50 protein-coding genes (1 of these 50 running past the window's edge) are annotated in these 56,887 nt (G+C 64.3%); 18 read left to right on the forward strand and 32 right to left on the reverse strand.

Annotation, left to right across the window (positions count from 1 at the left end; translation table 11 throughout):
* The first annotated feature begins 99 nt into the window (after nt 1-99).
* The 3 genes from BMW76_RS41315 to ubiA all read left to right on the forward strand — a co-directional run bounded on the left by BMW76_RS41315 (nt 100) and on the right by ubiA (nt 1,965).
* The gene (locus tag BMW76_RS41315) at nt 100-258 is read left to right on the forward strand and encodes a hypothetical protein (RefSeq protein WP_177200510.1); all 159 of its coding nucleotides are present in this window, start codon (nt 100-102) and stop codon (nt 256-258) included.
* A gap of 173 nt (nt 259-431) precedes the next feature.
* Nucleotides 432-920 (forward strand): Dps family protein, encoded by a 489-nt coding sequence (locus tag BMW76_RS26830; RefSeq protein WP_090870735.1) that lies wholly within the window; start codon nt 432-434, stop codon nt 918-920.
* Nucleotides 921-1,101: 181 nt separating this feature from the next.
* Entirely contained in the window at nt 1,102-1,965 is an 864-nt protein-coding gene (gene ubiA, locus BMW76_RS26835; protein ID WP_090870737.1) for a 4-hydroxybenzoate octaprenyltransferase, read from the forward strand.
* Between the two features lie 87 nt (nt 1,966-2,052).
* Here ubiA and proC read toward each other — a convergent pair whose 3' ends face one another.
* From proC to BMW76_RS26865, 6 genes are all read right to left on the reverse strand, one after another.
* On the reverse strand, nt 2,053-2,868 hold the full coding sequence (gene proC / locus BMW76_RS26840) for a pyrroline-5-carboxylate reductase (RefSeq protein WP_090870739.1): 816 nt from the start codon (nt 2,866-2,868) through the stop codon (nt 2,053-2,055).
* A gap of 12 nt (nt 2,869-2,880) precedes the next feature.
* Nucleotides 2,881-3,579, reverse strand: a complete 699-nt coding sequence (locus tag BMW76_RS26845; RefSeq protein ID WP_090870740.1) for a YggS family pyridoxal phosphate-dependent enzyme — start codon at nt 3,577-3,579, stop codon at nt 2,881-2,883.
* Between the two features lie 157 nt (nt 3,580-3,736).
* Nucleotides 3,737-4,963, reverse strand: coding sequence for a glycolate oxidase subunit GlcF (glcF, locus tag BMW76_RS26850; RefSeq protein WP_090870742.1), 1,227 nt, complete (start codon nt 4,961-4,963; stop codon nt 3,737-3,739).
* Nucleotides 4,964-4,970: 7 nt separating this feature from the next.
* Nucleotides 4,971-6,059 (reverse strand): glycolate oxidase subunit GlcE, encoded by a 1,089-nt coding sequence (gene glcE, locus BMW76_RS26855; protein WP_090870744.1) that lies wholly within the window; start codon nt 6,057-6,059, stop codon nt 4,971-4,973.
* A 231-nt stretch (nt 6,060-6,290) separates the two neighbouring features.
* Complete coding sequence (locus BMW76_RS26860; protein ID WP_090870746.1) at nt 6,291-7,796, reverse strand: FAD-linked oxidase C-terminal domain-containing protein; 1,506 nt, start codon at nt 7,794-7,796, stop codon at nt 6,291-6,293.
* Between the two features lie 62 nt (nt 7,797-7,858).
* On the reverse strand, nt 7,859-9,274 hold the full coding sequence (locus BMW76_RS26865) for an FAD-binding oxidoreductase (RefSeq protein WP_090870867.1): 1,416 nt from the start codon (nt 9,272-9,274) through the stop codon (nt 7,859-7,861).
* 240 nt (nt 9,275-9,514) lie between these two features.
* Between BMW76_RS26865 and BMW76_RS26870 the strand changes: the two genes are divergently transcribed.
* Nucleotides 9,515-10,081: a cob(I)yrinic acid a,c-diamide adenosyltransferase gene (locus BMW76_RS26870; RefSeq protein ID WP_090870748.1), complete on the forward strand. Its 567-nt coding sequence runs from the start codon at nt 9,515-9,517 to the stop codon at nt 10,079-10,081.
* 127 nt (nt 10,082-10,208) lie between these two features.
* Here the strand turns inward: BMW76_RS26870 and BMW76_RS26875 are convergent, their stop codons facing one another.
* The 6 genes from BMW76_RS26875 to BMW76_RS26900 form a co-directional block, all read right to left on the reverse strand.
* Nucleotides 10,209-10,544 carry a helix-turn-helix domain-containing protein gene (locus tag BMW76_RS26875; RefSeq protein ID WP_090870750.1) on the reverse strand — a complete coding sequence of 112 codons (336 nt, stop codon included), beginning with the start codon at nt 10,542-10,544 and terminating at the stop codon, nt 10,209-10,211.
* Nucleotides 10,541-10,879 carry a type II toxin-antitoxin system RelE/ParE family toxin gene (locus tag BMW76_RS26880; RefSeq protein WP_090870752.1) on the reverse strand — a complete coding sequence of 113 codons (339 nt, stop codon included), beginning with the start codon at nt 10,877-10,879 and terminating at the stop codon, nt 10,541-10,543. Before BMW76_RS26880 ends, BMW76_RS26875 begins: the two co-directional genes overlap by 4 nt.
* A 185-nt stretch (nt 10,880-11,064) precedes the next feature.
* The gene (gene aroG, locus BMW76_RS26885; RefSeq protein ID WP_090870754.1) at nt 11,065-12,138 is read right to left on the reverse strand and encodes a 3-deoxy-7-phosphoheptulonate synthase AroG; all 1,074 of its coding nucleotides are present in this window, start codon (nt 12,136-12,138) and stop codon (nt 11,065-11,067) included.
* Between the two features lie 387 nt (nt 12,139-12,525).
* The gene (tldD, locus tag BMW76_RS26890) at nt 12,526-13,992 is read right to left on the reverse strand and encodes a metalloprotease TldD (RefSeq protein ID WP_090870756.1); all 1,467 of its coding nucleotides are present in this window, start codon (nt 13,990-13,992) and stop codon (nt 12,526-12,528) included.
* Nucleotides 13,993-14,091: 99 nt separating this feature from the next.
* Entirely contained in the window at nt 14,092-14,940 is an 849-nt protein-coding gene (locus BMW76_RS26895) for a carbon-nitrogen hydrolase family protein (protein ID WP_090870758.1), read from the reverse strand.
* A 153-nt stretch (nt 14,941-15,093) separates the two neighbouring features.
* Nucleotides 15,094-19,329 carry a YhdP family protein gene (locus tag BMW76_RS26900; protein WP_090870760.1) on the reverse strand — a complete coding sequence of 1,412 codons (4,236 nt, stop codon included), beginning with the start codon at nt 19,327-19,329 and terminating at the stop codon, nt 15,094-15,096.
* Nucleotides 19,330-19,515: 186 nt separating this feature from the next.
* Here BMW76_RS26900 and glnE point away from each other — a divergent pair, with 186 nt between their 5' ends.
* Nucleotides 19,516-22,308, forward strand: a complete 2,793-nt coding sequence (glnE, locus tag BMW76_RS26905) for a bifunctional [glutamate--ammonia ligase]-adenylyl-L-tyrosine phosphorylase/[glutamate--ammonia-ligase] adenylyltransferase (RefSeq protein ID WP_090870762.1) — start codon at nt 19,516-19,518, stop codon at nt 22,306-22,308.
* A gap of 68 nt (nt 22,309-22,376) precedes the next feature.
* Here the strand turns inward: glnE and recN are convergent, their stop codons facing one another.
* Nucleotides 22,377-24,044 carry a DNA repair protein RecN gene (gene recN / locus BMW76_RS26910; protein WP_090870764.1) on the reverse strand — a complete coding sequence of 556 codons (1,668 nt, stop codon included), beginning with the start codon at nt 24,042-24,044 and terminating at the stop codon, nt 22,377-22,379.
* A gap of 81 nt (nt 24,045-24,125) precedes the next feature.
* Nucleotides 24,126-25,028, reverse strand: a complete 903-nt coding sequence (locus BMW76_RS26915; protein ID WP_090870766.1) for an NAD kinase — start codon at nt 25,026-25,028, stop codon at nt 24,126-24,128.
* Between the two features lie 306 nt (nt 25,029-25,334).
* Between BMW76_RS26915 and hrcA the strand changes: the two genes are divergently transcribed.
* Entirely contained in the window at nt 25,335-26,354 is a 1,020-nt protein-coding gene (hrcA, locus tag BMW76_RS26920) for a heat-inducible transcriptional repressor HrcA (protein WP_090870768.1), read from the forward strand.
* Here hrcA and BMW76_RS41320 read toward each other — a convergent pair.
* The gene (locus tag BMW76_RS41320) at nt 26,345-26,518 is read right to left on the reverse strand and encodes a hypothetical protein (RefSeq protein WP_177200511.1); all 174 of its coding nucleotides are present in this window, start codon (nt 26,516-26,518) and stop codon (nt 26,345-26,347) included. The genes hrcA and BMW76_RS41320 overlap by 10 nt on opposite strands.
* 42 nt (nt 26,519-26,560) lie before the next feature.
* Between BMW76_RS41320 and hemH the strand changes: the two genes are divergently transcribed.
* Both hemH and BMW76_RS26930 read left to right on the forward strand, forming a co-directional pair.
* Nucleotides 26,561-27,631: a ferrochelatase gene (hemH, locus tag BMW76_RS26925; RefSeq protein ID WP_090870770.1), complete on the forward strand. Its 1,071-nt coding sequence runs from the start codon at nt 26,561-26,563 to the stop codon at nt 27,629-27,631.
* Between the two features lie 97 nt (nt 27,632-27,728).
* Nucleotides 27,729-28,136: an RNA-binding S4 domain-containing protein gene (locus BMW76_RS26930; RefSeq protein WP_090870869.1), complete on the forward strand. Its 408-nt coding sequence runs from the start codon at nt 27,729-27,731 to the stop codon at nt 28,134-28,136.
* Here BMW76_RS26930 and BMW76_RS41325 read toward each other — a convergent pair.
* Nucleotides 28,108-28,269, reverse strand: a complete 162-nt coding sequence (locus BMW76_RS41325; RefSeq protein WP_177200512.1) for a hypothetical protein — start codon at nt 28,267-28,269, stop codon at nt 28,108-28,110. The genes BMW76_RS26930 and BMW76_RS41325 overlap by 29 nt on opposite strands.
* Nucleotides 28,270-28,618: 349 nt before the next feature.
* On the opposite strand from BMW76_RS41325, the gene grpE reads away from it, so the two are divergent.
* The 5 genes from grpE (at nt 28,619) to pabB (ending at nt 35,175) form a co-directional block, all read left to right on the forward strand.
* Complete coding sequence (gene grpE, locus BMW76_RS26935; protein WP_090870772.1) at nt 28,619-29,218, forward strand: nucleotide exchange factor GrpE; 600 nt, start codon at nt 28,619-28,621, stop codon at nt 29,216-29,218.
* Between the two features lie 18 nt (nt 29,219-29,236).
* Nucleotides 29,237-29,770, forward strand: a complete 534-nt coding sequence (locus BMW76_RS26940; protein ID WP_245763401.1) for a thioredoxin family protein — start codon at nt 29,237-29,239, stop codon at nt 29,768-29,770.
* Between the two features lie 152 nt (nt 29,771-29,922).
* Entirely contained in the window at nt 29,923-31,875 is a 1,953-nt protein-coding gene (gene dnaK / locus BMW76_RS26945; protein ID WP_090870774.1) for a molecular chaperone DnaK, read from the forward strand.
* A gap of 261 nt (nt 31,876-32,136) precedes the next feature.
* Complete coding sequence (dnaJ, locus tag BMW76_RS26950; RefSeq protein ID WP_090870776.1) at nt 32,137-33,270, forward strand: molecular chaperone DnaJ; 1,134 nt, start codon at nt 32,137-32,139, stop codon at nt 33,268-33,270.
* 24 nt (nt 33,271-33,294) lie between these two features.
* Complete coding sequence (gene pabB, locus BMW76_RS26955; protein WP_090870778.1) at nt 33,295-35,175, forward strand: aminodeoxychorismate synthase component I; 1,881 nt, start codon at nt 33,295-33,297, stop codon at nt 35,173-35,175.
* A 33-nt stretch (nt 35,176-35,208) separates the two neighbouring features.
* On the opposite strand, the gene BMW76_RS42495 is transcribed toward pabB, so the two are convergent.
* The 8 genes from BMW76_RS42495 to BMW76_RS26990 form a co-directional block, all read right to left on the reverse strand.
* Nucleotides 35,209-35,343, reverse strand: a complete 135-nt coding sequence (locus BMW76_RS42495; protein ID WP_281248554.1) for a hypothetical protein — start codon at nt 35,341-35,343, stop codon at nt 35,209-35,211.
* A gap of 207 nt (nt 35,344-35,550) precedes the next feature.
* A complete protein-coding gene (gene panB / locus BMW76_RS26960; protein WP_090870779.1) occupies nt 35,551-36,366 on the reverse strand; it encodes a 3-methyl-2-oxobutanoate hydroxymethyltransferase in 816 nt (271 codons plus the stop codon).
* A 42-nt stretch (nt 36,367-36,408) separates the two neighbouring features.
* Nucleotides 36,409-37,089, reverse strand: a complete 681-nt coding sequence (locus BMW76_RS26965) for a deoxynucleoside kinase (protein ID WP_090870781.1) — start codon at nt 37,087-37,089, stop codon at nt 36,409-36,411.
* An 11-nt stretch (nt 37,090-37,100) separates the two neighbouring features.
* Nucleotides 37,101-37,676: a 2-amino-4-hydroxy-6-hydroxymethyldihydropteridine diphosphokinase gene (folK, locus tag BMW76_RS26970; RefSeq protein WP_090870783.1), complete on the reverse strand. Its 576-nt coding sequence runs from the start codon at nt 37,674-37,676 to the stop codon at nt 37,101-37,103.
* A gap of 48 nt (nt 37,677-37,724) precedes the next feature.
* Nucleotides 37,725-39,365, reverse strand: a complete 1,641-nt coding sequence (gene pcnB / locus BMW76_RS26975) for a polynucleotide adenylyltransferase PcnB (protein WP_090870785.1) — start codon at nt 39,363-39,365, stop codon at nt 37,725-37,727.
* Nucleotides 39,362-40,048, reverse strand: a complete 687-nt coding sequence (locus tag BMW76_RS26980) for a histidinol-phosphatase (RefSeq protein ID WP_090870787.1) — start codon at nt 40,046-40,048, stop codon at nt 39,362-39,364. The genes pcnB and BMW76_RS26980 overlap by 4 nt, the downstream gene beginning before the upstream one ends.
* Before the next feature lie 34 nt (nt 40,049-40,082).
* On the reverse strand, nt 40,083-40,835 hold the full coding sequence (gene hda, locus BMW76_RS26985) for a DnaA regulatory inactivator Hda (RefSeq protein WP_090870789.1): 753 nt from the start codon (nt 40,833-40,835) through the stop codon (nt 40,083-40,085).
* Between the two features lie 43 nt (nt 40,836-40,878).
* On the reverse strand, nt 40,879-41,955 hold the full coding sequence (locus BMW76_RS26990; protein ID WP_090870791.1) for an AI-2E family transporter: 1,077 nt from the start codon (nt 41,953-41,955) through the stop codon (nt 40,879-40,881).
* 107 nt (nt 41,956-42,062) lie between these two features.
* Between BMW76_RS26990 and purM the strand changes: the two genes are divergently transcribed.
* Nucleotides 42,063-43,130, forward strand: a complete 1,068-nt coding sequence (purM, locus tag BMW76_RS26995) for a phosphoribosylformylglycinamidine cyclo-ligase (protein ID WP_090870793.1) — start codon at nt 42,063-42,065, stop codon at nt 43,128-43,130.
* Between the two features lie 74 nt (nt 43,131-43,204).
* Here purM and miaA read toward each other — a convergent pair whose 3' ends face one another.
* Both miaA and mutL read right to left on the reverse strand, forming a co-directional pair.
* On the reverse strand, nt 43,205-44,176 hold the full coding sequence (gene miaA / locus BMW76_RS27000) for a tRNA (adenosine(37)-N6)-dimethylallyltransferase MiaA (protein ID WP_090870795.1): 972 nt from the start codon (nt 44,174-44,176) through the stop codon (nt 43,205-43,207).
* A gap of 49 nt (nt 44,177-44,225) precedes the next feature.
* Entirely contained in the window at nt 44,226-46,346 is a 2,121-nt protein-coding gene (gene mutL / locus BMW76_RS27005; protein WP_177200513.1) for a DNA mismatch repair endonuclease MutL, read from the reverse strand.
* Nucleotides 46,347-46,611: 265 nt separating this feature from the next.
* On the opposite strand from mutL, the gene BMW76_RS27010 reads away from it, so the two are divergent.
* Nucleotides 46,612-47,301, forward strand: coding sequence for a DedA family protein (locus BMW76_RS27010; protein WP_090870797.1), 690 nt, complete (start codon nt 46,612-46,614; stop codon nt 47,299-47,301).
* A gap of 106 nt (nt 47,302-47,407) precedes the next feature.
* On the opposite strand, the gene BMW76_RS27015 is transcribed toward BMW76_RS27010, so the two are convergent.
* From BMW76_RS27015 to BMW76_RS27025, 3 genes are all read right to left on the reverse strand, one after another.
* Nucleotides 47,408-48,220 (reverse strand): mechanosensitive ion channel family protein, encoded by an 813-nt coding sequence (locus BMW76_RS27015; RefSeq protein ID WP_090870873.1) that lies wholly within the window; start codon nt 48,218-48,220, stop codon nt 47,408-47,410.
* A gap of 279 nt (nt 48,221-48,499) precedes the next feature.
* On the reverse strand, nt 48,500-48,868 hold the full coding sequence (locus tag BMW76_RS27020; protein WP_090870875.1) for a hypothetical protein: 369 nt from the start codon (nt 48,866-48,868) through the stop codon (nt 48,500-48,502).
* Between the two features lie 307 nt (nt 48,869-49,175).
* Nucleotides 49,176-50,237 carry a GlxA family transcriptional regulator gene (locus BMW76_RS27025; protein WP_090870799.1) on the reverse strand — a complete coding sequence of 354 codons (1,062 nt, stop codon included), beginning with the start codon at nt 50,235-50,237 and terminating at the stop codon, nt 49,176-49,178.
* A 184-nt stretch (nt 50,238-50,421) separates the two neighbouring features.
* On the opposite strand from BMW76_RS27025, the gene galU reads away from it, so the two are divergent.
* On the forward strand, nt 50,422-51,339 hold the full coding sequence (galU, locus tag BMW76_RS27030) for a UTP--glucose-1-phosphate uridylyltransferase GalU (protein WP_090870877.1): 918 nt from the start codon (nt 50,422-50,424) through the stop codon (nt 51,337-51,339).
* A gap of 137 nt (nt 51,340-51,476) precedes the next feature.
* On the opposite strand, the gene BMW76_RS27035 is transcribed toward galU, so the two are convergent.
* From BMW76_RS27035 to BMW76_RS27040, 3 genes are all read right to left on the reverse strand, one after another.
* Nucleotides 51,477-51,950, reverse strand: coding sequence for a GDP-mannose mannosyl hydrolase (locus BMW76_RS27035; protein ID WP_090870801.1), 474 nt, complete (start codon nt 51,948-51,950; stop codon nt 51,477-51,479).
* An 84-nt stretch (nt 51,951-52,034) separates the two neighbouring features.
* Nucleotides 52,035-52,175 carry a hypothetical protein gene (locus BMW76_RS41330; protein ID WP_177200514.1) on the reverse strand — a complete coding sequence of 47 codons (141 nt, stop codon included), beginning with the start codon at nt 52,173-52,175 and terminating at the stop codon, nt 52,035-52,037.
* Between the two features lie 237 nt (nt 52,176-52,412).
* Complete coding sequence (locus BMW76_RS27040; RefSeq protein WP_245763402.1) at nt 52,413-54,695, reverse strand: hypothetical protein; 2,283 nt, start codon at nt 54,693-54,695, stop codon at nt 52,413-52,415.
* A gap of 866 nt (nt 54,696-55,561) precedes the next feature.
* Here BMW76_RS27040 and BMW76_RS27045 point away from each other — a divergent pair.
* Nucleotides 55,562-56,563, forward strand: a complete 1,002-nt coding sequence (locus BMW76_RS27045) for a GlxA family transcriptional regulator (protein ID WP_090870803.1) — start codon at nt 55,562-55,564, stop codon at nt 56,561-56,563.
* 76 nt (nt 56,564-56,639) lie between these two features.
* Nucleotides 56,640-56,887 carry the 5' end (the start) of a mannose-1-phosphate guanylyltransferase/mannose-6-phosphate isomerase gene (locus BMW76_RS27050; protein ID WP_090870805.1) on the forward strand. It continues 1,357 nt past the right edge of the window, so only the first 248 of its 1,605 coding nucleotides appear in the window; the start codon lies at nt 56,640-56,642; its stop codon lies off the right edge, out of view.

Raw genomic sequence — 56,887 nt, forward strand, 5'->3', positions numbered from 1 at the left:
GGACCAGAGTAAGTGCTCTGCATGGGGCTGGAGTAAGCGCTAAAGCACTAACTCCAGCCGACAGCTAAAGCGCCAACTCTGGTCGACAGGAGAAAGATTATGGTTCAGATGGTGATGAACGCAGCCGGTCACAGCGCCGGCAACATCGCGCAACAGGTGCGCGGCCCCATGCTTTTTCAGAAGCTCGCCGGGCTCGCGATCGTCAGCAGCGGGTACGCTGTGATCGTCGCGAATCTGCTGCACTCGATCAGCCGATGACGAGCCGCACGTGTGGCCATCCGCGGCCCGAACAGCCGCATCGGCGAGGTGTTGCGTCGCGCGAACGCATGCCATTTCTAAGATAAACTGGCGGACGTTCGAGCGTTGACGGACTGCACACACGCAACTCCGGGCATGCAGACAGGTTCGTATCACTCTTAGAGGGAGTCATCATGGCCAAGAAAGAAGCCGTACCGCACGTCAACATTGGTATCAGCGACAAGGATCGCAAGAAGATCGCAGAAGGTCTGTCGCGCCTTCTCGCCGATACGTACACGCTTTATCTGAAGACCCACAATTTTCACTGGAACGTGACGGGTCCGATGTTCAACACGCTGCATCTGATGTTCGAGACGCAGTACACGGAACTGGCCACCGCCGTCGATCTGATCGCCGAGCGCATTCGCGCTCTGGGCGTCGTGGCGCCGGGCAGCTACAAGGAATTCGCGAAGCTGTCGTCGATCGCCGAAGCGGACGGCGTGCCCGCCGCTGAAGACATGATCCGCCAGCTGGTGGAAGGCCAGGAAGCCGTCGTGCGCACCGCGCGCGCGATCTTTCCCGCGACAGACGCCGCCAACGATGAGCCGACGGCCGACCTGCTGACGCAGCGCATGCAGACGCACGAAAAGAACGCGTGGATGCTGCGTTCGATGCTGGCGTAATTCGCTTCGGCGGCCCATCCGGCGCTGCTCGACGCGCCGGTGGCTTGCGCAGGTGAACGTGAAGCCCGATGGGTGCAAGCCCGTCGGGCTTTTTTGTCGCCTTTTCCGTGCGTGCGCGTCTGATCCGGTTGCTCTCACGCGCTGCTCTAGAATACGGGGATCCGTATTTCTGCGCACCGCCATGTTCGCCCGACTCCCGCTTTATCTACGCCTTGTCCGCATGGACAAGCCGATCGGCAGCCTGCTGCTGCTGTGGCCGACGCTCAACGCACTGTGGATTGCATCCGACGGCCATCCGTCGTTGTCGCTGCTGGCAATCTTCGTGATCGGCACGGTGCTGATGCGCTCAGCCGGCTGTGCAATTAACGACTATGCGGACCGCGATTTCGACCGCTATGTGAAGCGCACCGAAAACCGGCCGATCACGTCGGGCAAGATCAAGGCGTGGGAAGCTGTGGCGCTGGCGGTCGGGCTGTCGCTGATCGCGTTTCTGCTGATCCTGCCGCTCAATACGCTGACGAAGGAGTTGTCGGTGGCGGCGCTGTTCGTCGCGGGCACGTATCCGTTCACGAAGCGCTTCTTCGCGATTCCGCAGGCGTATCTGGGCATTGCGTTCGGCTTCGGCATTCCGATGGCGTTCGCTGCCATACAGAATCAGGTGCCGCTGCTCGCGTGGGTGATGCTGCTCGCGAACGTGTTCTGGTCTGTCGCGTACGACACCGAATACGCGATGGTCGATCGCGACGACGACATCAAGATCGGCATACGCACGTCTGCGCTGACGTTCGGCCGCTCCGACGTGCTCGCGATCATGATCTGCTACGCGGTCACGCTCGGCATCTACGTCGGCATCGGCATCGTTCTGGGCTTCGGGGCGCTGTACTGGATCGGTCTTGCCGCTGCTGCCGGTTGCGCCGTGTACCACTACACGCTGATCAGGAACCGAGAGCGCATGCCGTGCTTCGCGGCCTTCCGGCATAACAACTGGCTGGGCGGCGCGTTGTTTGCCGGCATTGCCGCACATTACGCGGCGCAGGCGTTCTGAACACCTTTCGATAAGGCGCTGCGGCGATGCCGATTGCGGTGTCGGTATCGTGCCGCAGCGTCTGCGTTTGTCAAACGGCAAGCGCCTTCACTGCTTGCCGAATTCCTCCCCCATTTCCCGGGCCCGCGCATCGGCGGCCAGCGCGCCGCGCACGATCGCGTCCTTCACGCCTTGCGCTTCGAACGATGCCAGTGCCGCTGCCGTCGTGCCGCCCTTCGATGTCACGCGCTCGCGCAGCACGCTTGCCGGTTCGCCAGACTGCGCGGCGAGTTGAGCGGCGCCCGTGAATGTCGCGACGGCGAGAGCACGGCCTTGGTCGTCGTCCATGCCCAACTGGCGCGCCGCTTCCTGCATGGCCTCGATGAAATAGAACACATACGCGGGGCCGCTGCCCGAGATGGCCGTCACGGCATCGATTTTCGCTTCGTCGTCGAACCATACCGTCTGTCCGACCGCGCCAAGAACCTGCGACGCCAGCGCGCGTCCCGCTTCGTCGACGCCGCCCAGCGCGACCAGCCCCGTCACGCCCATGCCGATCAGCGCGGGCGTGTTCGGCATCGTGCGCACGAGGCGCGCGTGACCGCCGAGCCAGCGCGCCAGGTCCGCGCCGCGAATGCCCGCGACGATGCTGATGACAACCTGCGACGGCGACAGATGCGGCGCGAGCGCAGCCGCGACGTCCTTGACGATCTGCGGCTTCACGGCGAGCACGACGGCATCGAACGGTTTCAGCGATGCATCCGCCGTCGCGCTCGTGCTTACGCCGAACTGTTCTTCGTTGCGTTTGCGCGCATCTTCGTTGGGATCGATGGCTCGAATGTCCGACGGCGCAACACCGCGCTTGATCAGACCGCCGATGAGTGCAGCGGCCATATTGCCGCCGCCGATGAAGGCAATTTTCATGATGTACGGGAGTTAGTGAGAGTAGTCACGGGCACCGAAGATAGCCGTGCCGATACGCACGATCGTCGCGCCTTCGAGCACGGCCGCCTCGAGATCGTCCGACATGCCCATCGACAGCGTGTCGAGTTCGAGACCCTCCGCGCGCAGCTTTTCGCACAGCTCGCGCAACGCGCGATGCGGCGCGCGCTGCTGTTCGACGTCGCCTGCCGGTTCGGGAATCGCCATGAGGCCGCGCAGCCGCAATTTCGGCAGCGACGCGATTTCGCGCGCGACATGCAACGCCTCTTCAGGCGTCACGCCGCTCTTCGATGCTTCGCCGCTGATGTTCACCTGAAGGCACACATTGAGCGGCGGCAAGCCGTCGGGCCGCTGTTCGGACAGCCGCTGCGCGATCTTCAGGCGATCGACGGAGTGCACCCAGTCGAAATGTTCGGCAACGAGGCGCGTCTTGTTCGACTGCAGCGGTCCGATGAAATGCCATTCGATCGACGCGCACAGATCGGACAGCGCTTCGATTTTCGTCAGGCTTTCCTGCACGTAGTTTTCGCCGAACGCGTGCTGGCCCGCTGCATGCGCGGCGCGAACGTCTTCGGCGGGGAACGTCTTCGAGACGGCGAGCAGCGCAATCGAGCGCGGATCGCGGCCTGCGACCTGCGCGGCGAGAGCGATGCGCTGATGCACTGCGTCGAGATTGTGAGCGAGATCGGGCATGAAACGTTGACTACCGATGCGAGGGGCGACGATTCGAATTATACGGACGCCGCTCATGCGCCACGACCTGGCCGAATGGCCAGATTGCGCGGGCATCGCCCGCAAGCGATGCTGTCGATCAGGACACAGGCACAGCACGCAAGCTCAGCACGCAAGCTCAGGCCGCGAGCATGTGCTCGACGAGTTCGATCCAATGCACCACAGGCGTGGAGGTTCCGCTTTGCAGATGCGCGATGCAGCCCACGTTAGCCGAGACGATGATCTGCGGCTCCTGCGCCTTCAGCTTTTCGAGCTTCTGGTTGCGCAGCGCGTACGACAGCGCGGGTTGCGTGAGCGAATAGGTGCCGGCCGAGCCGCAGCACAGGTGGCTGTCGGCGGGCAGCTTGACGTCGATGCCGAGCGCCGTCAGCAGCTGTTCGACCTTCCCGCGAATCTGCTGGCCATGCTGGAGCGTGCAAGGCGGGTGAAACGCGACGGTGTGAATCGCGCGGCGGCGCGTGAGCGGCGTCAGCGCTTCTTCGAAGTCGGGCAGGATTTCGCTGATGTCGCGCGTCAGTTCGACGATGCGCTTCGCTTTCTCGGCGTAAGCGGGATCGTTGCGCATCAGGTGCGCGTATTCCTTGACGGTCGCGCCGCAGCCGGAGGCGTTCATCACGATCGCCTCGGCGCCCTCTTCGACATGCGGCCACCATGCGTCGATGTTCTGCCGCACGTCGTCGAGCGCTTCGTCGTTGTAGCCGAGGTGCAGCCGGATCGCGCCACAGCAGCCCGCTTCCTGCGCGATGACGGTCTGGATGCCGAGCGCGTCCAGCACGCGTGCCGTCGCGATGTTGACGTTCGGCATCATCGACGGCTGCACGCAGCCCGCGAGCATCAGCATCTTGCGCGGATGCGTGGCCGTCGGCCATTCGAGCTGACGTTGGCGTTGCGGAACCTTGTCGCGCAGCTTCTTCGGCAGCAGCGGACGGAAGTGCTGGCCGATACGCATCGCAGGCGTGAAGAGCGTGCTGTTCGGCACGAAGCTCGCAAGCACGCGGCGCATCAGCCGCTGGCCGAAAGGCCGTGGCACCTTTTCTTCCGTGAGCTTGCGGCCGATCTCGACGAGCTTGCCGTATTCCACGCCGGACGGGCAGGTCGATTCGCAATTGCGGCACGTGAGGCAGCGGTCCAGATGCAGTTGCGTGCTGCGCGTGACGGGCGTGCCCTCCACCATCTGCTTGATCAGATAGATGCGGCCGCGCGGCCCGTCGAGTTCGTCGCCCAGCAGTTGATATGTCGGGCACGTGGCGGTGCAAAAGCCGCAATGCACGCACTTGCGCAGGATGGCGTCGGCTTCGTCGCCGTCGGGCGTGTTGCGAATGAAGTCGGCGAGATTGGTTTGCATCGCGCGCTCAGAAGTCGGGGTACAGCCGGCCGCGATTGAAGATGCGGGCCGGGTCGAATGCAGCCTTCAGGCCGCGATGAATCTTCATCAGCGGCGCGGGCAGCGGCGTAAAGACGCCCGCGCCGCGATCGTAGCCGTGGCCCGTGCGGAAGATCGTCGCATGGCCGCCCGCCTGTTTCGCGCTGATGCGCACGGTCTGCGCATCAGCGTCGGTAATCCACCAGCGTTGCGCGCCGCCCCATTCCATCAGCTGCGCGCCGGGCAGCTGCAGCGGCTCGGTGATGGTCGGCAGCGCGAGACGCCAAAGCGCGGACTTCGGCGCGATGGCCGCGAAAAACGGATCGGTCTGTTCGCGCAGGCCGGCCCAGAAGCGCTCGGCTTCCACCGCGTCGACGACTTCGCCGCCCAGCGACGTGCGCGCCGATTTGACGGCCGCCTCCGCGCCGCCCAGCCGCACGGCCAGCGTGCCGTTGCGCCACGCACTGCCCGTGATCGGCAGCGGTCGGCCGCCCCATTCGTTGAGCTTGCGCACGGCATCGGTGCCGTTCATGTCGAACTTGAGCGTCGCTTCGGCCTTCGGACGTGGTAGTACTTTGACCGACAACTGGAGAATCAGCCCAAGCGTTCCGAGCGATCCGGCCATCAGACGGGAAACGTCGTAACCGGCGACGTTCTTCACCACTTGTCCGCCGAACGTGAGCACTTGCCCCTGGCCGTTCATGACGACGGTGCCGAGCACGAAGTCGCGTGGCGCGCCGGCCGAATGGCGGCGCGGACCGGCGATGCCCGCCGCGATGCAGCCGCCGAGCGTCGCCTGAGGGCCGAAGTGGGGCGGCTCGAAAGCCAGCATCTGGTCATGCTCGGCGAGCGCCGCTTCGATTTCGAGGAGCGGCGTGCCTGCGCGCGCGGTGATGACCAGCTCGGCCGGGTCGTACGCAATGATGCCGCGATGCGCGCGCGTGTCGAGGATTTCACCCTGCAATGACTGGCCGTACCAGTCCTTCGTGCCGCCGCCACGGATGCGGATCGGCTGCTCGGCGGCTGTCGCCGCACGAACCCGTTCCGACCACGCGGCGACGATGTCGTCCTCTTTCATGGTGCGTTGTTTCGTTGTAGTGCTTTCGATTGTACCGAGGCAAGCCGTGCTGGCAACCCGGTTCCGACCCGTATCGAACCGGATGGCGCCGGTTATGCTTCATGGGCGTTCAAGGGCGACGCGTACGTGCTACCTGCTGCGAACCGAAACATCGACAGGCTCAGCATCAACCGGACCCGACAGCAATGCCGGCGGTGCGCGGAGTGATCCAGGCAACCGCCGGCCAGGCGCTCAAAAACGCGGCAGTTCGGGATGCGGCAGCAGCCCGCCACGGACATGCAACTTGCCGTATTCGGCGCAGCGGGCGCGCGTCGGGATGCCCTTGTCGGGGTTGAGAAGTGCCGCGGGATCGAAGGCGCGCTTGACTGCATGGAACGCATCGCGCTCTTCGGGCGAAAACTGCACGCACATCGAGTTGATCTTCTCGATGCCGACGCCATGTTCGCCCGTCACCGTGCCACCCAGCTCGACACAGGTCTCCAGGATGTCGCAACCGAAGGCTTCCGCGCGGTGCCACTCGTCAAGGTCGTTGCCGTTGAACAGGATCAGCGGATGCATGTTGCCGTCGCCCGCATGGAACACGTTGATGCAACGCAAGTTGTACTTCTTTTCCATTTCCTCGATACGCGCGAGCAGCGGTCCGATGCTGCGACGCGGCACCGTGCCGTCCATGCAGTAGTAATCCGGCGAGATGCGTCCGGCGGCCGGAAACGCGTTTTTGCGGCCCGACCAGAAGCGCAGCCGTTCGGCTTCCGTGCGCGAGATCTGAATGCGCGTCGCGCCGTGTTCGCGCAGCACGGCCGTCATGCGCACGATTTCTTCGCTGACTTCCTCGGGGGTGCCGTCCGATTCGCAGAGCAGGATCGCGGCCGCATCGAGATCGTAGCCGGCGTTGACGAACTCCTCGACAGCGCGCGTGGCGGGCTTGTCCATCATTTCGAGGCCGGCGGGGATGATGCCCGCGGCAATGATGCCCGCGACGGCATCGCCGCCTTTCACGACATCGTCGAAACTCGCCATGATGACCTGCGCGGCCTGCGGCTTCGGTATCAGCTTGACGGTGACTTCTGTGACGATCGCGAACATGCCTTCGCTGCCGATCATGACGGCCAGCAGATCGAGACCGGGCGCATCCGGGCTCAGCGAGCCGAACTCGACGATCTCGCCGTCCATCGTGACAGCACGCACGCGCATGACGTTATGCACCGTCAAGCCATACTTGAGGCAATGCACGCCGCCGGAATTTTCCGCGACGTTGCCGCCGATCGTGCAGGCGATCTGCGATGACGGATCGGGCGCGTAGTAAAGGCCGTAAGGCGCAGCCGCTTCCGATATCGACAGATTGCGCACGCCGGGCTGCACGGTTGCCGTGCGCGCATACGGATCGACTTCGATGATCTTGCGAAAGCGCGCGAGCGAAACGACGACGCCGTTCCGGATCGGCATCGCGCCGCCCGACAGGCTCGTGCCCGCGCCGCGCGGCACGATGGGCACATTGAGCCGATGACAGATCTGCGCGATGCGCTGCACCTGCGACTCGGTTTCCGGCAGCGCGACGGCAAGCGGCAAGCGCCGGTACGCGGCGAGACCGTCGCATTCGTATGCGACCGTGTCTTCTTCGCGATACAACAGGCAATGGGTTGGCAGTACGGCCATCAACGCCTGCACGACCTCGCGCTGACGTTGCGCAAGCATCTCGGGCGAAAGCTCGGGGGACAGCTCGCCGGGTGCGTTCATGGAATGTCTCCTCGTTGGACGGCCGCGCGCCTCTTTGTGCTGCGGCCGGACATGCGGTTACGCTATGCCGCCCACGTAAATATCTTGCCTGGGTTCATCAGGTTGCGCGGATCGAGCGAGTGCTTGATCGAGCGCATCACATCGACTGCGACGGGACCGTGTTCTTCGAGCAGAAAATTCATCTTGTGCAGGCCCACGCCATGTTCGCCCGTGCAGGTGCCGTCCATGCGAAGCGCGCGCTGCACGATGCGGTGATTCAGACGCTCCGCTTCTTCCATCTCTTCCGGCTTGTTCGGATCGATCAGAATGCAGACGTGGAAATTGCCGTCGCCGACGTGTCCGACGATCGGGCAGGGCAGCGGCGATCCCTTGAGGTCCGCCTCCGTTTCGACCACGCATTCGGCGAGGCGCGAAATCGGCACGCAGACATCGGTGGAGACTGCACGGCTGCCGGGCTTCAGTTGCAGCATCGCGAAATAGGCGCTGTGACGCGCATTCCACAGGCGGCTGCGGTCTTCAGGACGCGTCGCCCATTCGAAGTCTTCGCCGCTGTTTTGCGCGGCGATTTCCTGCACGAGTTCGGCCTGCTCTTTCACGCCGGCTTCCGTGCCGTGAAACTCGAAGAACAGCGTGGGCGCTTCGCGCAGCGTGAGATTCGAGTGACGATTGATCGAGCGGATCGCGAGCGAATCGACGAACTCGACGCGCGCGATCGGCACGCCGATCTGGATCGTCTCGATCACGGCGCGTACGGCGTCGCCCATCGACGGGAACGCGCAGACAGCTGCCGACACGGCCTCCGGCTGCGGATAGAGGCGCAAGGTGATTTCAGTGATCACGCCGAGCGTGCCTTCCGAGCCGACGAACAGGCGCGTGAGGTCATAGCCCGCCGACGACTTGCGCGCTCGCGTGCCCGTGTGGATCACGCGGCCATCGGCGAGCACGACGGTCAGGCCCAGCACGTTCTCGCGCATCGTGCCGTAGCGCACGGCGTTCGTGCCCGACGCGCGCGTCGCCGACATGCCGCCGATACTCGCGTCCGCGCCCGGATCGATCGGGAAGAACAGGCCCGTGTCGCGCAGCGCTTCGTTCAGCTGCTTGCGCGAAATGCCGGGTTCGACGGTGACGGTCAGATCTTCCGCGTTGATCGACAGCACGCGGTTCATTTCGGAAAGATCGATCGATACCCCGCCTTGTACCGCCAGCAGATGGCCTTCCAGCGAGGAGCCGTTGCCGTAAGGAATGATGGGAACGTCGTATTGACCGCACAGCGCGACAACGGTCTGAACGTCTTCAGTGTTGCGTGCGAAGACGACGGCGTCGGGCAATTGCGGATCGAAGGGCGATTCGTCGCGGCCATGATGGGCACGAACGGCGTCGGAGGTCGATACGCGTTCACCGAATGCCGATTTGAGCGCGGTGAGTAGCTCTGCAGGAAAAGGGCGGCGCACGGGGGTGGGCGGCACGGGATGGTTCACCTGCGTCTCCTGTTGGCGAATGTTCTGATGGTTGATGGCCATTTTACGCCCTTCGACCGCGACCGGGCGTCGCACTCGCAGGCTCGATGCGGCCTTCCATGCAGCCTTTGATGCAGCGTTTGACGCTGTGTCGCGCGCGGTCGCGAACGGCGAGCGCGGCAACTTTATAATGAAGCGCGATGGCATATCGTGATGTATCCGCATGGACGCATCGTCAATTGACACAAGGAAACGCACATCATGGGCAACCGCTTGAGCAGGATCGCGACGCGCACGGGCGACGACGGCACCACGGGTCTCGGCGACGGCCGCCGCGTGCGCAAGGATGACGCGCGCATTGCTGCAATCGGCGACGTCGATGAACTGAACTCGAATATCGGCGTGCTGCTGTGCGAGACCTTGCCCGACGGCGTGCGTGCCGCGCTGACGGCGATCCAGCACGATCTGTTCGATCTCGGCGGTGAGCTTTGCATTCCGGGCCATTCGATGATCGCCGATGCGCATCTCGCGCAACTGGATGCCTGGCTCGCCGAATACAACGCGACCTTGCCGCCGCTCAAGGAGTTCATTCTGCCGGCGGGCACGCGCGCTGCTTCGCTCGCGCATGTGTGCCGGACGGTTTGCAGGCGCGCTGAGCGCTCAATCGTCGCGCTTGGCGCCGTCGACGCGATCAACGCGGCGCCGCGTCGATATGTGAACCGGCTGTCCGATCTGCTGTTCGTGCTGGCTCGCGTACTCAACCGCGTGGATGGCGGCAGCGATGTGCTGTGGCAACACGATCGCGGCTCGAAAAGCAAAGGCGGTTAGCGAGGCGGGCAAGTGCATGGGCAGTCTCACAAGAAGCGGCGCAAAAAGCGGGACAAAAGCCTGACGAAGGGTGCGACAAAAAGCCTGGCAACGAGCGCGACAACAATCGTAGCGGCCGGCAGCCCGCTCAGCCCACCGCGAGCGTGACCGGCTTGCCGATACGGCTCATCATTTCGACGAGCGTATCGATCGTGAATTTCGAAGTCTTCTTGTTGACGACATCCGACACGCGCGGCCGCGACACCATCAGGATTTCAGCGGCCTCGGACTGCTTCAGATGATGCTGTTCGATCCACGTGGACAGTTCGGACATCAACTGTTCCTTGAGCAGGCGCGTGTCGTTGATCTGCTTTTGCGATGCGGCGTGCAGCCGTTTTGCTTCGTCTGCGGGGAAGCCGAGTTCGAGAAACAGATTCGCGCCCGGTTTTGTGACATGACGGATCCTGGTGTCGATGGTCTTCATACTTTCCTCACATTGGCCGCGGCGCGATAACGCGCTTCGGCGATTTCCCTGTCATGCCGGCTGGTTGCCTGCGTCTTCTTTTGGAAGCAGTGCAGTACATATACGGCTTCGACAAACTTGGCGACGTACATCACGCGAAAAGCACCTTCCTGTTCACTGATGCGAATTTCACGCGTGCCCGCGCCGACGATATCGAACGGCTTCCAGTTGTCCGGATCGAGGCCCGCCTGAACCTTGGCGAGCTGGAAGCCTGCCTGGCGGCGAGGTTCATCCGGAAACGAAAGCAGATCGTCATAGCTGGAGCCGATCCAGCGAATCTCTTTTTCGAGCTCCATGTGCTCCCTTCATGTACAAAATTTTATACCCAATTCCCCCAGTGTTCAACGCCTTTTCGCAAACACCGGCACGAGATTCGAAGGTACAGAAGCAGCACATGAAGCGCGATTCGGCCGAATGGCCAAAAAAAATGCCCAGCTGCATGAGCCGGGCACAGTCTGCGTGAAGTAACGATGGGCGATGGTCAGTTGCCGCTGCCGCGTGCGACGCGCCGTTGCTTGACGGCATCCGCGAGGCCTTCGAGCACGGCCACACTGTCGTCCCAGCTGATGCATGCGTCGGTGATGCTCTGGCCGTACGTCAGCGCACAGCCCTCTTGCAGATCCTGGCGGCCCGCGACGAGATGCGATTCCACCATCACGCCGACGATCCGCTCGTCGCCCGCTGCGATCTGGCGGCCGATGTCCGCGCACACGGGAATCTGATTCTCGTGCTTCTTCGAGCTGTTTGCGTGGCTTGCGTCGATCATCAGGCGCGCGGCGAGGCCCGCCTTGCCGATGTCGGTGCAGGCTGCGTTCACGCTGTCGGCGTCGTAGTTCGGCACCTTGCCGCCGCGCAGGATGATATGGCAGTCCTCATTGCCCGCCGTCGATACGATGGCCGAGTGGCCGCCCTTCGTCACCGACAGGAAATGGTGTGGCTGCGACGCGGCCTTGATCGCGTCGACGGCGATCTTCACGTTGCCGTCCGTGCCGTTCTTGAAGCCGACGGGACACGACAGACCCGACGCGAGTTCGCGATGCACCTGCGATTCCGTCGTGCGCGCGCCGATCGCGCCCCACGAGATCAGATCGGCGATGTATTGCGGGCTGATCATGTCGAGATATTCGGTGCCAGCGGGCAGGCCCAGCTCGTTGATCTTCATCAGCAGTTCGCGCGCGGTGCGCAGGCCGTCGTTGATCTTGAAGCTGTTGTCCATATACGGATCGTTGATGAGGCCCTTCCAGCCCACCGTCGTGCGCGGCTTCTCGAAGTACACGCGCATCACGATCTCGAGTTCGCTCGCGAAGCGCGTGCGCTGTTCGATCAGGCGCCCTGCATATTCCATCGCGGCCTTCGGGTCGTGAATCGAGCAGGGTCCGATGATGACGATCAGACGGTCGTCCATGCCGTGCAGAATCCGGTGCATCGACGAGCGCGAGTTGAAGATCAGGTCGGACACCTTCTCGTCGCAGGGGAATTCGCGGATCAGGTGAGCAGGCGGCGTCAGTTCCTTCAGTTCGCGGATGCGGACATCGTCGGTATTGTGCGGGGGCATGGTTTTCTCCTCGATTCGGTTCGTAGCGCGGTTCGCGCGGTCTGCGATTCAACGACGGCGCCGCAGCGAACGGGTCAACAAGCTAAAACGGTCAAAGTCAAAAGTCGTTAGGGGCGAAAAAAAACCGCCAGACTCGCTGGCGGTTTTTTCGGGAATTTCAGGTGCCTATGTACGTTCACACCCCTCTCGATCCGCCAGCGGTCTGAGATGCCCAAAAGAAATAAAAATAAAACTTGGCGGACATGGCGAAAAAGGGATGGCTCGTCAAAAGGGTTGATTCGCTTTATACCCCGAGGATTGCTGGGCTGGCAAGCTGTGGACGCTGAAAATGCGGAAAGTCCGCACGTTTCTGGCAAGTGATGCGCGAAACCTGCGGACCATGCGAAATCACACCGTGCCGCCGACCGTCATCTTCTCGATGCGCAGCGTCGGCTGGCCGACGCCGACGGGCACGCTCTGGCCTTCCTTGCCGCACACGCCGACGCCCGTATCCAGCGACATGTCGTTGCCGATCATGCTCACGTATTTGAGCGATTCCGGGCCGCTGCCGATCAGCGTCGCGCCCTTGACGGGATACGTGATCTTGCCGTCTTCGATCATGTACGCCTCGGACGCCGAGAACACGAACTTGCCGTTCGTAATGTCGACCTGGCCGCCGCCGAAGTTCACGGCATACAGCCCGTTCTTCACCGACGCGATGATTTCCTGCGGGTCCTTGTCGCCGTTGAGCATGTACGTGTTGGTCATGCGCGGCATGGGCAGCGCGGCGTACGATTCGCGGCGGGCGTTGCCCGTCACGGGCATTTTCATCAGGCGCGCGTTCAGCGTGTCCTGGATGTAGCCCTTCAGGATGCCGTCTTCGATCAGCGTCGTGCACTGCGTCGGGTTGCCTTCGTCGTCGATGTTCAGCGAGCCGCGGCGGTTGGGCAGCGTGCCGTCGTCGACGACGGTGACGCCCTTCGCCGCGACCTGCTCGCCGATGCGGCCCGCGAACGCGGACGATCCCTTGCGGTTGAAGTCGCCTTCGAGGCCGTGGCCGATCGCTTCGTGCAGCAGCACGCCGGGCCAGCCCGGCCCGAGCACGACCGTCATCGCGCCCGCGGGCGCCGGACGCGCGTCGAGATTGACGAGCGCCGCGTGAACCGCGTCGTCGACGTACTTCGACAGGATGTCGTCGGTGAAATAGCCGTAGTCGTAGCGGCCGCCGCCGCCGCCGCTGCCGATTTCGCGCCGGCCGTTCTGCTCCGCGATCACCGTCACCGACACGCGCACGAGCGGGCGGATGTCCGCCGCCAGCGCGCCGTCGCTGCGCGCGACCAGCACCACGTCGTATTCGCCCGCAAGACCCGCCATCACCTGCGTGATGCGCGGATCGCGGCTGCGGGCCATCTGTTCGATGCGTTCGAGCAGCTTGACCTTGGCCGTTGCGTCGAGCGAATGCAGAGGATCGGACGGCAGATAGAGATCGCGCCCGGATACGCCCGTCAGCGTCGACGCCGCCCTGATCTTCTGCTTGCCGCCGCCCGCCTTGGCGATCGCGCGCGTGGCGATCGCGGCCTGGCGGATCGCTTCGGGCGACAGGTCGTCCGAATACGCGAAGGCCGTGCGGTCGCCGGATACGGCGCGCACGCCGACACCCTGGTCGATGCTGAAGCTGCCCGATTTGACGATGCCTTCCTCCAGGCTCCAGGCCTCGCTGCGCGTCGCCTGGAAATAGAGGTCGGCGTAATCGACGCGATGCGTGAAGATCTCGGCGAGCGTGCGGGTCAGCACGGCTTCGTCGAGGCCGTAGGGCGTAAGGAGCACGTCTTTGGCCGTCGCGAGATTACGGATGCTGGGTTCGATGATGTTCATGCGAAGTTCGCTCGATTCAGGGTATTCGGTTGCGTGCGCAGCCGTCAGATGGGTGACGGTTGCGGCACTTTCAATGCATGCGGTTCAAATCAAACGTAGTCAGCTGAGCACGCGGTGACGCCAGGCCGGCAGGCTTTGCCGGACTTCGTCGATGCGTGAGCGCTCGATATTGCCCGCGACGACGCCCGCGCCTTCGTCGCGCACGTCGATGATTTCTCCCCACGGGTCGATCAGCATGCTGTGGCCCCACGTGCGCCGGCCATTTTCATGCTTGCCGCCCTGCGCGGCGGCGAGCACATAGCACTGGTTCTCGACGGCCCGCGCGCGCAGCAGCGTTTCCCAGTGCGCGCGGCCCGTCGTGTACGTGAATGCGGACGGCACGACGATCAGCGCGCAATCGCCCATGCGCCGGTACAGCTCGGGAAAGCGTAGATCGTAGCAGACCGACAGGCCCACGCGCCCGAACGGCGCTTCGAATGTGCGGACGGTGTCGCCGGGGCGGATCGTGCGCGCTTCGTCGAACGATTCCTCGCCCTTCTCGAAGTTGAACAGGTGGATCTTGTCGTAGCGCGCGGCCTCGTTGCCTTGCGGATCGAAGACGAGCGTCGTGTTCAGCACGCGCGTCGCTTCGGGCGCCGTCAGAGGCAGCGTGCCACCGATCACCCATACCTTGTGCCGGCGCGCAGCGTCGGCGAGAAAGCGCTGGATCGGGCCGTCGCCGTAGGGTTCGCGCACGGTCAGCTTGTCGGTTTCCTTGTAGCCCATGAAACAGAAGTATTCGGGCAACAGGACGAGCTGCGCGCCATCGGCGGCAGCTTGCGCGATCAGGCGTTCGGCCTCGGCGAGGTTGCGGTCGCGCTCCGGCGTGCTCACCATCTGCAGCGCGGCGACGCGGAAGGGGCCAGCGTGAGGGGATGACTTCGCGGACTGCGTGTTCAGGTCGCTCATAGGCGTTCGATAGACTCCTGCCAAAGGGAACGGCGCAAAAGCACGGCACCGGGGGCACTGCGGAAAGGGGATGCCAGCAGCGGCGCTGCACTTCCGGGCGGCCAACACGGGCACATGCCATGCAGTGCCCGGGCGCGTCAGGGTACGCTTCGCTCAGTTGGGCGCCGCGACGGCGGCCGGCGCGTTCATATTACCGCGATCGGTGTGGACCCGCTCGACGTGCGGCTTGGCCCATGAACCCGTGATCGCGTAGTCGACCGCGAACGCATGCTCGATCGAATGCGACAGCGCGATATCGGCGACCAGTGCGCCCAGCCCGAGCAGCGGATTGATCACGGCCGCCGCGACGACGCCCGCGCCCGCGCTGACGGTCGGCACGATATGCACCTTCAGGTCCTGCGTTTCGTGCGGCAGGTCGACGGAGCCCTTCATTTGGGCTCGCGCGGGCGCCGTCACCATCTCGAAGTCGTTCGTCGTGCCGATGCCGTTTTCGACGCTTGCCGTGCCCGTCACATGCTCGAACGGCAGTCCTTCGCCGATCACGTCGCGGAAATCCATCGACGCGTAGCGCGCGAGGCTTTGCAGGCTCAGCACGCCGAGCAGCTTCGCGACGCCAGGATCGACTTTGAGAATCTGCCCATGCCGCAGATCGGCGGCGAGATTGCCGTTGAGCGTCGGATAGTCGGGTTTCGTCGGACCGCCGCGCCAGCCGAGCTTGCCCGACACCGATCCTTCGCCCGCCTTCAGCGTGCGCGGCAGTCCTGCGCGCTCGAGCAGCGCGCCCGCATCCTTGATGTCGAGCTTGAAATCGAGTTCGGTGCTGCGCTCGGCCTCGTCGTCCTGATTCGCGCCGTAGTTGCGGCCGGTGCGCCAGTTCGCCGTCGCCTTCAGCGTCGCAGCCGGGTTGCTGATTTCGAGCGAATCGAGTTGCCAGACGGGCGTGCCGCTGTCCTCGAAGTTGTGCGCGTTGACTTCGAGCTTGCCGAAATTGCGCCCGCGCACGATCAGCTCATTGACGACGAGATCGATCGACGGAATGTTCTGCGCCGGCTGGTTGATCGCCGGGCCGAGCAGATCGTTTTCAGCAACGGATGGAATCACCAGCCGGGCGAGGCGCGCCTGTAGCGTGCCCGGCGAGCCCGGCGTCGCGCCCGGCAGCCACGACACGTGCCCCGACACCTGATTCGACGCGATGTTCGCCTGCCACTGCTTGTCGTAGCGCGACGCGCCGACCACCACGCTTTCCCAGCGACGCTTGAGCAGCGTCAGCGTGCCGATGTGCACGGCGAAGCGGTTCGGCATGAACTGCACGGCCGTCGCGCTGGGCGGCATCGGCGCGACGCCTTCGTTCGCCTTGCGCATCTGCAGGAAGAGGGCGCGCCAGGCGTCGGCGTCGAGCGCGTCGATGTCGACGGCGGCAGTCACGCCTTCCGACGGCAGATCGGCCGGCCGGTTCACGCCGACGGCGCCGCGCACCACTTCGGGCGGCTGGCCGGGCGCGTGCCTGAGCAGATAGGTCGCCGCGATCGGGCCAAAGGTGAGATCGGCGCGCTGCAAGCCATTGCGATTGCCGTTGCCTTCCGCGACGGCGCTGCCGCCTTCGTTCGGAACAGTCGGCCGGAACGTGAAGTCGATTGGCATCGGCGTGCCGATCGGCTTGTTGAACGGCGCGGGGAAATCGAGCGCGAGCCCCGTCAGGTCCGAATGAACGGCGACATCCGGCAGCCGGCCTTTGGCGCCGCGCACGCTCATGTCGTAAGGTGCACTGCCGTTCATCCGCGTCAGCACCTGCGCGGGCAGGCCGCGAAGGTTCAGTCCGCGCGCGGCATCGACGGCGACATGCCCCGACACGTCCAGTGCGTACGCGCCGCTCGCGTTCAGTCCGCCTTTCGCGCGCACGTCGCCGCCCATGAACTGCCCGGTGAGCCCGTCGACCTGCGCCGTATGGTCGGTGAAGCGCACCTTGCCGCGCAGTTGCGACAGCGGCGGGACGTTGTCCATCGACAGCCGGTCGTTCTCGAACGCAAGCGAGCCTTCCACCGCGACGCGCGGCTTCCGCGGCGCGCCGGGCGTGGGCAACGTGCGCGGCACCGTCAGCTTGAGCGCAAGCGCGGCGGGGCCGTCGGCATGAAGCTTTTCCAACTGATGTTTCGTCATGCCGCCGAGCGCGCTGTTGTTCACGTAGTCGAGCATGTCGGCGAGCGGCCCGCGCGCGTCGCCCGTGATGACGAGGCTCGATGCGCGCGTGCCCAGGTCGTCGATCTTGCCCGTCACCTTGTTGAGCGCGATGCGCTTGTAATGGGCGCGCTCGGCGTCGAAGCGAAGCAGGTTCTCTTTCAGCTGAAACTCGCCGTCGATGCCGTCGAGCGCGGGCCATACGTTCGGCGTGCCGTTTTTCAGTGTGCGCGGCGGGTACGGCGACGGATCGAAGCGGCCGCCCTTGAACGGCGCGACGATACGGAAGACGCCCGCCTTCGGATCGCGCGAATAGGGGAATTTGTCCAGATTGCCGTGAATCTCGATCGTCGCGCCGCGCGACATGCCCGCCTGCAAGCCGTGGCCCAGATAGATGCGCAGCTTTTCGCTGATGCTGGTCGGCAGATAGCGCGTGATGCGCGTGACCTGCGCGCGCTCGAACTCGGCCTTCAGATCGAGCGAGCCGCGCCCGCTGCCGATGTTCGAATAGCTGGCCGTCGCCTTCGCGGCCGTGTCCGCGTTCGACACGTTCAGCTCCGACACCTGCACGTCGAATGCCTTGTGCCGCTGCCCCGGCGCGACGGCGGGCGCGATCGTCCATGTACCTTTGCCGCTCAGATGGTCGAACGTGAGGCGCGGATCGTCGAACACACCGGGCATCGTGATCGCCGCGTTCGCCGTGTCGATGGTGAGCGCGCCGTGTCGTTCGTCGGCATCGACGTTGCCCCACAGATTCTCGATGCCCGGAATGCCCGCGCGCGGGTGGTTTCGCGCGGTGAGACCCGGCGGCGGTTCCTGCGCGGCGATGCTGATGCCCTGCAGATCGCCCTTGAAACGATAGCGGATGATCGGCTCCGCGCCCGGCTCGCGATGCTCGCTCGCGGCTTCGCCCGAATCGGGCTTGCCGCGCTCGACTTCGATCGTGTAATCCGCGACGAGACCGCGCGGGTTGTAGCGCACGAGGTTGTTCAATAGACGCCTCGGCAGCGGCAGCGCACGGCTGAATTCAGCGAGGATGCCGAGGTCGACGCGGTCGCCCGTGATGCTGATCAGCTGTCCATGCTGGACGCTCGGCACCCGGTAACGGCTCGACAGCGTATGCAGGGCGAGGATGCGGGCGACGGGCGTGCCATCGTCGAGCGGAGGCTGCCCGAGTTCGGCGCGCAGATCGCGCAGATCGAGCGTCCATTCGTCGCCATCGTGCGCGACGGCCCACGAAAAACGCGCGACGGGCACGTCGAGCTTCGGCTGCGTCGGCTTCACGCGCAGCGCGATGCTGTTGCCCGACAGCTCACCCGCCGCGGACCTCACGCGGCCTTGCGTGAACTGCAGCCAGATCGCGTTGTCGATGCGTCCGGCGTAGGTTTCGATCGGGAAATCCATGTAGCGGGCGAGCATCGGCAGATCGACGGGGCCCGTCGAGATATACGCCTCGCCCGTCCAGTTGATCGGCTTGCCCATTGCCCCGAGGCGCGCGTGACGGAAGTGCGCGCGGAAGTCGAGCGGACCGAACAGGACCTTGCCGTCGGGCGGCGCCTGGAGCGCGAGCTTGTGATCGTAGCCGTCGCTGAGAATGGCGAGCCGGATGTTCTGCAGTGCAATCTCGGGCGCGTCGCGGCGCGTGTCGTGCCAGCGCAGCGTGCCGCCGCGCAAAATCATCGCCTGCTGGCGCAACAGCCATGTACTGAACGTGTCGTTGCCCGTGTGAACCGTCGGCACCGTCACGCCCGCGATGGTGAGCGAGCCGTCCGTCTCGCGCTCGATGAGCAGGTCCGGCTTGTCGATGATCACGCTGGAAAGAATGGGCGCGAGCTTCCAGACGGACGACCACGACACGGTCGCGCTCGCATGCGGAATCATCAGCGCGACCTTGCCGTCGCGATTGGTGATGGTGACGTTGGTGGCTTCGAGTCCGGGCTGGAAGCCGGTCCAATGCGGCGCAAGCTTGCCGATCCTGAGCTGGGCGTGGATCTTTTCGGAGACGGCTGCCTCGATTCTCGGCCGGAAGGAGTCGGCGTACGGCAGCACGAGATAGCGCAGGCCGAGCACGGCCAGCAGAACGACGAAGTACAGGAAGAGCGCAATACTGAGCAGGACTCGCAGCGTGTGGCGCAGCACCACATGATCGCTTCCGCCTACGGGCTTGACGCGTCCGGCTTCATGCGGGTCGGCGGATGAGTTTCGCTCGGACATGCTGCGACGGGGTAGGCATATGGTAGTTTTGCGGTTCTAACGACGAAATGTATCACACGGGCCAGCCGCCAAGGCCGGGAGGCGCAGCGGGTGTGCGCGAGACCACACGGGGTATCGGCGGCTTGCGCGAGCAACGGCCGCGACCACCCTCAGCCGCAATTCAGCAACAAGCGAGCCAGATCTTTGATGACCGAACCATCCCTGTTGAGTTCCAGCTATTCGCACTACGCGTCGCGTGCCTATGCGGCGCAACCCCATCTCGCGGCGCGCGTCGCGGCGCTGGCGGCGGCGCCCATCAACCGGCAGCGCATCGACGCGCGGCTCGACGTGCTCGCCGACGCATTGCGGGCAGCGCCCGATGCGCCACTTTCCGAAGACGCGTTGAAAAAGGCGTTGCGTCAGCTTCGTACTGAAGTGTTTTGCGCAGTAATGGAGCGCGACCTGACGGGCGCGGCCGACGTGGCCGAAGTGACGGGCACGATGACCGACCTCGCCGAAGCGACGATCCAGCGCGCGATGGCCGTCGTATCAGCCGATCTCGAAGCGCTCTTTGGAGAGCCACGGAGCTCGCAGGGCGAGCGGCTGTCGCTCGGCGTGGTGGGCATGGGCAAGCTGGGTGGGCGCGAACTGAACGTATCGTCGGACATCGACCTGATCTTCGTCTACGAAGACGACGGCGAGACGACGGGCGGCCAGCGCTCGCCCATCGCGACGCAGGACTTCTTCACGCGACTCGGCAAGCGGCTGATCGCGGCGCTCGCCGAAGTGACGGCCGACGGTTATGTGTTTCGCGTCGACATGCGGCTGCGGCCGAACGGCGATTCGGGGCCGCTCGTGTGCAGTCTCGGCATGCTCGAAGAGTATTTCTACGTGCAGGGCCGCGAATGGGAACGCTACGCGTGGATCAAGGGGCGGCTCGTGTCCGCGCAGGCAAGCGAGTCGGCGCGCAGGCTCTCGAAGCAGCTCGACTCGATCGTGAAGCCGTTCGTCTACCGGCGTTACCTGGACTTCGGCGTGATTAGCGCGATCCGTTCGCTGCATCTGCAGATTCGCCAGGAAGCGCAACGGCGCGCGTCGATGCGGCCCGACAAAGCCGACGATATCAAGCTCGGCCGCGGTGGCATCCGCGAGATCGAGTTCAGCGCGCAGGTGTTCCAGCTGATACGCGGTGGCCAGGACGCGGGCTTTCGCGTGCGTCCGACGCTCGCCGTGCTGACGCATGCGGCCGCGCGCGGTCTGGTTTCGCCGGAAGTGTGCGCGGATCTGTCGAGCGCGTATCTGTTCCTGCGCGAGCTTGAACATCGCTTGCAGTACCGCAACGACGCGCAGACCCACGCGATGCCTGTCGATCCGAGCGAGCGCGCGCATCTCGCGAAGTCGATGGGCTTCGACGATTACGCGTCGCTGATGGCGCAGCTCGAAGCGCATCGCGAGCTGGTCGAACAGCAGTTCGACCAGATATTCGCCGACAAGGTGAGCGGGCAGGGCGGCTGCGGCGCGCCCGAAGACGGCGCGGCGGCGTGGGTCTGGAGCAGCGCGCTCGCCGACGACGGCGCCGACGAAGCGCTCGCCGCGCGCCTCGTCGGCCTGGGCATCGACGCGCCAGGCGATCTGCTCGCGCGCCTCAAGGCGGTATGGCAGTCGTCGCGCTATGCGGGTCTCGCGGAGCGCAGCCGCCAGCGCTTCGACATCGTCGCACAGCGCGCACTCGAGGCCGCGCGCACGCTTGAGCCGCCCGAGCGGCGGGCCGATATTCTCGTGCGCCTGTTCGATCTGCTCGAAGGCGTTGGGCGGCGCGGCGCGTATCTCGCGCTGCTGACGGAGTATCCGCAGGCCCTGTATCGCGTGCTGTCGGTGCTGGGCGCGTCGCGCTGGGCGGCCGGCTATCTGATTCGCCATCCGCAATTGCTCGACGAGCTGCTCGACGACGAAGCAATGGCAAGCCCGTTCGACTGGCCCGAGTTCAAGCGCGCGCTGCGTGCGCGGCTCGCGGCAGCCGACGGCGTCGAACAGCAGATGGACCTGCTGCGCCACGCGCACCAGGCAGAAGTGTTCCGCATTCTGCTGATCGATCTGGCGGGCAAGCTGAGCGTCGAGCACGTCAGCGACCGTCTGTCCGAACTCGCGGACGCCGTGCTCGACGTGACGATCGAAGCCGTCTGGAATCAGCTTGCGAAGCGCCATCGCGACGTGCCGCGCTTCGCGATCATCGCGTACGGCAAGCTCGGCGGAAAGGAACTCGGTTACGCATCGGATCTCGATCTGATCTTTCTCTACGACGACCCCGACGACAACGCGTCCGACATCTACGCGACGTTCACGCGCCGCCTGATCACGTGGCTCACGACGGCGACGGGCGCGGGCATTCTGTTCGACGTCGACTTGCGGCTGCGCCCGAACGGCGAGTCGGGTCTGCTCGTGACGGACCTCGACGCATTCCGCCGCTATCAGCTGCGCGAAGGCGACGCGGCCAATACGGCATGGGTCTGGGAGCACCAGGCACTCACGCGTGCGCGCTACTGCGCGGGCGATCCCGAGATCGGCGCGAAGTTCGAGGCGATCCGCGAGCAGGTGCTGACGACGCCGCGCGACGCGGCTGCGCTTGCCGCCGAGATTGTCGATATGCGGCGGCGAGTCGAAGAAGGTCATCCGAATCGCACAGAACTGTTCGATCTGAAGCACGATCGCGGCGGCATGGTCGATATCGAGTTCGCCGTGCAGTACTGGGTGCTGCTGCATGCGGCGCGCGATCCCGAGCTGATCCGCAATACAGGCAACATCGCGTTGCTGCGCGAAGTGTCGCGCTTCGGCCTGATGAGCGGAGAGGAGGCGGATACCGTCGGCGCGGCTTACCGGACGTATCGCAAGCTGCAGCACAAGCTGCGGCTCGACGGCATGGAGAAGGCGCGCGTCGAGCCGCAGACCGTCGAGAAAGAACGCGAGGCCGTGTTGCGCTTGTGGAAGCGGGTATTCGGATAACGGCTCGCGTGTTGTTGCGGCGAGGGCGTTCGTTGCACGGCGCTCTGAGGACGAGCGCCGTTCGCGACTCAGGCCGTCGTGAGCATTTCCTTCGCGTGCTTGCGCGTGGTGGCTGTGATCTCCAGGCCGCCCAGCATGCGCGCGACTTCTTCGATACGGCTCGTCTTGTCCAGCGACGTGACGGTGCTGATCGTACCGCCCTTGCCGTTGCCGCTCTTCGCGACCTGGAAGTGATGATCGCCGCGCGCCGCGACCTGCGGCAGATGCGTCACGCACAACACCTGGCGATGCTCGCCGAGCTGATGCAGCAGGCGTCCGACCACTTCCGCGACACCGCCGCCGATACCCGTGTCCACTTCGTCGAAGATCAGCGTGGGCGTGGGGCTCGCCGTGCTCGCGATTACCGAGAGCGCGAGACTGATACGCGCGAGCTCGCCGCCCGACGCCACTTTCGCGAGCGGCCGCAGCGGCACGCCTGCATGACCGGCGACGCGGAATTCGATCTGCTCCATCCCATGCGCGCCGCCTTCGGGCAGCGGCACGAGCGCGACTTCAAAGCTGCCGCCTGCCATCGACAGCTCCTGCATGCCCGTCGTCACGGCCGCGCCCAGTGCCTTCGCGGCCTTCGCGCGCGCCTTCGACAACACCTTCGCTTCGGCGAGGTACGCGTCTTTCGCCTTGGCCTCGGCAGCGCGGAGCGCGTCGAGATCGGCGGCGGCGTCGAGCTTTGCGAGCTGCTCGCGGCGCTCCTGATGCTCTTGCGGGAGCGCTTCGGGTTGCAGACGGAACTTGCGCGCAGCCGAGTGTAGCGCGTCGAGGCGCTTTTCGACCTGAGCGAGCCGATCGGGATCGAGTTCGAGCCGCTGCGCGTAGTGACTCAGCGAGTACGCGGCTTCCTGCAACTGGATTTCGGCCGGCTCCAGCGCGGCGAGCGCGTCGTTCAGCTCGGGATCGATCCCGGCGAGATCGCGCAGCTTCGAGATGATCGACGACAGATGCCCGAGCATCGCGTCGTCGGATTCTGATAGCGCGGACAGCGCGCCCTGCACGCCGTCGATCAGATTCGCCGAATGCGACAGCCGCCGATGTTCCGCGTTGACCTCTTCCCACTCGCCGGGTTGCGGCGCGAGCTTGTCCAGTTCGGCGAGCTGCCACGCGAGCCGCTCGCGTTCCAGTTGCAACTCGCGATCCCTGGTCTGTGCGGTTTGGACGGCCTGTGCCGCATCGCGCCACGCACGCCACGCGCGCGTGACGGCTGCGGTCGTGTCGAGCAGCCCCGCGTGCGTATCGAAGAGCTCGCGTTGCGCGTCGGGCCGCATCAGGCGTTGATGCGCGTGCTGGCCGTGAATATCCACGAGCATTTCCCCGACTTCGCGCAATTGCGTGAGCGTGGCTGCCGTGCCGTTGATGAACGCGCGCGAGCGGCCGCTCGCATCGATCACGCGCCGCAGCATCACCGCGTTGCCATGTTCTGTTTCATCGGCCGCGAGCGCCTGCTCGTCGAGCCATGCATCGACGAGCGGGTGCGTTTCGAACTCCGCCGTGATGTCCGCGCGCGCTTCGCCCGTGCGCACGACGCTCGCATCGGCGCGCGAGCCGAGCGCCAGCGCGAGCGCGTCGATCAGAATGGATTTGCCGGCGCCCGTTTCGCCGGAGAAGACCGTAAAGCCGCTGTCGAATTCGAGGTCGAGCGCGGCGACGATGACGAAGTCGCGTATCGAGAGGTGGCGGAGCATGGCTCGTCTGTCTGGCGTGGCTTTGCGTGTGATGGTTGGCGTTACGGTGTCTTGCTACGTTTGCGGGCGGCGCGGGCCGGTTCAGTCGTCAGGATCGTCTTCGCGCGACGGGTACTCGTTCCAGTGCAGCTTCTTGCGAAGCGTCGCGTAATAGCTGTAGCCGACGGGGTGCAGGAACGGCACCGTGTGGCGCGAACGGCGCACGTCGATCGTGTCGTTCAGTTCGAGCGCGGTGAACGACTGCATGTCGAAGTTCACGTTGACGTCGCGGCCCGAGATGATCTGGATGCTGACCTTCGAATCGTCGGGCAGCACGATGGGCCGGTTCGACAGCGCATGCGGCGCGATCGGCACGAGCACGAGGCCCTGGAGCTGCGGATGCAGGATCGGCCCCTGCGACGACAGCGCATAAGCCGTCGAGCCCGTCGGCGTCGCGACGATCAGGCCGTCCGAGCGCTGGTCGTACATGTAGCGTCCGTCCACCGACACGCGCAGTTCCGCCATGCCCGAAAAGCCCGAGCGGTTCACGACGACGTCGTTGAACGCGAGCGCATGGTAGATCGGCTGGCCGTCGCGCATGATCCGCGATTCGAGCAGCGTGCGCTCTTCGCGCTCGAAGCTGCCCGACAGCATCTGCGGGATGATCTCGCGCATGTCGGAGAACGGGATGTCTGTGATGAAGCCGAGCCGCCCGTGGTTGATGCCGATGAGCGGCGTCTTGTACGGCGCCAGTTGGCGGCCGATGCCGAGCATCGTGCCGTCGCCGCCGAGCACGATCGCGACGTCCGCGCGCGCGCCGATCTCGGCGGGACGCAGCATGGGCCAGCGCGTCACGCCGATTTCCTGCGCGGTTTCCGCCTCGAACGCGACCTCGAAGCCGAGCTTTTCGACGCACGTGGCGAGCGCGGTCAGCGGCTCCCCGATGCCCGGCGTGTTGCTGCGCCCGACGAGCGCAACGGTCTTGAACTGGCTGTTAGCTTGCATGCCGGCATTACACCATAGGTGCGACCTGAAAAGAACCGTCGGCGGCGGGCGTGCGGGGCGGGCGGGTGCCCCGTCGCCGCGCGCTACCGTCCAGCCACTGGCCGATTATCGTTAGAATGGTGAAGTCCTCATGACAGACGTGACGACTGCATAGGCGAACGAGCGGCGGCGCGAGCGCGGATGGGGTGCTGCGCAGCGCGTGGCCCGCGGCAGCGCACCCGTTGCGTTGCATGCTGGCGTGTGCTCGCCGCCGTATGGACGGCTGTCCGGTTGGCTGTTCGGTCATTACGCTAAAATTTCCTCGCCATGCTAGATCCTCGCGCACAAACCCTCCTGAAAACGCTGATCGAGCGATATATCGCCGAGGGTCAGCCGGTTGGCTCGCGCACATTGTCGCGGTACTCCGGGCTCGAGCTCAGTCCGGCGACCATCCGCAACGTGATGTCCGATCTGGAGGAGCTGGGCCTCGTCATCAGTCCGCATACGTCGGCGGGACGCATTCCAACGCCACGCGGCTATCGGCTTTTCGTCGACACGATGCTGACCGTCGAGCCCGCTGCCGATGACGATGCCGTGATGCGCGCGGTGAAGACGACGCTCCAGCCCGGCGAGCCGCAGAAGGTGGTCGCCGCGGCGGCGAGCGTGCTGTCCAACCTGTCCCAATTCGCGGGCGTCATCCTCACACCGCGCCGCAGCCACGTGTTCAAGCAGATCGAGTTCCTGCGCCTGTCCGACAAGCGCATCCTGCTGATCATCGTGACGCCCGAAGGAGACGTGCAGAACCGCATCATGGCGACGCAGCGCGATTTCACGCCGTCGCAGCTCACCGAGGCATCCAATTACATCAATGCACACTTCGCGGGCCTGTCGTTCGACGAGGTGCGGCGGCGCCTGCGCGAAGAGATCGACGAATTGCGTGGCGACATGACGACGCTGATGCACGCGGCCGTCACCGCGAGCACCGACGTCACCGACACGGGCGAAACCGTGCTGATTTCCGGCGAGCGCAACCTGCTCGAAGTGGCCGATCTTTCTTCGGACATGGCGCGGCTGCGCAAGCTCTTCGATGTATTCGATCAAAAGACGAGTCTCCTTCAGTTGCTTGACGTGTCGAGTCACGCGCAGGGCGTGCAGATTTTCATTGGCGGCGAGTCGAATCTCGTCCCCATCGAGGAAATGAGCGTCGTGACCGCGCCGTATGAAGTGAACGGCAAGATCGTCGGCACGCTCGGCGTGATCGGGCCGACGCGCATGGCGTACAACCGCGTGATTCCCATCGTCGACATCACGGCGCGTCTGCTTTCGATGACGCTCAGTCAGCAATAAGCCGCAGTAAAGGCGCGCTGCATTCGTCGGCGCATCGCCGCCGTCACGATGGTCATCATGCGCGGCGTTTTTCGCCGTGCCAATTGGCCGAATGATTGGCCGAATGGCCAGGTATCGGCGGCAGACCGCGCCGCTATAATGTTCTCCAGTTCAATACGTTCCATACGACCATTACGTGCCGCGCCTGTGCGGCGTTTCTCCAGCCTATGCGCTTCGACCTCGAGCGGCCTTCGCAGCCTGCCGCGGCACATCGTGTCGCCGTACTGCTCATCAATCTCGGTACGCCCGATGCGCCGACGCCTCGCGCCGTGCGGCGCTATCTCGCGCAGTTCCTGTCCGATCCGCGCGTGGTCGAGATTCCATCGCTCCTGTGGCAGATCGTCCTGCGCCTGCTGATCCTGCCGTTTCGCGGCGCGGCATCGGCGAAGAAGTATGCAGCCGTGTGGATGCCGGAGGGCTCACCGTTGCGCGTGCATACGGAGAAGCAGGTGGAAGGGCTGCGGCATCTGCTGCAGGTGAACGACTACGCGGTGATCGTCGATTACGCGATGCGTTACGGCACGCCCGGCATTCCCGCGATGCTCAACCAGCTCAAGCTCGCAGGCGCCGAGCGCATCCTCTTGATGCCGATGTACCCGCAGTATTCGTCGTCGACCACGGCCACCGCTTTCGATGATGCATTCGCCGCGCTCAAGCGGATGCGCAATCAGCCGGAAGTCCGCACCGTGCGCCAGTACGCGGACCATCCCGCGTATATCGCGGCGCTGGCCGCGCAGGTGAACCACTCTTGGCACACGCACGGCCGTCCCGATTTCGCGGCCGGCGACAAGCTCGTGCTGAGCTTCCACGGCGTGCCGAAGCGCACGCTCGACCTGGGCGATCCGTATCACGAGCAATGTCAGCAGACGGCGTCGCTGTTGATGCACGCACTCGGGCTCACATCCGTCGAGTGCCGCGTGACGTTCCAGTCGCGCTTCGGCAAGGCGGAGTGGCTGCAGCCTTATACGGCGCCGACGCTGAAGGAACTGGGGGCTGCGGGCGTGCGTCGCGCGGACGTGTTCTGTCCGGGCTTCACGGCCGACTGCCTCGAAACCATCGAGGAAATCGGCATGGAGGTGCGTGACGAATTCATTCATGCAGGCGGGAAAGTTTTTCACGCTATTCCCTGCCTGAACGCGTCGCCGGCATGGATCGCGGCGCTCGGCGAAATCGTCGCGCAGCATCTGCAAGGCTGGCCGGTTCAGGTGAACGTGCCGCAAAGCGCGTCCGTGACCTGAAATTCCGTTTCCGGCACGCAATGTGCGTTCAGGACCGGCTGACGCTTTTCCAGACGTACTCCGTATGACCGCGCCTTGGGCGCTCGAAGAAGGACTGATGAACTACAAGATTTCTACCGAACCTGGCGCGCGCCTGCGCATCGACAAATGGCTGTGGGCCGCGCGCTTCTTCAAGACGCGCTCGCTCGCGGCGGATGCCGTCGAGAAAGGCCGGGTGCGGATCGGCGGCGCGGCCGTGAAGCCGGCGAAGGAGGTGCGCGTCGGCGATATGGTCGAGATCGAAATCGAACGGGTCGTGTGGCAGGTCGAAGTGCTCGGCGTATGCGACGTGCGCGGCCCGGCGAGCGTCGCGCAGACGCTCTACGCGGAAACCGAAGAGAGCAGGCAGAAGCGCCAGCTCGAGCACGAGCGGCGCAAGACGTATCGCGAGCCGGCGGCCGGATTACATGGCCGGCCGACCAAGCGCGACAGACGCGTTATCGACAAAATTTCCAGTGGGGATTGAACAGCTGTTCGATCGTCGCGTGCACACCGCCGTATTCGGTGGTGCGATCGTTGACGACCCCGGACATGCAGATGGTCGTGGTGCCTGCAATCAGTACCATTGCGACCACCGATATAGCGAAGGTCAGTTTCACGGTACTCCCCTTGGAGATTGCAAGCGGAAACGGGCGGTTCAGCTAGTGGTAAGGTGGGCGTCAGGTTAGGGTTAACGTGCCTTTTCGGACGCTCAAGATGAGTTTAGGACACTCGCGCAGCGCGCTCAATCTTATTATGATGACGCGCCTGAAATGCTTGTTACCGCGCATTTCCGCGCGCCTGCAAGGTGCAAAAAGCTCTTCGGGTGCCTTGAAATACGGCGTACGCGCCCTAACTTGAACGGTTGATGCGCGGCGGCGGGTTGTAGCGGCACGATACCGATGTCCATCGGGCGATCCGCATGACCCTTCCGCCGTTTCTTGGCCTTAATTTTTGAATTTCAGCGACATGGAAAACACGCAAGAGAAACCGACGAGCCAGAACCCCACGCCCGCCGACGAAGCGCGCCAGGCCGCAGAGGCCGCATCGGGCGAGCAGCAGGCACAGCAGCCGGAAGCGGGCGCTGCCGAACAGCCGGCACAAGCCGCGCAGGCAGACGCCGAGGCCGCGCTGGCCGAAGCTCAGGCGAAAGTAGCCGAATTGCAGGAAAGCTTCCTGCGCGCGAAAGCGGAGACGGAAAACGTCCGCCGCCGTGGCCAGGAAGACGTCGCGAAGGCGCACAAATTCGCTATCGAAAGTTTTGCCGAGCATCTGCTACCCGTCGTCGACAGCCTCGAAGCCGCCGTTGCGCATTCGAGCGACGATCTGGCAAAGGTGCGCGAAGGCGTCGAACTCACGCTGCGTCAGCTGACGGGCGCGCTCGAAAAGGGCAAGGTCGTCGCGCTGAACCCGGTCGGCGAGAAGTTCGATCCGCATCGCCATCAGGCCATTTCGATGGTGCCGGCCGAGCAGGAGCCGAATACCGTCGTCTCTGTGCTGCAAAAGGGCTACGTGATCGCCGATCGCGTGCTGCGTCCGGCGCTGGTGACGGTCGCGGCGCCCAAGTAAGCACCTGTCTGTACCGTCATGGCCGGCATACCCGTCGACAGCGCCGCGTTCGCGGCCTTCGACATGCAGGAACTCACCGCCGAAACCTTCGACGCCGGACTTCAGTCCGCGGGCGACGAACTGGCAGTGGTGTTTTTCTGGGGGCTCGACTGCTACAACTGCGAGGTCGCGAAAAAGGCGATGCTCGCGCAGCCAGACGCGATCCGCGCGCTCGGCCTGCGGTGGTTTCACAGCAATGTCTATGAGCATCGCGATCTCGGCCGGCGGTTCATGCTGCACGGCGTGCCGACGTGGTTCTTCTTCCATCGCGGCAAGCGTCTCGGCCGGGCGACCGGCTGGCACGGCCTCGCACAGTTCGAGGCGGCCGTTGCCGCGGCCCGTGAGAAAATGCGCGCGGCCGACGTACACATGGCCGGTTTGGGCACGGCCGGTCCGGCCGCGGCTGGCGCAGGGGCAGCGGCGGGCTCGGGCGCAATCGGCTCAGGCGCATCCGGCTCAGGCGCCGCTGACGAGACGGGCAAACCAGCCTCGGACAACGGCCGCACCGATTGAAAAAATTTAATGACCGCATCGTATTTGGGGTCTTGAAAACGATGTGGGCGCACTTATGTTGAGTGCAGGGTGAAATTCAGGGCGGGGCGCCCGGCGGCCGGATTGGCCAACCAGCGATGCCCGCAACGATCAAAGTCAGGAGATTAGTAAAAATGGGCAAAATCATCGGCATCGACCTCGGCACCACCAACTCGTGCGTGGCGCTGATGGAAGGCAACCAGGTCAAAGTGATCGAGAACTCGGAAGGTGCTCGTACCACGCCGTCGATCATCGCCTATATGGACGACAACGAAGTGCTCGTCGGCGCGCCGGCGAAGCGTCAGTCGGTCACCAACCCGAAGAACACACTGTACGCGGTCAAGCGCCTGATCGGCCGCCGCTTCGAAGAAAAGGAAGTGCAGAAGGACATCGGTCTGATGCCCTACAAGATCGTCAAGCACGATAACGGCGACGCATGGGTCGAAGCGCACGGGCAAAAACTCGCACCGTCGCAGGTGTCCGCCGAAGTCCTGCGCAAGATGAAGAAGACGGCTGAGGACTACCTCGGCGAGACGGTCACGGAAGCCGTGATCACGGTGCCGGCGTACTTCAACGACAGCCAGCGCCAGGCCACGAAGGACGCGGGCCGCATCGCCGGTCTGGAAGTCAAGCGGATCATCAACGAACCGACGGCGGCTGCGCTCGCGTTCGGTCTGGACAAGGCCGAAAAGGGCGACCGCAAGATCGCGGTGTTCGACCTGGGCGGCGGCACGTTCGATATCTCGATCATCGAAATCGCGGACGTGGACGGCGAGAAGCAGTTCGAAGTGCTGTCGACGAACGGCGATACGTTCCTCGGCGGTGAAGACTTCGACCAGCGCATCATCGACTACATCATCGGTGAGTTCAAGAAAGAGCAGGGCGTCGATCTGTCGAAGGACGTGCTCGCGCTGCAACGCCTGAAGGAAGCCGCTGAAAAGGCGAAGATCGAACTGTCGTCGGGTCAGCAGACGGAAATCAACCTGCCGTACATCACGGCGGACGCATCGGGTCCGAAGCACCTGAACCTGAAGATCACGCGCGCCAAGCTGGAAGCGCTGGTCGAAGACCTGATCGAGCGCACGATCGAACCGTGCCGCATTGCGATCAAGGACGCAGGCGTGAAGGTCGGCGAAATCGACGACGTGATTCTCGTCGGCGGCCAGACGCGCATGCCGAAGGTGCAGGAAAAGGTGAAGGAGTTCTTCGGCAAGGAACCGCGCCGCGACGTGAACCCGGACGAAGCCGTTGCTGTCGGCGCGGCGATCCAGGGCCAGGTGCTGTCGGGCGACCGCAAGGACGTGCTGCTGCTCGACGTGACGCCGCTGTCGCTGGGCATCGAAACGCTCGGCGGCGTGATGACGAAGATGATCAACAAGAACACCACGATCCCGACGAAGCACGCTCAGGTGTATTCGACGGCGGACGACAACCAGTCGGCCGTGACGATCAAGGTGTTCCAGGGCGAGCGCGAAATGGCGGCGGGCAACAAGCTGCTGGGCGAGTTCAACCTGGAAGGCATTCCGCCCGCACCGCGCGGCGTGCCGCAGATCGAAGTGACCTTCGACATCGACGCGAACGGGATTCTGCACGTCGGCGCGAAGGACAAGGCGACGGGCAAGGAAAACCGCATCACGATCAAGGCGAACTCGGGTCTGTCCGAAGCCGAAATCGAGAAGATGGTGAAGGACGCAGAAGCGAACGCGGAAGAAGATCACAAGCTGCGTGAACTGGCGGATGCCCGCAACCAGGGCGACGCGCTGGTCCACAGCACGAAGAAGGCGCTCACCGAGTACGGCGACAAGCTGGACGCGGGCGAGAAGGAAAAGATCGAAGCCGCGCTGAAGGATCTCGAAGAGACGCTGAAGAACGGCTCGAGCGACAAGGCTGCGATCGAAGCGAAGATCGAGACGGTTGCAACGGCGTCGCAGAAGCTCGGCGAAAAGATGTACGCCGACATGCAGGCGCAAGGTGCAGCCGGCGCCGCGGGTGCAAGTGGCGCGGCCGGCGCGGAAGCCTCGGGCGCGAGCCAGCAGCAGGCCGACGACGTCGTGGACGCCGAGTTCAAGGAAGTGAAGAAGGACTAAGCCGGGTTGCTCTTTAACCGCAAGGCTGCGCATAGCGATATGCGCAGCCCGGCTGCAAAGGTTGGCGCCTGACGGAAGTCTGCGGCGTTTGACCGGATCACGCGCCTGGCGAGCCTTTTTGGCTCTCCGGGCACATTTGTTTTATGGAGGGCGCGGCTTTTGACCCGTAATTGCGGTCGGGGCCCAAGCCTTACGAGTCGCGAGACTCCAGCATTCAAGAGGAGCCGCCGCGCCGCATTGCGCGGATGGCGTTGAACCGATATGGCGAAACGGGATTACTACGACGTTCTGGGTCTCGCAAAGAACGCGAGCGACGACGAAATCAAGAAGGCTTATCGCAAGCTCGCGATGAAGCATCACCCCGACCGCAATCCGGGCAACAAGGATGCGGAAGAGCATTTCAAAGAGGCGAAGGAAGCCTATGAAATGCTGTCGGACTCGCAAAAGCGCGCGGCCTATGACCAGTACGGCCACGCGGGCGTCGATCCGAACATGGCGGGCGCGGGCGCTCAGGGTTTCGGCGGTTTTGCCGACGCATTCGGCGATATTTTCGGCGACATCTTCGGCCAGGCGGCGGGCGGTGGACGCGGCGGCCGCAGCGGTCCCCAGGTGTATCGCGGCGCCGACCTGCGCTACAGCATGGAAATCACGCTCGAACAGGCCGCTCACGGTTACGATACCCAGATCCGCGTGCCGAGCTGGGTGTCGTGCGAAGTCTGTCACGGTTCGGGCGCGAAGCCGGGTACGAAGCCGGAAACCTGCCCGACCTGTAACGGCGCGGGCGCGGTGCGGATGTCGCAGGGCTTCTTCAGTATCCAGCAGACGTGCCCGAAGTGCCACGGCACGGGCACCTACATTCCCGAGCCTTGCACGCACTGCCACGGCGCAGGCAAGACGAAGGAAACCAAGACGCTGGAAGTGAAGATTCCGGCAGGCATCGACGACGGCATGCGTATCCGTTCGGCGGGCAACGGCGAGCCGGGCATCAACGGCGGTCCGTCGGGCGACCTGTACGTCGAGATTCACATCAAGGCGCACCCGGTATTCGAGCGCGACGGCGACGACCTGCATTGCCAGATGCCGATCCCGTTCACGAAGGCGGCATTGGGCGGCGAGATCGAAGTGCCGACGCTTGCAGGGCGCGCGAGCTTCACGGTGCCGGAAGGCACGCAGTCGGGCAAGACGTTCCGTCTGCGCAGCAAGGGCATCAAGGGTCTGCGCTCGAGCATTGCTGGCGATCTCTACGTGCATGTGCAGGTGGAAACGCCCGTCAAGCTCACCGAGTCGCAGCGCGAGTTGTTGCAGCAGTTCGAGAAGTCGCTGGTCGAAGGCGGCGCGCGTCACAGCCCGCAGAGCAAGAGCTGGTTCGACCGGGTCAAGAGCTTCTTTGACTAACGCGTTCCGAAGTTGGCGGTATGCATGACGTCTCACGAAACAGCGGCTCACGAAAGAGGCACCGTCTTCGCGTTGCTGGACGACTGCGACTCGACACCCAGTCGCCCGTCGAGCCGGCTCTATACCGGCTTTAGGCACGAGCACGTCTGTACGGACGTCGCGCAACTGGATGCCGTGTGCGAGGCGGCGTCGGCCGATGTGGACGGCGGCCTTTTCGCCGTCGTGCTGGCCGACTACGAGTTCGGGCAGGCTATGCATCAGAAGACGCAGCGCGCCGCTGGCACGCTGCGTTTTTTATTGTTCGATTCTTGCCGGAAGATGTCGCGCGACGAGGTCGACACGTGGCTTGCGCTGCACGACAGTGCGGCTGTCGAGCCGTCGGTGGCGGGCATCGGCGGCGTCGAGGCGAGCGTCGACGAACGCGAGTTCACGCAGGCCATCGGCGCCATTCACGACGCCTTGCGCGCCGGCGACTCCTATCAGATCAACTACACGTACCGGCTCGTCTTCGACGTGTTCGGCACGCCCGCCGCGCTGTTCCGGCGGCTGCGCGCGCGGCAGTCGGTGCATTACGGCGCGCTGATCGCGCTGCCGGACGGCCGTTGGGTCGTGTCGTGCTCACCTGAACTGTTCGTCGAGAAGAAGGGCGCTTCGCTGCGCACACGGCCGATGAAAGGCACCATGCCGCGCTCGGCGGATACGGCGCAAGACCGCGCGGCCGCCGATTTTCTCGCCCACGATCCGAAGAATCGTGCGGAAAACGTGATGATCGTCGACTTGCTGCGCAACGACCTGTCGCGGATCGCCGAAACGGGCACGGTGAAGACGCCGGCGCTCTTTTCGATCGAGCCGTATCAGTCGCTGTGGCAGATGACATCGACCGTCACGGCTACGCTGCGGGGACGCACCACTTTCGCCGATGTTCTGCGCGCGCTCTTTCCATGCGGGTCAATCACGGGCGCGCCCAAGCACAAGACGATGCAACTGATCGAGCAGCTCGAATCGACGCCGCGCGGCTTGTACACGGGTGCGATCGGCTGGCTCGATGCGCAGCCGGATCTCGGCGAAGCGGTCGGCCGGCAGTGCGGCGATTTCTGCCTGTCGGTGGCGATCCGCACGCTGACGCTCGGCGCGCCGACGCAGGCCGGCCGGCGGCGCGGCGAAATGGGCATCGGCGCGGGTATCGTGCTCGATAGCGTTGCGCAAGACGAATACGCGGAGTGCAAATTGAAAGCGCGTTTCCTGACGGAAGCCGATCCCGGTTTCCAGCTGTTCGAAACGATGTACGCGACGCGCGAGGACGGCGTGCGCCACGTCGATCGCCATATCGCGCGGCTTGGAAACAGCGCCCGCTGGCTGGGCTTCCGTTTCGACGAAGAGGCCGTGCGCGCGAAGCTCGCTGCGCAATGCGCAGCGCTGCGCGCCGACACGCCGCACCGGATGCGGCTGACGCTCGACAAGACAGGCGCGGTGGAAATCACCTCCGCGCTGCTCGTCCCGCTGACGGAAGAAGTGGTCGGCGTGCTGCTCGGCCCCGATCACGGATTCGCGACGACGCAGGCGGCAGATCCATTGCTGCTGCACAAGACGACGCGCCGCGCGGAATACGATCGCGGCTGGCGTGAAGCCGAAACGCATGATGCGTTCGATACGCTGTTCTTCAACGAGAAAGGCGAGTTGACCGAGGGTGGACGATCGAACGTGTTCGTGAAGCTGGAAGGCCGGTGGTGGACGCCGCCGTTGTCGTCGGGCTTGTTGCCGGGCGTGATGCGGAGCGTGCTGCTCGATGATCCTGCGATGCAGGCGGGCGAGCGCGCATTGACTCGGGACGATGTGTCGAACGCAGAAGCGCTGATGCTCTGCAATGCGCTGCGTGGGGCATTGCCGGCGCGGATTATCGGTTGATCGTTCTGGCCGGCGGATCGGAAAGGGCACGCATCAGCCGTGATGGCGATGAATCAGTCGCCCGATCCACGCGGCGAGACGCTCGGGCCAGGTGACGTCGTCGTGTTGATGAGGATGGCTTGAGTGGTCACGCATGCTCGTGACGTCGATCAGGCAAAAGGGGCTCATGGTCGTCTCTCCGTTGACGCGCGGGTCCGCACGTTGGAAAGAGAACGAAGATAGGCGACGGGAATTACACGCCGAATGGACCGGCCTTGACAGGATTCTGGACGTCCGGTTCAGCTTGAGTTGGCGACTGAATCCCAACAGCGACAGCGGCGGCGCATGTATGTATCACCACGCGCCGCTGCGTGTGTGCCCACAGCGGGCGTGTACTCAGAACGTGTGCTCGGGACCCGGAAACGTGCCGTCCTTCACGGCACGCACGTACGTTTCGACGGCAGCCAGGATGCTCGGCTGTCCTTGCATGAAATCCTTCACGAAGCGCGGGCGCTTGCCGGGGAAAACGCCCAGCATGTCGTGCAGCACCAGCACCTGACCCGAGCACTCGACGCCCGCGCCGATGCCGATCGTCGGAATGCGCAGTTGCATCGTGACCTCGGCGGCGAGCAGCGTCGGCATCGCTTCCATCACGATAAGTTGGGCGCCCGCGTCCTGCATCGCGCGCGAATCGCGCAGCAGCTGGCTCGCGCCCGCTTCCGTCTTGCCTTGCACCTTGAAGCCGCCGAACGCGTGCACCGATTGCGGCGTGAGCCCGACATGCGCGCACACGGGCACGGCGCGTTCGACAAGAAACCGCACTGTGTCCGCGAGCCACTCGCCGCCTTCGAGCTTCACCATCTGCGCGCCCGACTGCATCAGCTTGACGGCGCTCGCGAACGCATCGGCGGGCGTGCCGTACGTGCCGAACGGCATGTCGGCGACGATCAGCGCGGACGGCTGCGCGCGCGCAACGCACGCCGTGTGATAAGCGATGTCATCGAGCGTGACGGGCAGCGTCGTCGTTTGCCCTTGCAGCACGTTGCCGAGCGAATCGCCGATCAGCAGCACGTCGACGCCCGCGCGATCGAGCAGCGCCGCGAAGCTCGCGTCATAGCACGTGAGCATGGCGATCTTCTCGCCGGCCTCGCGCATCGCCTGCAGTTTCGGGACCGTGACGGCGCTGCGGCTCGTCTCCTGCAAATAGGTCATGGGATGTCCGTTGGGAATGCGGCAGCGCGCTACAGCCAGACGCTATAGCGCGGAGCCTTTGACGAAGAATTCCTTGCGCCCGCGCATCGTCTCGACGCGCTCGACGAGCAGAGCAAGGTCCGCGTCGGAATCGAGCGGATTCAGGTGTTCGGCATTGACCGTGAGAACGGGCGCGCCGTCGTAGTGATAGAAGAATTCGTTGTACGCGTCGCACAGCGAGCGCAGGTACGCGTCCGAGATCTGCAGCTCCATCGGCACCGCGCGCTTCTGGATGCGCGAGAACAGCACCTCGGGGCTCGCCTGCAGATAGACGATCAGATCGGGCGATGGTCCCGGCACATCGAGCCGCGCGGCCAGCGCGCGGTACAGCTGGTATTCGTCGTCCTGCAGCGTCAGACGCGCGAAGATGTCGTTCTTCTGCGTCATGAAATCGGTGATGAGGGGGGTGCCTGCCGAGCGCAGCGCATCGATGTCCTGCACCTGCTGCGCGCGCTGCAATGCGAAGCTCAGTTGCGCGGGCAACGCATAGCGCGATGTGTCGCGATAGAAGCGTTCAAGAAACGGATTGTCCTGCGGGCGCTCGAAGAGTTCGTGCATCGACCAGCGTTGCGCGAGCCGGCGCGCGAGCGACGTCTTGCCGACGCCGATCGGCCCTTCGATCGTCAGATAGCCGTGCGGCGGACGCAGATCGGGTGCGGTGACGGTGAGCGGCGGGGCGGTCATCGGTAGCGAGTTCATCGGCAACCGCCCTTGGGGGCGCTGCCCGCTTCGCTGTCACCGCGTGTAGTCGCGCCTGTCGTTGCATCTGTCGCCGAGTTTGGACATTGACACGCCGACTTCATCTTCTCGATGCGTTGATCTGCGACAGCCGCGAGAAACGATTCGGCGCGGCCGCGTTGCGGAATGATCAGCGTGGGTTCGATTTCGACGAGCGGCACGAGAACGAACGCGCGCTCCGTCATGCGTGGATGCGGCACGATCAGATCGGGTTCGTCGATTGCGTGTTCGCCGTAAAGCAGGATGTCGAGATCGAGCGTGCGCGGCGCGTTGCGAAAGGGGCGCTCGCGGCCGAACTGATGCTCGATCTTGTGACACAGCGCGAGCAGATGCCGCACGGGCATTGTCGTTTCGAGCTTCACGACGAGATTCAGATAGTCGTCGCCGCCCGCATCGATCGGGGCGGTTCGATAGAAGCTCGATTTCGCGAGCACGGTGATGGTGTGCTGTTGTGCGAGGCACACCACCGCGTCTTTCAGGGTCTGGCGCGCGTCCCCGAGATTCGCGCCCAGGCCGAGATAGGCAACCGTCATGGCATAACTTCCTGCAACTTGCGTTCGACGGCGCGCGCCGGAACTGCGTCAGTCGTCACGCGGGCCGTCTTGGCTCGCATCGCTCGCTGCGCGGTTTCCTGAACCCGTGCCGCCCTCCATTCCGTCGCCCTGTTTGCTGCGGTTGCGGCTGCTGCGTCGCCGTCGTTTTCTGGGCGTCCGGTCCTTCCCGCCTTGCGCAAGCAGTGCTTCGCGCGCGGCAGCGTCTCCTTCGATGAACTCCGTCCACCACGAACCGACCGACTCATCCAGTTCGCCCGATTCGCAGCGCAACAGGAGGAAATCATACCCCGCTCTAAATCTTTGGTGTTCCAGCAGCTTCAGCGCGGTCCGGCCCGAGCGTTTTTCGAGGCGATGCTGGAGACCCCAGATCTCGCGCATGTCCGACGAGAAGCGCTTGTGAATCGCGAGCTTTTCGGTCTGCATGTCGAGCACGTCGTCCATTGCCTGATGCAGCGCAGGCACCGGGTATTCGGCGTTCGCCTGGTATTGCTGCCAGCGTTGCTGCACGTCGTGCCACAGGAGCGTCGCGAACAGAAAGCCCGGTGAGACCGGCTTGCCGGCGCGAACGCGCGCGTCGGTGTTGTTCAGCGCGAGCGTGATGAACCGCTCGCCGTGCGGCTGTTCGAGCACGACGTCGAGCAGCGGCAGCAGGCCGTGATGCAGTCCTTCCTTGCGCAAACGCTGCAGGCACGCGAGCGCATGACCCGACAGCAGCAGCTTGAGCATCTCGTCGAAGAGCCGCGCGGCGGGCACGTTGTTGATCAGATCGGCGAGATCCTTGATCGGCGCGCGCGTCGCTTCTTCGATTTCGAAACCGAGCTTCGCGGCGAAGCGCACGACGCGCAGCATCCGCACGGGGTCTTCGCGATAGCGCGTGGCCGGGTCGCCGATCATGCGCAGGAGGCGCGCGCGCACATCGGACATGCCGTTGTGATAGTCGAGCACCGTCTGCGTGGCGGGGTCGTAGTACATCGCGTTGACGGTGAAGTCGCGGCGTGTCGCGTCTTCGTGCTGCTCGCCCCAGACGTTGTCGCGCAGCACACGGCCGCTTGCGTCGACGGCATGCGTGCGCCGGTCCAGCTCGTCACGCTTCAGGCGGCGCGGCGGCGCGGCGCTGACGTCGGCGTCGGCGTCGGCGGCCGGCGCGTCGACGAGCGCGCGGAACGTCGACGTCTCGATGATTTCCTGGCCGAACTGCACGTGCACGATCTGAAAGCGCCGCCCGATGATGCGCGCGCGGCGAAAGAGCTTCTGCACCTGTTCGGGCGTGGCGTCGGTGGCGACGTCGAAGTCTTTCGGCGCGATGCCGAGCAGCAGATCGCGCACCGCGCCGCCGACGATGAACGCGCGAAAGCCCGCTTCCTGCAGGCCTTCCGTAACGCGGATCGCGTTGCGCGAAATCAGCGAAGGGTCGATGCCGTGAATATCGGAAGAGATGATGACGGGCGCGTCCGGCTCGGGTACGGCTGCCGCGGCCGGCTTGCGACGCGAGCCGCCTTTCGATGCCGCCGCGCTGCCTTTCGATGACGCGGCGGCCGTGCGACCCGCGCGCGCGCGTTCATGGCTGTTGCCGTTGTGCGGATTGTCGTCGGTTTGAGCGGACGGCGCAGCCTCGTCGGCAGAGTCGGCGTCCTGTCCGAACAGCTTGCGAATGAGTTTCTTGATCACGTGGGTTGAAAGAGTTCGAGAATGCGCCAGCCGTGCTTCTGCGCGTGAGCGCGCAACGTGTCGTCAGGGTTGGTCGCGATCGGATCGGTGACCTTTTCGAGCAGCGGGATGTCGTTGTGCGAATCGCTGTAGAAATAGCTGCGCTCGAAGTCCGACCAGGTTTTGCCCAGCGACGCGAGCCATTCCTCCGTGCGCACGATCTTGCCTTCTCGGTAGCTAGGCGTGCCCTTCGGAAAGCCCGTGTAGGCCGAAGCCGGATGGCCGTCGATCGTCTCCACTTCGCACGCGATCAGTTTCTCGACGCCGAATGCTTCGGCGATGGGCGCCGTGATGAACTCGTTGGTCGCCGTGACCACGCAGCACAGATCGCCCGCGTCGCGATGCTTGCGCACCAGTTCCATCGCGGCCGGGATGATCGCTGGCCTGATCACTTCGTGCATGTACTGGTCGTGCCATGCCTTTAGCTGCTCGCGCGAATACTTCGCGAGCGGCGTCAGCATGGCGACCAGATATGCATGAATGTCCAGCTTGCCGGCCTTGTAGTCGGCATAGAAGCGGTCGTTCTCACGCGCAAAATTCTCGGCGTCGACAATGCCGAGTTTCACCATGAAGCGGCCCCATTCGTGGTCGCTGTCGGTGGGGATGAGCGTGTGATCGAGGTCGAAGAGCGCGAGGTTGGCCATGGGGGACTATTTTACTTGAAGCGGATGACGAGGCTCAGGGCGCGACACGGCGCGGGCCGTCGGGCCCGTCGCCGCCACTGTTGCCACCGTTGCCACTGCTGCCGGGCGAGGCGAGCATCGTGCGCAACAGCGGCAGCGTCACCGCGCGCTTCTGTTCGAGCGAAAAACGGTCGAGCGCGTCGAGCAGCGCCATCAGGCTCGGCATGTCGCGGCGGAAATGGGTGAGCAGATAGGCGGGCACGTCGTCGGCGAGATTGATGCCGCGCTCGCGCGCCGCGTGCTTCAGCACGGCCGCCTTGCCTTCGTCGGCGAGCGGCGCGAGGTGGAACACGAGGCCCCAGCCGAGACGCGTGCGCAGGTCCTCGCGCACTTCGAGCCCCATCGGCGCGGCGTTGCCTGTCGCGACGAGCGCGCTCGTCGGATGCGCGCGCACTTCGTTGAACAGATTGAAGAGCGCGATCTGCTGCGCGCCGGACAGACGGTCGCAATCGTCGATTGCATACAGCGCGACGGAAGGGTCGAACGCGAACGCGGCGAGGCTGCTCTGCGGGCCGGCATAGCGCGCGTGCCCCGGCGGCGCTTCGTGCACGAGCGCTTCCAGCAGATGCGTGCGGCCGCTGCCCGTCTCGCCCCACACGTAGAACGTGCGGTCCGCGACGGGACCCGCCGCGAGCGCCGCATCCAGTTCGCGCAGGCGCGTGACCAGCTCGGCGTTGGCGCCGGCGAAGAAGTTGTCGAATGTCGATGGCGGCGGGGTGCCGAGATCGAGCGTCAGTTGGCGCGACACGATAGATAAGCCGTAAATTGAGCCTCGAATAACCGACAGGCGATCAGTTCTTGTAAAGCGAACTCGACAGATAGCTCTGCCGCAACTCGTGCAGTGCGACCGACAGTATCGCGCTCACGGGCAGCGCGAGCAGCACGCCGAAAAAGCCGAACAACTGGCCGAACGCGAGCAGCGCGAAGATCACCGCGAGCGGATGCAGGCCGATCCGCTCGCCGACGAGTCGCGGCGTCAGAAAGAAGCTCTCGAGTATCTGGCCGATCCCATAAACCACGGCGACGGCGCCGAAGCCGTACCAGTTACCGAACTGCAGCAGCGCGGCGACGAGCGCGAGCGCGAGGCCCGTCGCGAAGCCGATGTACGGAATGAACACGGCGAGCCCGGTGAAGATGCCCACGGGCAGCGCGATCTCGAAGCCGGCGATATACAGCGCGACGGCATAGAACACGGCGAGCACGCCCATCACGAGCAACTGGCCGCGCAGGTATTGCGACAGCATGTGATCCATGTCGCGCGCGAGGTGAATCGTCTTCGCGAACCAGCGGCGCGGGATGAAGCCGCGCAGGCGCGCGAGGATCGCATTCCAGTCGTACAGCAGGTAGAACAGCACGAGCGGCACCATCACCACATTGCCGACGACCGTGATCATCACGTTCGAACTGGTGCGGATCGACGTCCACGCATAGAGGGCGACCGTCTGCGCGCTGCCTTCGAGCTGGCTCATCACCATGTCGCGGATGCTCGCGAAGTCGAGCGGATCGGCGAGTCCCAGCATCGCGAGCTTCGGCTGCAGCCAGAAGTGCAGGTGCGAAAAGAAACTGGGGACCTGCTGCTTCAGTTGCGGCACTTCCTTCTGGATGACGGCGAGCACGAGCAACACCAGCAGCGTGACGATCAGCACGAACAGCAGCATCATCAGAAGCGCGGCGAGGCCGCGCGGCACGCGCCGGCGCGTGAGCCAGGCGACGCCCGGCTGCAGGATGTAAGCGAGGATCGCGCCGAGCAGGAACGGCGTAAGCACGGGGCTCAGCAGCCAGAGCAGAATGCCCACGGCTAGCGCGATGGCAAGCCAGATGAAGGCGCGGCGCTGATACGGCGTGAGGATCGGGCTGTTTTGCTGCAAAACGGATTTCCCAGGTGTCGAGTCGTCGGAGGCGGCGTTTCAAATTCCAGCCACGCGGCCGGCATCGGGTAAAATCGCATTTTACCGACCTTCCGAGCTCTCCCCTCATGAATCAACCGAAATCCGCCCCGAATTCCCCTGATTCGGCCCAAGGATTGTCGTACCGCGACGCAGGCGTGGACATCGACGCCGGTGACGCCCTCGTCGACGCGATCAAGCCCTTTGCCAAGAAGACGCTGCGCGACGGCGTGCTGGGCGGCATCGGCGGTTTCGGCGCGCTGTTCGAGGTGCCGAAGAAATACAAGGAGCCCGTGCTCGTGTCGGGTACGGACGGCGTCGGCACCAAGCTGAAGCTCGCGTTCCAGCTGAACAGACACGATACCGTCGGCCAGGACCTCGTCGCGATGAGCGTCAACGACATCCTCGTGCAAGGCGCCGAACCGCTCTTCTTCCTCGACTATTTCGCGTGCGGCAAGCTGGACGTCGGCACGGCGGCGACCGTCGTCAAGGGCATCGCGACGGGCTGCGAGCTGGCCGGCTGCGCGCTGATCGGCGGCGAAACGGCTGAAATGCCGGGCATGTACCCCGACGGCGAATACGACCTCGCGGGCTTCGCTGTCGGCGCGGTCGAAAAGAGCAAGATCATCGACGGCAGCAAGATCGTGCCGGGCGACGTCGTGCTGGGCCTCGCGTCGAGCGGCATCCATTCGAACGGCTATTCGCTCGTGCGCAAGATCGTCGAGCGCGCGCAGCCCGATCTGAACGCCGATTTCGACGGCCGCTCGCTCGCCGAAGCGCTGATGGCGCCGACGCACATCTACGTGAAACCGCTGCTCGCGCTGATGCAGCAGCTCGACGTGAAGGGCATGGCGCACATCACGGGCGGCGGTCTGGTCGAAAACATCCCGCGCGTGCTGAAAGAGGGTTTGACGGCCGAGCTCGATCATCGCGCATGGCCGCTGCCGCCGCTGTTTTCGTGGCTGCAGAAGCACGGCGGCGTCGCCGATGCGGAAATGCATCGCGTGTTCAACTGCGGCATCGGCATGGCCGTAATCGTGTCCGCCGCCGATGCGGAAAAGGCGATCGGCCTGCTGTCCGCCGCCGGCGAGCAGGTCTGGAAGATCGGCGCGGTGCGCGCGAGCAAGGAAGGCGAGGCGCAGACCGTCGTGGTCTGAAGCGCAGCGTCGCTGAAAAGGTCAGAAAGCCGCCCGGCTGTGAAGCCCGGCGGCTTTTTTCATGGGTTCACGTCTTATTGGTCCGCGCCCGACGTCACGCGCTCGATCGCGTGCAACGCCTGCGCCGTTGCATCGCCCGCGCAACAGTCGATCACGATGCGCTCCGGCATCGCGCGCAGCCAGGTCAGCTGGCGCTTGCACAGCTGGCGCGTCGCGAAGATGCCTTTGTCGCGCATGGTGTCGTAGTCGGTTTCGCCGTCCAGGTATTCCCACGCTTGCCGGTATCCGACGCAGCGCATCGACGGCAAGCCCGGATGCAGATCGCCGCGCGCGCGCAACGCCTTCACTTCATCGATGAAACCGTTCGCGAGCATCGCGTCGAAGCGCTGTGCGATGCGTGCGTGCAGCACGCTGCGATCGGACGGCTCCAGCGCGATGGGGACGAAACGGTAGCGGCGCGCGGCGCCGTCGTCGCGAGCCGGCGCGGCGAGCAGCGCCGACATCGGCTGGCCCGTCAGCATGAACACTTCGAGCGCGCGCTGGATGCGCTGCGAATCATTCGGCGCGAGGCGCGCGGCCGTGATGGGATCGACGTCGGCGAGGCGCGCGTGCAGCGCCGGCCAGCCTTCGCGCGCGGCGTCGGCGTCGAGCGTCGCGCGCACGTCGGGATCGGCGGCGGGCAGATCGTTCAGACCCTGCGTCAACGCCCTGTAGTAAAGCATCGTGCCGCCGACCAGCAGCGGCACATTACCCCGCGCAACGATCTCGCCGACGAGCCGCAACGCATCGGCGCGAAAATCGGCTGCCGAGTACGCGTCGATGGGATCAACGATATCGATCAGATGATGCGGCGCGACGGCGCGTTCTTCCGGCGACGGCTTCGCGGTGCCGATGTCCATCTCGCGATAGACGAGCGCCGAATCGACGCTGACGATTTCGACGGGAGCGCGCGCGGCGAACGCGAGCGCGGCGGCCGTCTTGCCGGAGGCGGTCGGGCCGAGCAGGCAGGCGATGGGCTGCGGTTCGTGCTGCGCTGCTTGCTGCATTTTGTGATGCGTCATGACAGGCGTGAGCGGAATGGGACAGCGGAGCCGCTCACTGTCCGCGCATGAAGAGGCGGTCGAGATCGGCAAGCGTCAGCTGATACCACGTCGGACGTCCGTGATTACATTGATCCGCTCGTTCCGTCGCTTCCATCTGGCGCAGCAGCGCGTTCATCTCGTCGAGCGTCAGGCGCCGGTTTGCGCGCACCGCGTGATGGCACGCGAGCGTGCCGAGCAGCTCGTGTTGCCGTTCCGTCAGCACGCGCGAGCCGCCGTACGCGTGGAGGTCGGACAGCACCGCGCGCGCGAGCGACTGCAGGTCGGCATCCTTCAGGAGCGCGGGCACGGCGCGAATCGCGATGCTCGTCGGCGACAGCACGGCGAGATCGAAGCCGAGCGCATCGAGCGTCTCGCGCTCTTCTTCGACGACGCCGATTTCGACGCCATCGGCCGTGATCGACAGCGGGATCAGCAACGGCTGGACCGCGATCGTCCGGTCGGCGAGCGCGTTTTTGAACTGCTCGTACAGGATGCGCTCGTGCGCCGCGTGCATATCGACGATCACGAGGCCGCGCGCGTTCTGCGCGAGCACATAGATGCCGTGGATCTGGCCGAGCGCGAAGCCGAGCGGCTGCTCGTCGTTGGCGTCGAAAGTTTGCGGCGCGCCGGGAAGTTGCTGCTGTGGCGCGAAGCCCGAAGGCGCACGGCCGTAGCCGGCGGTATCGGGCCTGTGTGGTGTGCCGTGACTGTCGTCCGCGTCGCGCAGTTCGAGCGTTGTCGCGCCTTGCGCGGTGCCTGAACCGATGTCCTTGCGCCCGAACAGCGCATCGTAGAGCGCGAGCGGCTGCGCGACGGGCAGCGTGCCCTGCGTCATGCGCGCCTGGCGCAGCCATGTGTTGCCGGGCTGCGAGCTGCCGCCGTCGCTGACCTTGAAGCCGCCGCCGAGTGGCGTCGAGCCGAACGAAGAAGGTGTCGCTGCGGGCGTCGCGGACGGCATCGGTTCGATGCGCGCGGCGTGGCCGCCCGATGTCGTCTCCGGCGACGCGCCCGCATGTCGTGCGAGCGCGCGTTGCACCGCATGGAACACGAACTGGTGAATCGAGCGCGAATCGCGAAAGCGCACTTCGATTTTCGACGGATGCACGTTCACATCGACGGCCTCGGGCGGCAGATCGAGGAACAGCACATACGACGGAAAGCGGTCGCCATGCAGCACGTCTTCATACGCGGCGCGCGCCGCATGCGTAAGCAGCTTGTCGCGCACGAAGCGGCCGTTGACGAAGAAATACTGCTGATCGGCGCGCCCGCGGCTCGCCGTCGGCAGACCGGCGCAGCCGTACACGGCGAGCGGTCCCGCCGATTCGTCGAGGGGCAGATGCGCAGTCGCGAACGTTTCGCCAAGAATCTTCGCGACGCGCGTCGCCGGATCACTCGCATTCCAGTGCTCGACGGCGCGTCCGTTATGCAGCACCGAAATCGCGACGTCCGGCCGCGCGAGCGCGGCGCGACGGATCATCTCGAGGCAGTGGCCGAGTTCGGTCTGCTCGCTCTTCAGGAACTTGCGGCGCGCGGGCGTGTTGAAGTACAGCTCGCGCACTTCGATCGTCGTGCCTCGCGTGCCGGCAGCGGGCGACAGCGCGCCCGTCTGCGCATCGATACGCATCGCGTGCGAAGCATGCTCGGTGCGGCTCGTGATGTACATTTCCGATACCGACGCGATCGACGCGAGCGCCTCGCCGCGAAACCCGAGCGTCGCGACGGCTTCGAGTTCGGCGAGCGAGCGGATCTTGCTGGTCGCGTGGCGCATCAACGCTAGCGCGAGTTCGCCTTCGGGAATGCCGCAACCGTCGTCGGTGATCGAAATGCGCTTGACGCCGCCTTCGTCGAGCAGAATGCGCAGCGTTTTGGCGCCTGCATCGAGCGCGTTTTCGAGCACTTCCTTCACGACGGATGCCGGCCGCTCGACCACTTCGCCCGCGGCGATCTGGCTGATCAATTGGTCGGGAAGCGGCTGGATCGCGCGCAATGCACGCGGCGCGACGGCGCTGTCGACGGCGTTCGCCGCGAGGCTCGAAGCCTGGTCCGAAGCCTGGTCCAAAGCGGGACCGGATGCGGGGCTCGTGGCGGGCTTGTTGCCGTCGGGCGTTTCGGAAGATTCGGGGATCGCGGACATGGCGAAATTATAGCGATTCGTCGCAGATCGTCTGAGCGCGTGACTGAATCCGCTATTGAACGTGCGGTTGATGCCGTTGAGTCTGCAAGCGAGCCAAATGAGGAGCCGATCGAGGCCCGTGACTTTTTTTCAAGACGTCATGGCACTTCGGTATCATGGCGCGGTCAAGTTTAGGCTCGGTCGCGAATCGTGATTTCGCTTCGCATTCCGCACGCGACGGCCGTTGCGCCTGTCATGTCAGCCATCTGCTTTTAAAGGACGATCTTTGGACACGCTGCTGCAATTCGTCAATCTTGTCCTGCACATCGACAAGTTTCTAGGAGTCTTCATTCATCAGTACGGCGCGTGGGTCTACGCGGTGCTGTTCCTGATCGTGTTCTGCGAGACGGGTCTTGTGGTGCTGCCGTTTCTGCCCGGCGATTCGCTGCTTTTCATCGGCGGCGCGTTTTGCGCGACGGGCGAAATGAACATCGAACTGCTGATCGTGCTGCTGCTGGTAGCGGCCGTGTCCGGCAACACGGTCAACTACCTGATCGGTCGCGCGCTCGGGCCAAAGGTGTTCAACTCGCACATTCCCGTGCTCGAACGTTTCCTCGATCGCGAGGCGCTGCGCAAGACGCACGACTTCTACGAGCGCCACGGCGGCAAGACCATCGTGCTCGCGCGTTTCATTCCCGTCGTGCGGACGTTTGCGCCGTTCGTGGCGGGCGCGTCGCAGATGAGCGTCCGGCGCTTCCAGCTCTTCAATTTTGCAGGCGCGTTCTTCTGGGTGCTGTTGCTCACGCTGCTCGGCTATTTCTTCGGCAACATTCCGTTTATTCGCCAGTATCTGAATGTGATCGTGCTGGTGGGTATCGGCGCGGCGATCGTGCCCGTGGCGCTCGGCGCGCTGTGGAAGATGATGCGCGGCAAGCGCCAGGCGACGGGGTCGGCGAGCAACCATACGGGGCAGTGAGCGCGAGGGCGCGTGAGGGGAGTGCCCTTGACCGCCAGCTCGCTCGAAGCGCGGCAATCCCCTCGCGACAAATAGAGAACGACGAAGCCGCGCGCCGCACGAAGAGCTACGCAGCCGCGCGCCGCACGAAAGGCGTTTCGGGCGTCGGATAACCCGCTTCGCGGAACGTCTCGACGATCGCGCGATTCGTATCGAAGTAGACCTGCCAGTAGTTGTCGTTGTGCGTGTACGGCCGCACGCACAGCAGCGGACCTTCCGGCGTGAACGACAACAGTTCGACATCGGGCGGCGGATTCTGCGAGACATTCGGAATTTTCGTCACGGCCGCGCGCAGGCGGTTCGCGGCATCGACGGGATCGACGCCGTTCGCGACCTTCGCCGTCAGCTCGACACGCCGCACCGGCTGCGCGCTGAAGTTCGAGATCACGCCGGAGAAGATCGTGTTGTTGCCGACGATGGTCAACACGTTATCGGGCGTGATGATCGTCGTGCCGAACAGCCCCAGTTCCTGCACCGTGCCCGTGACGCCGCCCGCCATCACGAAATCGCCGACCTTGAACGGCCGCAGCACCTGCATGAAGACGCCCGCCGCGAAATGCGCGAGCAACCCGCCCCAGGCCGTGCCGACCGCAAGGCCGACGCCCGCGAGCAGCGCGGCGAACGAGGTCGTCTGCACGCCGAACACTTGCAGAATCGCGAGCACCAGCAGCAGGTTCAGGATGCCGGCGAGTATCGAGCCGAGATAGTGCGCAAGCGTCGGATCGACCTTGCTGTTGCGCGAGAGCAGCTTGCGGATCAAACCGGTGATCAGCCCGATCACCCATCGCCCGACAATCCATAGAACGATCGCACCGAGTACCTTGGTCCCGAAGTCGATGCCTCGGGTCATCAGAAAGATGCGTACGGCTTCAATGTCCACGATTCCCTCGCTTGAGTCTGCTTGCGCTTGACTGACTGCGTGCATGCGACGACGCGTCAAGAACGCGGCGCGGACGCGTCGAGTGAGTCCGCTGGAGGAAGCGACGCCGCGTCCATCGCTTGTGCTGCACGACGTTTTATCTGGTACGGCGAACGGCTGGAGGAGACTGGTTGCCCGATATGCAAGAAGGGCGGCGCAAGTCGCGCCGCCTGCAATCATCGAATGTTATAGGCGACGGCACGCCCGTTAGCAAGACGTATTCCCGACCTTCCGGCCTGCCTACATGGGGAGTTGCGAATTGGTGTACGCCGACGTGCGGATGACGGTAGAGCCTTGCGCACTCTGTGACGCTTTGCGGCTGCGCATGCGCGCGAGACAGATTGCGATGCCGCATGCCGTCAGATACGCGGCGCCGCGCTGCATGAAGGATTCCGTGGTGCTGAACTTGCCGTAGCGGGTCTGCGAATCGGCGAACACCAGAAAGGTCAACGCGGCATCGAACGCCAGCGCAATCGCGGCAAACACGAAGAACAGGAGATAGCCGTTCGCCTTCGCGCCGGGCCTCATCCCGTTGAATAGGCTGCACGCCGTCAGCATGACGGCGAGGATGAGCAGGTTCGAAATCAGATCGAGCAGGAAGTTGATCATGGCGTTGAGATCAAAGCGTTGTATTGCGAACGCTGCCCGCCATGTGTCGTCGACGTGTTGCAACCGGCACCGCGAGTAGCCGCGGGATGATTGCACGTCTTTCCATCTCGATAAATGCAAATATATGGAGTCCCCAATAACGCGTTGGCCGCGCACGACAGGCAATGAGCCGGCGCGCGGCTGCGAAACAGGACGAATGCAAAAAAGGCGCAAGGGTCTCCGGTTGCCCGAGGACCCTCGCGTTTTCACTGTGACGACGAATGTCGCGCGAGTCGCTTGCCGTCGCGCGCCCGAGCCTCGCGGCCTGTCAGCCTTTTGACGCGCTGTGCCGATGTGCCGCGCGATAGTCGGTCGGCGAGATCGACAGGCGCTTGCGAAAGATCTTCGCGAGCCCGTCGCCGCTGCGCACGCCACAACGGCGCGCGATGCCGTCGATCGACATGTCCGTCTCCGCGAGCAGCAGGCAACTGGCGTCGAGCCGCGCGCGCAGCAGGTACTCCGACGGCGTGAGCCCGATTTGCGACTTGAAGCGGCGCAGGAAATTGCGCTCGCTCATCTTCGCGACTTCGGCAGCCTCGGCCACCGAGATATGGCGCGTGTAATTCTCGCGTATCCAGTGCGCGGCCGTCGTGATTTTGCGGCTGATGCCTTTCTTCTCGTCGTCGTCGAGAAGCGCATCGAGGCGGCGCGACGCGCCCGACAGCGCGCGCTCCGACACGAGCCGCGCCATCGGCGTGCCATGGTCGCGCTTGATGACCGAGAGCGCCGCGGCGATCGAACGCACGGGCGCGTCGACGTCGAGCGATGCGCCAGGCTCGATCTGCCATTGCGGATCGTTCGGGACGGGCGCGAGCGTCTGGCCGAACGGATCGGTGGGGCCCGGCACGTTGCGCCAGCCGCGCCGCTCGAATGCGAGATCGGCGGCGGCGAGCACGCCGAGGCCCTCGTCGAGCGCCTTGACGACGCGGATTTTCGGCGCGATCGCGCGCAGCCGCCGGATCAGCCGCTCGTTCGCCTTCGCGCGCGACGCACCCGGACCGCCGACGATGAACAGCGTGTCGAAGCCATTCAGCAGCGGCCCATTGAGACTCTCTGTCCACACGCGCAGCGAACAGCTGCTGACTACGCTGCCGCCCATTTCGGACAGCATCACAATCGAATACGAGGGTTCGACACCCGAACCCTCGCCAGACTGATCCGCCTGGGCTTCATTGGCGAGTCGGAATGCGTCGGCAAGCAGACACACGTCGCTTAACGGAAATCGTTCAAAAACGAGAATACCGATACGTTTGACCATGTGCCCGACGTTGACGACTGCGCTGTACGAGGATGAATCCAGCCACTGATTCACCGCGTGCTCATATCGCATCGTCTGTCTCCAGTGCCGAGGACGGCGAAAGAGTAAGGTCTGTGTGCTTTGCGTCAATCATAGGCCGACGTTTTTACGCGCTGTCGCACGGAGTCGGAAAAAAACGAGAAGTTGGCAGATCGGCTCGATATTCGCGGAATACGCTGGCGTATCGATGCTGATCAATCCACTCAACGAGGCGAGCATGCTCACCGTCCGCAAGGCCGTATTTCCCGTCGCCGGATTCGGCACGCGCTTCCTTCCGGCGACGAAAGCAAGCCCGAAAGAAATGCTGCCCGTCGTCGACAAGCCGTTGATTCAATACGCGGTCGAAGAGGCGATCGCGGCGGGCATCACCGAGATGATCTTCGTCACGGGACGCGGCAAGCGCGCGATCGAAGACCACTTCGACAAATCGTATGAGGTCGAATGCGAGTTGCTCGCGCGCGGCAAGCTCGCGTTGCTGGAGCTGGTGCAGAACATCAAGCCAAGCCATGTCGAATGCTGCTATGTGCGCCAGCCGGAGCCGCTCGGGCTCGGCCATGCGGTGCTGTGCGCCGAAAAGCTGGTTGGCGGCGAGCCGTTCGCCGTGATGCTCGCCGACGATCTGCTCGACGGCGAGCCGCCCGTGCTGTCGCAAATGGTGCAGCTCTTCAGCCGCTATCACTGCTCGATCGTCGGCGTCGAGGAAATCGGTAAAGACGAAACGCGCTCGTATGGCGTGATCGACGGCAAGCGCTGGGACGAGCGGCTCTACAAGATGTCGGGCATCGTCGAAAAGCCCGCGCCGGAAGACGCGCCATCGAATCTCGGCGTGGTGGGCCGCTACGTGCTGATGCCGTCGATCTTCGATCACCTGCGCCGCCAGCAGCCGGGCGCGGGCGGCGAGGTCCAGCTGACGGACGCGATCCAGGCGCTGCTCGGCGGCGAGCAGGCGCTTGCGTACGAGTACCACGGCACGCGCTACGACTGCGGCAGCAAGCTCGGCTACCTGAAGGCGACGGTGGAATTCGCGCTGCGCCATCCCGAGGTGAAAGAACAGTTCGAAGCATATCTGCGTGGCCGCGCGCGCGTCGCGGGCGGCGCGCCGGAAGTGCTGGCGGATCTGGTGAGCAGCGCCTGATCGCATCGGCGCGTCGGCGGTTCCGCGCGTCCTGGTTCGTGTGTGCGGCATTGCGTGTCCATGAAGAGCGGCGCACTCCGTTGCGCCGTTTTTCATTCGAGCCCGCGACATCTTTCGACGGCGGCCGGACGGCGGCGCTAGCGGAAATACGCCTTCGTGTTTTCGTGCACGCCGTCGTGCGCGAGCAGGGCTTCGGGCGTGAGCCAGATATAGCGGCTGTGCTGATCGAAGCGGCCCACGGATGCCGTGTTCTCGAGCGTCAGGAAGTACGCGATCACGACGTAGTGCGTGGTGATCTCGTCCGCGCCCGCGAAGTTGTCGCTATACAGATGCTCGAACAGGCCGCCGAAGCGCGCGGCCGAGCGCTCCATGCCCGAAATCCCCAGTTCCGCGTCGACGATTCGTGTGAAGGCCGCGTCGAGCCGCTCGTTCTTGCAGATGCGTCCGCCGGGCACGAACCATGTGCCGAGCGCGGGCCGATTGCGTCTGTGTCCGACGAGCACGCGTCCCGCGTAGTCGGACACGATCAGGTCGATCGACACGAGGGGTGTCATCTTTACCACCTGAAGGAAATCGTCTGCTTCGAGAAAATCGGCGCATGTGGTGGCCATGTCTGTCTCTCGTCAATGTCGTGTGGTGCAGTCGCGGCGAGGTCGACGCGTTAGCGCGAAGCCGGCGCGCGCTGGCCTGCGGGTTTATTGATCGGAGTTGCGGGTGAAAAGCCGGGACGACGTGGCGAACAGAACGGCGATGACAATGACGATGGCCGCGCACAGAATCAGCCCGGAAGCCAGCACTGCGATGACCACCACCATGATCCAGGCGAAGCCACTCATCCGACCGCTCCCTAGTCGTGCCTTCGCGCGCGCCCGCTGCGCTGCGCGCGGGCGGCGCAGCGCATGCGGCATTGCAAAGAGTCTATCCGCAGCAATAAAAGGCGGTTCTGTCGTCTCACGCCTAAATCCCGTCACGTGTGGACAAATCCGCGTGCGTGGTGCGCGCGGACGGCACGCGTCACATGCGCATCACGGCTTGCATCGAGGCTTGCATCATGGCTTGCATCATGGCTTGCATCAAGGCGCGATATAGCCCGCCGGCGTCGTGACGTTCGCCTTCGTGACGGTCGCATTCGACGACACCACATAGACAGGCGTCTCCGTCAGCGCGAGCGTCACATAGCCGTCCTGATAAGACACGCTCGACGGATTGCCCATCATGTCGAACACCGTCACCTTGCCCGAAGTGCCGGGCGCGTCCACTTGCAGACGCCACGACACGCCCGCCTTCGGATCGAAATGCGTCGACTTGTTCCACTTCGCGTTGTCGTGCGTCCACGCGGCCGTGATGATCTTGCCGCCGTTCAGCCGCTGGAACGCGTACGCATAGACGCCGGCGGGCGTGCGCTTGACGGGACCGAGCGTAGCCGTGCCGTCGATCAGCCGCGTCATCGCCGCGACCGCGAGCGCCGCGGGCTTCGGACTGATCGCGCCCGGACCGAAATCGCCTTTCGGATGATCGAGGTCGAAGAACACGCCGTAGCCCGGCGTCGCATCGGGCGTGTCGTTCGAATAGAAGATGTAGGTCATGTCCGCGCCTTCGCCGAGCAGGATCAGATGCGTGCGCGCGACGACGGCGCCTTGCGCGTACAGCACGTCGCCAGTCGGATAGTGCGGGCCGTATTGTTCGCCGACGTCGTAGCTGATGCCCGTTTCCGTCGCGAAGAGTTTCGCGCCCGGCTTGTATTCGGCGGCCATCAAGCGGCGTAGCGCGCGCATCGAGGTCGGCAGCGCGTATTGAGCCTGCTGCGGATCGCTGGCGTTCATCAGGCGCTCGGGCGGATGCGATGGGCTGGGGCCGTTCGGATCGTAGTAGCCGTGAATCGCGATGCCGTCGAGGTACTTCGGCAGGCCGAGCGGCGCGAGGCGCCTGAGCGATTCGATATTGCCCGTCACGGAGCCATACGTCGGCCCCATCACGACGGCATTCGGATCGGTCGCGTGGATGCCTTCGTACACCGTCTTGTATAGTTCGACGAAATTTGCGTCGGTGTCTTTCCACGGCAGGCCGCCTCCTGCGTCGGGCTCCCACGTGACCTGATAGTAGTTGCTCGACTGCGCCGCAAAGACTGTCGTTCGCACGCGGCTCGATTCGGTGCCGACGCGCTGCATGTACTCGCGCAATGCGCCCGTCGATTTCGGCAGATAGCTGTGCGTCTGCTTGCCTGTTGGACTCGCCCAGCCAGGAAAGCCGTCGAGCTGGATCAGTCGCAGCAGGTCGCCTTTGCGGAACCACGGCGCGAGTCGCGCGGTGGCGGGATTGAACGTGTTCGCGCGGTCCGGCTCTTCCGTATACCAATTGCGGTTGTCGTTGACCCACGTGAGGCCGAGCTGCGGATACAGAGGACGATAGCCGTCGCCATCGCAGCAGTGCTGTCCCGGCGCGACGAACGCCGTGCCCTGGCCGCCGAAGCGATGCAGGTCCGCGCGCGCGAAATGCACGGGCGGCACGCTCGCCGACACATCGGGCAGCACGCCGAACGTGGCGATACCTTCGGGGCGCGTGCCGCGCGCGGGCAACCGTCCATGCTCGTGTTCGAGCGAGGCGGACAACGCGAAGTAGCCCGCAAGCGTCGACGTGCAAGTCAGCGTGACCTGACGCGCGCCTTGCGCGACCTCGTACGCGCCGCTTGCCTGCACGCTACCCCACGCATCGCGGATCTGCCAGGCGAGCTTGTCGTTGCGCGATGCGCGGGTCGTGATGGCGACGCGGAACGAACGATCGAGCGTAAAAAGACGCGTACCGTTGCTGTCTGGTGTGTCGGCTTCGATGAGACCGCCTTGCGGATTCACCGCCGCGACGTCCGGTGAAGCGTTGCAGCGGAGTGCCTGAGCGCGGTTCGAGTAAGGTTGCGCTCTCGCTTGCGTGGCATCGTTGTCGGTCGTAGCGCGAGGCGGCGTAGCGGGTGTCGCGCTGGCTTTCGCAGCAGCGCCGGACGCACCCGTTGCGCTGTTGCCTGTTGAAATCCAGCACTGCTTCTCTTCGCCGGGCGCCGGATCGTCGAATACGCCGTTGTCGCATGCAGTGCCGTTGGTCAGCGTTTTGACGATATTACGCGCTTGCGTGCCATAACGGACGTCGCGCGTGCCGCTGAACGAGCAGGTGCCGTGCTCATCGGCGCATTTCGTCCAGGTCGGATCTTGCGCGCTATCGGCCGAGGCCCTGTCGCAGCTGCTCGCCATCGCGACCCCTGCGGCAAGCAGCGACGCGCGCATCACGAGGGACATATCGAGCGCATCAGCGATCCGCTTCAGCGAGGGTCCGTATCTTTTGCCGGGCGATTCGTCGCCATCAGTCATTCTTTCCCTCCCCATGACGGTATGGATCACTGGGTACGCATTCGAGCGACCAAGATTACACCGCGCGTCTAGCACAAATTGGACGTTCTTTAGTCTGGGTGCGCAACTTCACTGGCGGATGAATGCGAATGTTGCGTCGTCGCGACGCTTGCTAATGGCGGCGTTCGCCTAATGCACATTATCCGCGTCGCATAAGGCCCAGCGACCGGACAACAGGCCTTTGCGCGTTGGACGGGGACCGGCAAGAGCCGGCCAAAATCGTCTCTTTATCCTGTCTCGCCGGCGCTGCGGTGCCCTTTATCCGGCTTTAATGTTTCTATTTTGAAACATTAACGGTTTTATTTATGGGCGAATCTAAAGACGAAAAGAATTAATTATTCGAGGCTGTTTTCGTCTTCTTATAATTCGTAATCTGAGCATTGCGAGCTGCGTTTTTCATCATATTAATAGAGCTTTAATTTCGTATTAGCAAAATGCCAGTCAGAGGAGGAATAGGCGGCTTTCGAGTAATTATTACAGGCACTAAAGCAACTCTGAAAAAATTGCTGTTCTGCCGTGAGGTGGTCCAGTAATTGCAACAAATTGTAATGCTTTGTGTCAAGCCTGGCGGGGCGGAGCCGGGAGCGCTCCATTTGTGATATGAAATGGCGAATTCGTTCGCCGGCACGTAAGCCAATTAATTTGGCTATATGTGACTGTCAAATTCAGGCTGAAAGGCTTCGATCAGCAATCGGACCGAATACGCCAATACATCGTCAGTTTCAGTCACTGTCCGCCGGGATTGTTTTTTTAATGCGTATGATGCACTGCACATCGCTTGGATTTAACTAGTTCTTTCCACGCCGGAAGGTCAAGGGGGAAGAGTCATGGCGTATGCAAGTATGGAAACTCCAATGGTAGGCTGGGTACGAGCGCCTGAGCGCAGCGCGCACTACGCAGCCGCCACTCGCCACATTGCTATTTTGTTGTTTGACGGTTGCTCCCTCCTTGGCGCGGGGATCGTCGCGGAGGTCTTTCACGCAGCTAACGAACTGGCGTCATCCGCCAGCCACGGCTGGACCTACGACGTCAGTTTCCTGTCGGCCTCGGGTGGCAACATCACGTGCTCGTCATCGATTCGCGTCTGGACGGACGGGCTCGATGCGCGGCATTACATGGGATTCGATGCGCTGTTCGTGGCGGGCGGCAAGGGTGCGCGCAGCGCGTCCCGCGACGAACGGCTCATTGCGTGGCTGCGGCGCGTTCATGCGAACACGAGCACCGTGCGTCCGATCGGCGAAGGGCGCGCGCTGCTCGAAGCGGCATGCATCAACGGCGTACAGCAACGCGATTTCGGCAGCTACAGCGTGCGCGAAGAGCGCGACGAGCAAAACGGCAACGAAGCGAACGATCGTCTCGAATCGATGAAGAGCGCGCTGATGCTGATCAAGCGCGATCTCGGCATCGACGTAGCGCGCAACGTGGCCGAACGTCTGATGCCCGATGCGGGCGACAGCCTGATGTCGCTGCTGGGCGACAGCACGGGCCGCAGCCCCGCGGACAAGGTGCGCGCGGCAGCGCGCTGGCTACAGGAGAACTGCCAGCGGTCGATTTCGATCGCGGACGCGGCCCAGGTGGCCGCGATGAGCGAACGCAATTTCCTGCGCCGCTTCAAGATGGAAGTAGGCGTCACTCCGTCCGACTACCTGCTGCACGCACGGCTCGCGATCACCTGCAGCCTGTTGACCGACTCCGAACTGCCCGTCGACAAGATCGCGCGGCGCACGGGAATGGGCAACGGCGATCGCCTCGCGAAGATCTTCCGCAAGCGGATGAAAGTCTCGCCGACGGAATACCGGATGAAGACCCGGCGCGAAGCCGGCATCTGAACGCCGGCCGCGATCTGAGAACGCGTTTCAGGTGGGCATGCCTGGCCATCAATGGCAGACATTAAGGAGTGCGTACATGACAGTCGACCAGAAAAATCCGACGAATGCAGCGGCGCCGGCAAGTGCGTTGCCGGACTGCGCGCACATCGTGCCGGTGATACTGGCGGGCGGATCGGGCACCCGGCTGTGGCCGATGTCGCGTGAACACTTTCCGAAGCAACTGATCGGCGTGGTCGGTTCGGAATCGCTGTTGCAGGACACCGTTCACCGCATGGAGGGTTTTCCTGCAGGCTGGGATGTGTCGAGCGCGCCCATCGTCGTGTG

The sequence above is a fragment of the Paraburkholderia diazotrophica genome (genome assembly GCF_900108945.1).
GTDB classification, from domain to species: Bacteria; Pseudomonadota; Gammaproteobacteria; order Burkholderiales; family Burkholderiaceae; genus Paraburkholderia; species Paraburkholderia diazotrophica.

Bases quoted from the DNA above. Each gene is read 5' to 3' on its own strand.
- glnE (WP_090870762.1), top strand. From the start codon at position 19,516: ATGACCGAACCATCCCTGTTGAGTTCCAGCTATTCGCACTACGCGTCG.
- hemH (WP_090870770.1), top strand. From the start codon at position 26,561: ATGCGCTTCGACCTCGAGCGGCCTTCGCAGCCTGCCGCGGCACATCGT.
- BMW76_RS27020 (WP_090870875.1), bottom strand. From the start codon at position 48,868: ATGATCAACTTCCTGCTCGATCTGATTTCGAACCTGCTCATCCTCGCC.
- BMW76_RS26940 (WP_245763401.1), top strand. From the start codon at position 29,237: ATGGCCGGCATACCCGTCGACAGCGCCGCGTTCGCGGCCTTCGACATG.
- proC (WP_090870739.1), bottom strand. From the start codon at position 2,868: ATGAAAATTGCCTTCATCGGCGGCGGCAATATGGCCGCTGCACTCATC.
- BMW76_RS27035 (WP_090870801.1), bottom strand. From the start codon at position 51,950: ATGGCCACCACATGCGCCGATTTTCTCGAAGCAGACGATTTCCTTCAG.
- BMW76_RS27040 (WP_245763402.1), bottom strand. From the start codon at position 54,695: ATGACTGATGGCGACGAATCGCCCGGCAAAAGATACGGACCCTCGCTG.
- BMW76_RS41315 (WP_177200510.1), top strand. From the start codon at position 100: ATGGTTCAGATGGTGATGAACGCAGCCGGTCACAGCGCCGGCAACATC.
- galU (WP_090870877.1), top strand. From the start codon at position 50,422: ATGCTCACCGTCCGCAAGGCCGTATTTCCCGTCGCCGGATTCGGCACG.
- BMW76_RS26930 (WP_090870869.1), top strand. From the start codon at position 27,729: ATGAACTACAAGATTTCTACCGAACCTGGCGCGCGCCTGCGCATCGAC.
- BMW76_RS26965 (WP_090870781.1), bottom strand. From the start codon at position 37,089: ATGACCGCCCCGCCGCTCACCGTCACCGCACCCGATCTGCGTCCGCCG.
- BMW76_RS26830 (WP_090870735.1), top strand. From the start codon at position 432: ATGGCCAAGAAAGAAGCCGTACCGCACGTCAACATTGGTATCAGCGAC.
- mutL (WP_177200513.1), bottom strand. From the start codon at position 46,346: ATGTCCGCGATCCCCGAATCTTCCGAAACGCCCGACGGCAACAAGCCC.
- hrcA (WP_090870768.1), top strand. From the start codon at position 25,335: ATGCTAGATCCTCGCGCACAAACCCTCCTGAAAACGCTGATCGAGCGA.
- BMW76_RS26900 (WP_090870760.1), bottom strand. From the start codon at position 19,329: ATGTCCGAGCGAAACTCATCCGCCGACCCGCATGAAGCCGGACGCGTC.
- aroG (WP_090870754.1), bottom strand. From the start codon at position 12,138: ATGCCCCCGCACAATACCGACGATGTCCGCATCCGCGAACTGAAGGAA.
- miaA (WP_090870795.1), bottom strand. From the start codon at position 44,176: ATGCAGCAAGCAGCGCAGCACGAACCGCAGCCCATCGCCTGCCTGCTC.
- BMW76_RS41330 (WP_177200514.1), bottom strand. From the start codon at position 52,175: ATGAGTGGCTTCGCCTGGATCATGGTGGTGGTCATCGCAGTGCTGGCT.
- BMW76_RS26880 (WP_090870752.1), bottom strand. From the start codon at position 10,879: ATGGAGCTCGAAAAAGAGATTCGCTGGATCGGCTCCAGCTATGACGAT.
- glcE (WP_090870744.1), bottom strand. From the start codon at position 6,059: ATGAAAGAGGACGACATCGTCGCCGCGTGGTCGGAACGGGTTCGTGCG.
- BMW76_RS26915 (WP_090870766.1), bottom strand. From the start codon at position 25,028: ATGCAAGCTAACAGCCAGTTCAAGACCGTTGCGCTCGTCGGGCGCAGC.
- BMW76_RS27045 (WP_090870803.1), top strand. From the start codon at position 55,562: ATGGCGTATGCAAGTATGGAAACTCCAATGGTAGGCTGGGTACGAGCG.
- panB (WP_090870779.1), bottom strand. From the start codon at position 36,366: ATGACCTATTTGCAGGAGACGAGCCGCAGCGCCGTCACGGTCCCGAAA.
- tldD (WP_090870756.1), bottom strand. From the start codon at position 13,992: ATGAACATCATCGAACCCAGCATCCGTAATCTCGCGACGGCCAAAGAC.
- BMW76_RS26980 (WP_090870787.1), bottom strand. From the start codon at position 40,048: ATGGCCAACCTCGCGCTCTTCGACCTCGATCACACGCTCATCCCCACC.
- ubiA (WP_090870737.1), top strand. From the start codon at position 1,102: ATGTTCGCCCGACTCCCGCTTTATCTACGCCTTGTCCGCATGGACAAG.
- BMW76_RS26845 (WP_090870740.1), bottom strand. From the start codon at position 3,579: ATGCCCGATCTCGCTCACAATCTCGACGCAGTGCATCAGCGCATCGCT.
- dnaJ (WP_090870776.1), top strand. From the start codon at position 32,137: ATGGCGAAACGGGATTACTACGACGTTCTGGGTCTCGCAAAGAACGCG.
- BMW76_RS26860 (WP_090870746.1), bottom strand. From the start codon at position 7,796: ATGAACGCACCCGGCGAGCTGTCCCCCGAGCTTTCGCCCGAGATGCTT.
- BMW76_RS41320 (WP_177200511.1), bottom strand. From the start codon at position 26,518: ATGGAACGTATTGAACTGGAGAACATTATAGCGGCGCGGTCTGCCGCC.
- grpE (WP_090870772.1), top strand. From the start codon at position 28,619: ATGGAAAACACGCAAGAGAAACCGACGAGCCAGAACCCCACGCCCGCC.
- BMW76_RS26870 (WP_090870748.1), top strand. From the start codon at position 9,515: ATGGGCAACCGCTTGAGCAGGATCGCGACGCGCACGGGCGACGACGGC.
- dnaK (WP_090870774.1), top strand. From the start codon at position 29,923: ATGGGCAAAATCATCGGCATCGACCTCGGCACCACCAACTCGTGCGTG.
- BMW76_RS26875 (WP_090870750.1), bottom strand. From the start codon at position 10,544: ATGAAGACCATCGACACCAGGATCCGTCATGTCACAAAACCGGGCGCG.
- recN (WP_090870764.1), bottom strand. From the start codon at position 24,044: ATGCTCCGCCACCTCTCGATACGCGACTTCGTCATCGTCGCCGCGCTC.
- BMW76_RS26895 (WP_090870758.1), bottom strand. From the start codon at position 14,940: ATGAGCGACCTGAACACGCAGTCCGCGAAGTCATCCCCTCACGCTGGC.
- pabB (WP_090870778.1), top strand. From the start codon at position 33,295: ATGACGTCTCACGAAACAGCGGCTCACGAAAGAGGCACCGTCTTCGCG.
- BMW76_RS27025 (WP_090870799.1), bottom strand. From the start codon at position 50,237: ATGCGATATGAGCACGCGGTGAATCAGTGGCTGGATTCATCCTCGTAC.
- BMW76_RS42495 (WP_281248554.1), bottom strand. From the start codon at position 35,343: ATGAGCCCCTTTTGCCTGATCGACGTCACGAGCATGCGTGACCACTCA.
- folK (WP_090870783.1), bottom strand. From the start codon at position 37,676: ATGACGGTTGCCTATCTCGGCCTGGGCGCGAATCTCGGGGACGCGCGC.
- purM (WP_090870793.1), top strand. From the start codon at position 42,063: ATGAATCAACCGAAATCCGCCCCGAATTCCCCTGATTCGGCCCAAGGA.
- glcF (WP_090870742.1), bottom strand. From the start codon at position 4,963: ATGCAAACCAATCTCGCCGACTTCATTCGCAACACGCCCGACGGCGAC.